The organism is Rhodococcus sp. SB1D (genome assembly GCF_048573875.1).
GTDB lineage: Bacteria > Actinomycetota > Actinomycetes > Mycobacteriales > Mycobacteriaceae > Rhodococcus_F > Rhodococcus_F qingshengii.
Genome location: NZ_JBMAIQ010000007.1, coordinates 284,108 through 334,696 on the forward strand (window position 1 = coordinate 284,108; position 50,589 = coordinate 334,696).

The 50,589-nt window shown below is 63.8% G+C and carries 52 protein-coding genes and 1 tRNA gene (1 of these 53 running past the window's edge); 30 read left to right on the forward strand and 23 right to left on the reverse strand.

The window, feature by feature from the left end:
- Positions 1 to 32 carry the 3' end of an FAD:protein FMN transferase gene (locus ACN50D_RS18000; protein WP_007727618.1) on the forward strand. The gene continues 781 nt to the left of window position 1, outside the view, so 32 of the gene's 813 nt are visible here — the last part of the coding sequence; its start codon lies beyond the left edge, outside the window; the stop codon is at positions 30 to 32.
- Position 33: 1 nt separating this feature from the next.
- Here the strand turns inward: ACN50D_RS18000 and pgi are convergent, their stop codons facing one another.
- Positions 34 to 1,689 carry a glucose-6-phosphate isomerase gene (gene pgi, locus ACN50D_RS18005; RefSeq protein ID WP_118603670.1) on the reverse strand — a complete coding sequence of 552 codons (1,656 nt, stop codon included), beginning with the start codon at positions 1,687 to 1,689 and terminating at the stop codon, positions 34 to 36.
- A 92-nt stretch (positions 1,690 to 1,781) separates the two neighbouring features.
- Here pgi and ACN50D_RS18010 point away from each other — a divergent pair, with 92 nt between their 5' ends.
- Entirely contained in the window at positions 1,782 to 3,236 is a 1,455-nt protein-coding gene (locus tag ACN50D_RS18010; RefSeq protein ID WP_007727613.1) for an NAD-dependent succinate-semialdehyde dehydrogenase, read from the forward strand.
- Positions 3,237 to 3,310: 74 nt separating this feature from the next.
- Here ACN50D_RS18010 and ACN50D_RS18015 read toward each other — a convergent pair whose 3' ends face one another.
- The gene (locus tag ACN50D_RS18015; RefSeq protein ID WP_003946362.1) at positions 3,311 to 3,637 is read right to left on the reverse strand and encodes a chorismate mutase; all 327 of its coding nucleotides are present in this window, start codon (positions 3,635 to 3,637) and stop codon (positions 3,311 to 3,313) included.
- 316 nt (positions 3,638 to 3,953) lie between these two features.
- Between ACN50D_RS18015 and pcrA the strand changes: the two genes are divergently transcribed.
- Positions 3,954 to 6,446, forward strand: a complete 2,493-nt coding sequence (gene pcrA, locus ACN50D_RS18020; RefSeq protein WP_211920719.1) for a DNA helicase PcrA — start codon at positions 3,954 to 3,956, stop codon at positions 6,444 to 6,446.
- A gap of 78 nt (positions 6,447 to 6,524) precedes the next feature.
- Here the strand turns inward: pcrA and ACN50D_RS18025 are convergent, their stop codons facing one another.
- On the reverse strand, positions 6,525 to 7,547 hold the full coding sequence (locus tag ACN50D_RS18025; RefSeq protein WP_064111766.1) for a M23 family metallopeptidase: 1,023 nt from the start codon (positions 7,545 to 7,547) through the stop codon (positions 6,525 to 6,527).
- Positions 7,548 to 7,779: 232 nt separating this feature from the next.
- Here ACN50D_RS18025 and ACN50D_RS18030 point away from each other — a divergent pair, with 232 nt between their 5' ends.
- The 3 genes from ACN50D_RS18030 (at position 7,780) to sucD (ending at position 11,888) form a co-directional block, all read left to right on the forward strand.
- The gene (locus ACN50D_RS18030) at positions 7,780 to 9,621 is read left to right on the forward strand and encodes a hypothetical protein (RefSeq protein ID WP_228232787.1); all 1,842 of its coding nucleotides are present in this window, start codon (positions 7,780 to 7,782) and stop codon (positions 9,619 to 9,621) included.
- A 179-nt stretch (positions 9,622 to 9,800) separates the two neighbouring features.
- Positions 9,801 to 10,970, forward strand: coding sequence for an ADP-forming succinate--CoA ligase subunit beta (gene sucC, locus ACN50D_RS18035; RefSeq protein ID WP_003946426.1), 1,170 nt, complete (start codon positions 9,801 to 9,803; stop codon positions 10,968 to 10,970).
- A 15-nt stretch (positions 10,971 to 10,985) separates the two neighbouring features.
- Entirely contained in the window at positions 10,986 to 11,888 is a 903-nt protein-coding gene (sucD, locus tag ACN50D_RS18040) for a succinate--CoA ligase subunit alpha (RefSeq protein WP_003946432.1), read from the forward strand.
- Positions 11,889 to 11,930: 42 nt separating this feature from the next.
- Here the strand turns inward: sucD and ACN50D_RS18045 are convergent, their stop codons facing one another.
- Entirely contained in the window at positions 11,931 to 12,566 is a 636-nt protein-coding gene (locus ACN50D_RS18045; protein WP_058037877.1) for an IMPACT family protein, read from the reverse strand.
- 86 nt (positions 12,567 to 12,652) lie between these two features.
- On the opposite strand from ACN50D_RS18045, the gene ACN50D_RS18050 reads away from it, so the two are divergent.
- The 4 genes from ACN50D_RS18050 to purH all read left to right on the forward strand — a co-directional run bounded on the left by ACN50D_RS18050 (position 12,653) and on the right by purH (position 17,628).
- Complete coding sequence (locus ACN50D_RS18050) at positions 12,653 to 13,696, forward strand: DUF5336 domain-containing protein (protein WP_064074026.1); 1,044 nt, start codon at positions 12,653 to 12,655, stop codon at positions 13,694 to 13,696.
- Positions 13,697 to 13,817: 121 nt separating this feature from the next.
- Positions 13,818 to 15,350, forward strand: a complete 1,533-nt coding sequence (locus ACN50D_RS18055; RefSeq protein ID WP_211920715.1) for a DUF6350 family protein — start codon at positions 13,818 to 13,820, stop codon at positions 15,348 to 15,350.
- Positions 15,351 to 15,356: 6 nt separating this feature from the next.
- Entirely contained in the window at positions 15,357 to 16,076 is a 720-nt protein-coding gene (gene purN / locus ACN50D_RS18060; protein WP_211920713.1) for a phosphoribosylglycinamide formyltransferase, read from the forward strand.
- On the forward strand, positions 16,069 to 17,628 hold the full coding sequence (purH, locus tag ACN50D_RS18065; protein ID WP_003946407.1) for a bifunctional phosphoribosylaminoimidazolecarboxamide formyltransferase/IMP cyclohydrolase: 1,560 nt from the start codon (positions 16,069 to 16,071) through the stop codon (positions 17,626 to 17,628). The genes purN and purH overlap by 8 nt, the downstream gene beginning before the upstream one ends.
- A gap of 76 nt (positions 17,629 to 17,704) precedes the next feature.
- Here the strand turns inward: purH and ACN50D_RS18070 are convergent, their stop codons facing one another.
- From ACN50D_RS18070 to ACN50D_RS18080, 3 genes are all read right to left on the reverse strand, one after another.
- On the reverse strand, positions 17,705 to 17,926 hold the full coding sequence (locus ACN50D_RS18070; protein ID WP_003946391.1) for a hypothetical protein: 222 nt from the start codon (positions 17,924 to 17,926) through the stop codon (positions 17,705 to 17,707).
- Between the two features lie 451 nt (positions 17,927 to 18,377).
- The gene (locus ACN50D_RS18075) at positions 18,378 to 19,346 is read right to left on the reverse strand and encodes an alpha/beta hydrolase family protein (protein ID WP_003946348.1); all 969 of its coding nucleotides are present in this window, start codon (positions 19,344 to 19,346) and stop codon (positions 18,378 to 18,380) included.
- A gap of 27 nt (positions 19,347 to 19,373) precedes the next feature.
- A complete protein-coding gene (locus ACN50D_RS18080; RefSeq protein ID WP_007727593.1) occupies positions 19,374 to 19,946 on the reverse strand; it encodes a DUF4126 domain-containing protein in 573 nt (190 codons plus the stop codon).
- Between the two features lie 85 nt (positions 19,947 to 20,031).
- Here ACN50D_RS18080 and ACN50D_RS18085 point away from each other — a divergent pair, with 85 nt between their 5' ends.
- Genes ACN50D_RS18085 through ACN50D_RS18095 form a run of 3 tightly spaced genes read left to right on the forward strand, consistent with a single transcriptional unit; the run spans position 20,032 to position 23,826 of the window.
- Positions 20,032 to 20,448 carry a VOC family protein gene (locus ACN50D_RS18085; protein WP_211920711.1) on the forward strand — a complete coding sequence of 139 codons (417 nt, stop codon included), beginning with the start codon at positions 20,032 to 20,034 and terminating at the stop codon, positions 20,446 to 20,448.
- Between the two features lie 54 nt (positions 20,449 to 20,502).
- On the forward strand, positions 20,503 to 21,879 hold the full coding sequence (locus ACN50D_RS18090; protein ID WP_211920709.1) for an ATP-binding protein: 1,377 nt from the start codon (positions 20,503 to 20,505) through the stop codon (positions 21,877 to 21,879).
- A 9-nt stretch (positions 21,880 to 21,888) separates the two neighbouring features.
- Complete coding sequence (locus tag ACN50D_RS18095) at positions 21,889 to 23,826, forward strand: VWA domain-containing protein (RefSeq protein WP_211920707.1); 1,938 nt, start codon at positions 21,889 to 21,891, stop codon at positions 23,824 to 23,826.
- Between the two features lie 11 nt (positions 23,827 to 23,837).
- On the opposite strand, the gene ACN50D_RS18100 is transcribed toward ACN50D_RS18095, so the two are convergent.
- The gene (locus ACN50D_RS18100) at positions 23,838 to 24,863 is read right to left on the reverse strand and encodes an agmatine deiminase family protein (protein WP_211920705.1); all 1,026 of its coding nucleotides are present in this window, start codon (positions 24,861 to 24,863) and stop codon (positions 23,838 to 23,840) included.
- A complete protein-coding gene (locus ACN50D_RS18105; RefSeq protein WP_211920703.1) occupies positions 24,860 to 25,807 on the reverse strand; it encodes a nitrilase-related carbon-nitrogen hydrolase in 948 nt (315 codons plus the stop codon). Before ACN50D_RS18105 ends, ACN50D_RS18100 begins: the two co-directional genes overlap by 4 nt.
- A gap of 149 nt (positions 25,808 to 25,956) precedes the next feature.
- Between ACN50D_RS18105 and ACN50D_RS18110 the strand changes: the two genes are divergently transcribed.
- A complete protein-coding gene (locus ACN50D_RS18110; protein WP_065455349.1) occupies positions 25,957 to 26,574 on the forward strand; it encodes a TetR/AcrR family transcriptional regulator in 618 nt (205 codons plus the stop codon).
- Here ACN50D_RS18110 and ACN50D_RS18115 read toward each other — a convergent pair.
- From ACN50D_RS18115 to ACN50D_RS18125, 3 genes are all read right to left on the reverse strand, one after another.
- Positions 26,571 to 28,097, reverse strand: a complete 1,527-nt coding sequence (locus tag ACN50D_RS18115; RefSeq protein ID WP_003946397.1) for an APC family permease — start codon at positions 28,095 to 28,097, stop codon at positions 26,571 to 26,573. The two genes, ACN50D_RS18110 and ACN50D_RS18115, sit on opposite strands and share 4 nt — an antisense overlap.
- Complete coding sequence (locus ACN50D_RS18120; protein ID WP_211920701.1) at positions 28,094 to 28,993, reverse strand: universal stress protein; 900 nt, start codon at positions 28,991 to 28,993, stop codon at positions 28,094 to 28,096. The genes ACN50D_RS18115 and ACN50D_RS18120 overlap by 4 nt, the downstream gene beginning before the upstream one ends.
- 90 nt (positions 28,994 to 29,083) lie before the next feature.
- Positions 29,084 to 30,514, reverse strand: a complete 1,431-nt coding sequence (locus tag ACN50D_RS18125) for a gamma-aminobutyraldehyde dehydrogenase (RefSeq protein WP_211920699.1) — start codon at positions 30,512 to 30,514, stop codon at positions 29,084 to 29,086.
- A 169-nt stretch (positions 30,515 to 30,683) separates the two neighbouring features.
- Here ACN50D_RS18125 and ACN50D_RS18130 point away from each other — a divergent pair, with 169 nt between their 5' ends.
- Entirely contained in the window at positions 30,684 to 32,201 is a 1,518-nt protein-coding gene (locus ACN50D_RS18130) for a PucR family transcriptional regulator (RefSeq protein WP_211920697.1), read from the forward strand.
- Positions 32,202 to 32,237: 36 nt separating this feature from the next.
- Here the strand turns inward: ACN50D_RS18130 and ACN50D_RS18135 are convergent, their stop codons facing one another.
- From ACN50D_RS18135 to rpmB, 7 genes are all read right to left on the reverse strand, one after another.
- Positions 32,238 to 33,599, reverse strand: a complete 1,362-nt coding sequence (locus tag ACN50D_RS18135; protein ID WP_050656887.1) for a flavin monoamine oxidase family protein — start codon at positions 33,597 to 33,599, stop codon at positions 32,238 to 32,240.
- 154 nt (positions 33,600 to 33,753) lie between these two features.
- Positions 33,754 to 34,218, reverse strand: coding sequence for a hypothetical protein (locus ACN50D_RS18140; protein WP_007727550.1), 465 nt, complete (start codon positions 34,216 to 34,218; stop codon positions 33,754 to 33,756).
- 19 nt (positions 34,219 to 34,237) lie between these two features.
- A complete protein-coding gene (locus ACN50D_RS18145; protein ID WP_054828132.1) occupies positions 34,238 to 35,176 on the reverse strand; it encodes an AEC family transporter in 939 nt (312 codons plus the stop codon).
- A gap of 130 nt (positions 35,177 to 35,306) precedes the next feature.
- The gene (rpsR, locus tag ACN50D_RS18150) at positions 35,307 to 35,564 is read right to left on the reverse strand and encodes a 30S ribosomal protein S18 (RefSeq protein ID WP_003946414.1); all 258 of its coding nucleotides are present in this window, start codon (positions 35,562 to 35,564) and stop codon (positions 35,307 to 35,309) included.
- Between the two features lie 9 nt (positions 35,565 to 35,573).
- On the reverse strand, positions 35,574 to 35,879 hold the full coding sequence (gene rpsN, locus ACN50D_RS18155; RefSeq protein WP_003946379.1) for a 30S ribosomal protein S14: 306 nt from the start codon (positions 35,877 to 35,879) through the stop codon (positions 35,574 to 35,576).
- Positions 35,880 to 35,881: 2 nt separating this feature from the next.
- Positions 35,882 to 36,046, reverse strand: coding sequence for a 50S ribosomal protein L33 (rpmG, locus tag ACN50D_RS18160; RefSeq protein WP_003946358.1), 165 nt, complete (start codon positions 36,044 to 36,046; stop codon positions 35,882 to 35,884).
- Between the two features lie 4 nt (positions 36,047 to 36,050).
- On the reverse strand, positions 36,051 to 36,287 hold the full coding sequence (gene rpmB / locus ACN50D_RS18165) for a 50S ribosomal protein L28 (RefSeq protein ID WP_003946346.1): 237 nt from the start codon (positions 36,285 to 36,287) through the stop codon (positions 36,051 to 36,053).
- 104 nt (positions 36,288 to 36,391) lie between these two features.
- Between rpmB and mrf the strand changes: the two genes are divergently transcribed.
- The 9 genes from mrf (at position 36,392) to ACN50D_RS18210 (ending at position 43,382) form a co-directional block, all read left to right on the forward strand.
- Positions 36,392 to 37,645, forward strand: a complete 1,254-nt coding sequence (gene mrf, locus ACN50D_RS18170; protein ID WP_003946410.1) for a ribosome hibernation factor-recruiting GTPase MRF — start codon at positions 36,392 to 36,394, stop codon at positions 37,643 to 37,645.
- Complete coding sequence (locus tag ACN50D_RS18175; protein ID WP_003946367.1) at positions 37,642 to 37,896, forward strand: type B 50S ribosomal protein L31; 255 nt, start codon at positions 37,642 to 37,644, stop codon at positions 37,894 to 37,896. The genes mrf and ACN50D_RS18175 overlap by 4 nt, the downstream gene beginning before the upstream one ends.
- Positions 37,896 to 38,069: a 50S ribosomal protein L32 gene (rpmF, locus tag ACN50D_RS18180; RefSeq protein ID WP_065351245.1), complete on the forward strand. Its 174-nt coding sequence runs from the start codon at positions 37,896 to 37,898 to the stop codon at positions 38,067 to 38,069. Before ACN50D_RS18175 ends, rpmF begins: the two co-directional genes overlap by 1 nt.
- 18 nt (positions 38,070 to 38,087) lie before the next feature.
- Positions 38,088 to 38,699 (forward strand): trimeric intracellular cation channel family protein, encoded by a 612-nt coding sequence (locus tag ACN50D_RS18185; RefSeq protein ID WP_003946409.1) that lies wholly within the window; start codon positions 38,088 to 38,090, stop codon positions 38,697 to 38,699.
- Between the two features lie 70 nt (positions 38,700 to 38,769).
- Positions 38,770 to 39,456, forward strand: a complete 687-nt coding sequence (locus ACN50D_RS18190; protein ID WP_003946387.1) for a response regulator transcription factor — start codon at positions 38,770 to 38,772, stop codon at positions 39,454 to 39,456.
- Positions 39,457 to 39,521: 65 nt separating this feature from the next.
- On the forward strand, positions 39,522 to 40,901 hold the full coding sequence (locus ACN50D_RS18195; RefSeq protein WP_020908630.1) for a HAMP domain-containing sensor histidine kinase: 1,380 nt from the start codon (positions 39,522 to 39,524) through the stop codon (positions 40,899 to 40,901).
- A 226-nt stretch (positions 40,902 to 41,127) separates the two neighbouring features.
- Positions 41,128 to 42,621 (forward strand): S1C family serine protease, encoded by a 1,494-nt coding sequence (locus tag ACN50D_RS18200; protein ID WP_228401224.1) that lies wholly within the window; start codon positions 41,128 to 41,130, stop codon positions 42,619 to 42,621.
- 80 nt (positions 42,622 to 42,701) lie between these two features.
- A complete protein-coding gene (locus ACN50D_RS18205) occupies positions 42,702 to 43,199 on the forward strand; it encodes a MogA/MoaB family molybdenum cofactor biosynthesis protein (protein WP_176720912.1) in 498 nt (165 codons plus the stop codon).
- Between the two features lie 6 nt (positions 43,200 to 43,205).
- On the forward strand, positions 43,206 to 43,382 hold the full coding sequence (locus ACN50D_RS18210) for a hypothetical protein (protein WP_003946347.1): 177 nt from the start codon (positions 43,206 to 43,208) through the stop codon (positions 43,380 to 43,382).
- A gap of 59 nt (positions 43,383 to 43,441) precedes the next feature.
- Here ACN50D_RS18210 and mscL read toward each other — a convergent pair whose 3' ends face one another.
- The 4 genes from mscL to ACN50D_RS18230 form a co-directional block, all read right to left on the reverse strand.
- The gene (gene mscL / locus ACN50D_RS18215; protein WP_030536328.1) at positions 43,442 to 43,864 is read right to left on the reverse strand and encodes a large conductance mechanosensitive channel protein MscL; all 423 of its coding nucleotides are present in this window, start codon (positions 43,862 to 43,864) and stop codon (positions 43,442 to 43,444) included.
- Between the two features lie 99 nt (positions 43,865 to 43,963).
- On the reverse strand, positions 43,964 to 44,710 hold the full coding sequence (locus ACN50D_RS18220; RefSeq protein ID WP_047272494.1) for an SAF domain-containing protein: 747 nt from the start codon (positions 44,708 to 44,710) through the stop codon (positions 43,964 to 43,966).
- A gap of 77 nt (positions 44,711 to 44,787) precedes the next feature.
- Positions 44,788 to 45,099, reverse strand: a complete 312-nt coding sequence (locus ACN50D_RS18225) for an FmdB family zinc ribbon protein (RefSeq protein ID WP_042921300.1) — start codon at positions 45,097 to 45,099, stop codon at positions 44,788 to 44,790.
- Between the two features lie 111 nt (positions 45,100 to 45,210).
- Positions 45,211 to 45,789 (reverse strand): 5-formyltetrahydrofolate cyclo-ligase, encoded by a 579-nt coding sequence (locus ACN50D_RS18230; RefSeq protein WP_064074033.1) that lies wholly within the window; start codon positions 45,787 to 45,789, stop codon positions 45,211 to 45,213.
- A 59-nt stretch (positions 45,790 to 45,848) separates the two neighbouring features.
- Here ACN50D_RS18230 and ACN50D_RS18235 point away from each other — a divergent pair, with 59 nt between their 5' ends.
- From ACN50D_RS18235 to ACN50D_RS18260, 6 genes are all read left to right on the forward strand, one after another.
- On the forward strand, positions 45,849 to 46,760 hold the full coding sequence (locus tag ACN50D_RS18235) for a UTP--glucose-1-phosphate uridylyltransferase (protein ID WP_003946415.1): 912 nt from the start codon (positions 45,849 to 45,851) through the stop codon (positions 46,758 to 46,760).
- Between the two features lie 125 nt (positions 46,761 to 46,885).
- Complete coding sequence (gene glp / locus ACN50D_RS18240; RefSeq protein ID WP_003946353.1) at positions 46,886 to 48,145, forward strand: gephyrin-like molybdotransferase Glp; 1,260 nt, start codon at positions 46,886 to 46,888, stop codon at positions 48,143 to 48,145.
- A 21-nt stretch (positions 48,146 to 48,166) separates the two neighbouring features.
- Complete coding sequence (locus ACN50D_RS18245) at positions 48,167 to 48,802, forward strand: GNAT family N-acetyltransferase (protein ID WP_007727523.1); 636 nt, start codon at positions 48,167 to 48,169, stop codon at positions 48,800 to 48,802.
- Positions 48,803 to 49,069: 267 nt separating this feature from the next.
- Positions 49,070 to 49,804 carry a gephyrin-like molybdotransferase receptor GlpR gene (gene glpR, locus ACN50D_RS18250; protein ID WP_007727521.1) on the forward strand — a complete coding sequence of 245 codons (735 nt, stop codon included), beginning with the start codon at positions 49,070 to 49,072 and terminating at the stop codon, positions 49,802 to 49,804.
- 102 nt (positions 49,805 to 49,906) lie between these two features.
- Positions 49,907 to 49,982 (forward strand) — tRNA-Ala (locus ACN50D_RS18255).
- A 274-nt stretch (positions 49,983 to 50,256) separates the two neighbouring features.
- A partial coding sequence (locus ACN50D_RS18260) for a hypothetical protein (RefSeq protein WP_419970236.1) occupies positions 50,257 to 50,589 on the forward strand: 333 nt, incomplete at its 3' end.

A 50,589-nucleotide genomic window follows, 5' to 3' on the forward strand; every position in this document is an offset into this window, starting at 1 on the left:
CGGAAAGTTGGTTCGGCCCGGCGGCCGCGTGAGTCAGGCCCGTCCGCGCTCTCTGCGGTACCACTGCACCAGAGCATCTGTGGATGTGTCGCCGAGGTCGCCGGGTGTTGCTTCGGAAGAGAGCGCAGGCCCCAGTTCCATGGCTTGTGTCTTGCCGAGTTCGACGCCCCACTGATCGAACGGATTGACACCCCAGACAGCACCTTCGACAAATACCTGGTGCTCGTAAAGTGCGATCAGCTGACCGACGACCGAGGGGGTCAGCTCCTTCGCCAAGATAGTGCTCGACGGTCGGTTGCCTGGCATCACCTTGTGTGGCACCAGCTCCGGAGCAGTGCCCTCTGACGCGATTTCTTCGGCAGTCTTGCCGAACGCGAGAACCTTTGTCTGAGCGAAGAAGTTACTCATGAGCAGATCGTGCATTGATCCCGTGCCGTCCGCAGTAGGCAGATCGTCGGTGGATTCCGCGAACCCGATGAAATCGGCAGGCACCAGCCAGGTGCCCTGATGCAGGAGTTGGTAGAAGGCGTGTTGGCCGTTGGTTCCGGGCTCGCCCCAGAAGATCTCACCGGTGGACGTGGTCACCGGTGAGCCGTCGGCGCGAACCGATTTGCCGTTGGATTCCATGGTCAGCTGCTGCAGGTAGGCGGGAAAGCGCAGCAAGTCGTTGGAGTAGGGCAGCACTGCGCGGGACTGTGCGCCGAAGAAGTTGGAATACCAGAGCCCGATGAGGCCGAGGAGGACCGGCGCGTTCTGCTCGAGCGGTTGGTTTCGGAAGTGCGTGTCGATCTGGTGGAAACCGTCGAGGAACTCCGCAAAGCGAACGGGTCCGACGGCACACATGACCGACAAGCCGATCGCCGAGTCGACGGAGTAGCGCCCGCCGACCCAATCCCAGAACCCGAACATGTTCGCGGTGTCGATGCCGAACTCCGCCACACGGTCACCGTGGGTGGAGACTGCGACGAAATGCTTGGCTACGGCCGAGACGTCTTCGCTGCCCAGACCGGCGAACAGCCAACGCTTTGCCGCTGTCGCGTTGGTGAGGGTCTCGAGGGTGGAGAACGTCTTGGATGCGACGATGAAGAGCGTCGTCTCCGGATCGAGGTCGTCGAGCTGCCCGACAAGGTCGACAGGGTCGATGTTGGAGACGAACCGGACGCTGATTCCGGCGTCGGCGTAATGCCGTAGTGCGCGGTAGACCATCACCGGCCCGAGGTCGGAACCGCCGATGCCGATGTTGACGATGGTGCGGATGCGCTTGCCGGTAGCTCCGGTCCACTCGCCGCTGCGCACACGATCGGCAAAAGCGCCCATCGCGTCCAGAACTTCGTGAACGTCCGCGACGACGTCTTGACCGTCGACGGTCAGAGCAGAATCCTTGGGCAGACGCAGCGCTGTGTGCAGTACGGCGCGGTCTTCGGAAGTGTTGATGTGATCGCCCGCGAACATCGCGTCGCGTCGTGCCTCGACGCCGGCCTCGCGGGCCAGGTCGACGAGCAGCGCGAGAGTCTCGCGGCTGACGCGATGCTTGCTGTAGTCGATGTGAAGATCACCGGCGTCGATCGTCAGCTCTCGCCCGCGGGCTGGATCGTCCTGGAAGAGTTCTCGCAGGTGAACGCCTTCGATGTCGGCGTAATGAGCGCGCAGTTTCTGCCAGGCTGAGGTTCCGGTGATGTCAGTGCTCACGATCATCGACTTTAGTGGCACAAGCTGGAAACTTCCGCGTGAGTCTCGCTCGCGGGCAGACGGACGCGGCTCCGACGAGCATCATGGAACCCATGGACACATTCGAATTCATTCGATCAGTTCCCACCCAGTTGTTCGTCGGCGGTCGGTTCGTGCCCGCGGAGAACAACGCGACCTTCCCGGTGGCGGATCCGGCGACCGGGAAATCGTTGACCGATGTCGCCGATGCGAGCCCCGCGGACGCGCTGCGCGCTCTCGACGAAGCCGTCGCCGTCTCGTCGAAGTGGGCGAGCACACCTGCGCGCGAGCGTGGTGAAATCCTGCGAGCCGTCTTCGAGAAGATCACCGAGCGAGCCGAGGACGTGGCGCTGCTGATGACCCTCGAAATGGGCAAGGCACTCGCCGAAAGTCGCGCCGAGGTGAAGTACGGGGCGGAGTTCTTCCGGTGGTTCAGCGAGGAGGCCGTTCGCATCGGCGGGCGCTACACGCCGGCGCCGGCGGGCAACGGCCGGATCCTTGTCACCAAGGCGCCGGTCGGACCGTGTCTGGCCATCACTCCCTGGAATTTCCCGTTGGCGATGGGTACCCGCAAGATCGGCCCGGCGTTGGCCGCCGGCTGCACGATCATCGTCAAGCCCGCCTCGGAGACCCCGTTGACGATGTTGTTGCTTGCTCAGCTCATGGCCGAAGCCGGGTTGCCCGACGGAGTCCTCTCGGTGTTGCCGACATCGAAATCCGGTGAAGTGACCGGCCCTCTCATCGACGACCCTCGACTGCGCAAGCTCACCTTCACCGGGTCCACCGGCGTCGGCAAGATGCTGGTGGAGAAGTCCGCGAAGCGATTGCTCCGCACGTCGATGGAATTGGGTGGCAACGCACCCTTCGTGGTGTTCGACGACGCGGACGTCGACAAGGCAGTCGAGGGCGCGGTACTGGCGAAGCTTCGCAACGGAGGCGAAGCATGCACCGCCGCCAACCGGTTCCACGTCGCCAACGCCGTGCGTGAAGAGTTCACGACCAAGCTGACCGAGAAGATGGCGACTTTCACGATGGGACCCGGTACCGACCCGGAGACGAAGCTCGGGCCGCTGATCAACCAGAACCAGCTCGACACGGTCGCGGAGTTGGTTGCAGATGCGGTGGATGCCGGGGCGAAGGTGCGACTGGGCGGCGAAGCGCCGGGTGGTGAAGGGTACTTCTATCCAGCCACGGTGTTGGCAGACGTTCCGGCCAGCGCGCGGATTCTGAAAGAAGAGGTGTTCGGACCCGTCGCCGCGATCACCGGCTTCGACACCGAAGCCGAGGGAATCGCAGCCGCCAACGACACCGAGTTCGGACTGGCCGCGTACATCTTCACGAGGGATCTCGACCGTGCGCTTCGGGTTTCCGACGCACTGGAATCAGGAATGATCGGCGTCAACCGCGGAGTGATCTCGGACGCGGCAGCGCCGTTCGGTGGCGTGAAGGAATCCGGATTCGGCCGCGAGGGCGGGACCGAGGGGATCGAGGAATACCTGAACACGAAGTACATCGCGCTCGAGAGCTGATACACACGCGAACGGCCACATCGGGACTGCCAGAGGCATCCGATGTGGCCGTTCGCAAGTGATCTGGGTGTGCGCTAGTGGCCCAGGCGTCCGCGGCCCAGGCGCAGGAGCAGCATCGCGAGAGTGTGGCCTTCCTGGCCCAGCTCGTTGAATCGTTCTAGGACCTTCATCTCGCGGCTGTGCACCAGACGCGGACCACCCGATGCCATCCGGGTACGGCCGATGATCTGGGAGACCTCGGAGCGGCGTTTGATGGCCGCGAGGATCTCGGCGTCGAGACGGTCGATTTCTTTCCGTAGTTCGTCGATCTCCGCCTCACTCTGGGGGATCTCGACGTCTGTCGGAGCAGTTTTTACAGTATCGACAGTATTTCCATGGGGGGCTGCAGCCTGGGTGCTCATTGCTATTCGTCTCCTCTTCCTACTGCGTGGATCGTGGTCTCGGCTCGGGTCGTTACCGATCCAGGCACACTGACGAAAATGCCCCGGATCCGATTCGGACCAGGGGCGGGTGAGCTGTTCAGATCACGTGCACCGAGGTCCGGGGCACGTAAAGTAACGCCACAGCGGGCCGACGGGGTCGGCCGTGTTGTCGCGAACGGAAATGCTGAACATAGCGTCCAGTTTGCCATGCTCGACACAGGTAATCCAAGTGCCTCTACCAGCAGGTGGACGCACTGACGACCGTGTCGGTGGACGCCGGTAGCGTGGACAGGCGATGAACACGTACCCAGCACTCGGTGAGCACGACGGACATTCCCAGCACGACGGGGGCGGCGCGCGGGGACACGACGCGGGTTCGGACGCCCTCCTCGAGGGTCTCAACCCGCAACAGCGCGAGGCCGTGGTCCATGCCGGTTCGCCGTTGCTGATAGTCGCGGGCGCCGGCTCGGGCAAGACTGCAGTGCTGACGCGTCGCATCGCCTATCTGTTGGCCGAACGGGGTGTCACCCCCGGTCAGATCCTGGCCATCACGTTCACCAACAAGGCTGCGGCCGAGATGCGCGAGCGTGTGGCAGCTCTTGTCGGACCGCGTGCCAACGCCATGTGGGTATCGACGTTCCACTCCAGTTGCGTGCGGATCCTGCGAGCACAGGCGGCGCTCCTGCCCGGTTTGAACTCGAATTTCTCGATCTACGATTCCGACGATTCGCGTCGACTGCTGACGATGATCTCGAAGGACCTCGAGCTCGACACCAAACGATTCTCCGCGCGCCTTCTCGCCACTCACATCTCCAACCTGAAGAACGAACTCGTCGGACCGGAAGAGGCGGTTGTCGCAGCCGATCAGGATCCGGCCGAACTTCCGCGACTGATCGCCAAGGTCTACGGCCACTACCAACAGCGGCTGCGTGCGGCGAACGCACTCGACTTCGACGATCTCATCGGTGAGACCGTCGCGCTTCTTCAGGCGTTTCCACAGATCGCCGAGTACTACCGCCGCCGCTTCCGTCACGTGCTCGTCGACGAGTACCAGGACACCAACCACGCGCAATACATGCTTGTGCGTGAACTGGTCGGTGGAGCCGGCGAGTCCGACCACGCCGTTGCCCCGGCCGAACTGTGCGTCGTCGGTGACGCCGATCAGTCGATCTACGCATTCCGCGGAGCCACTATCCGCAACATCGAAGAGTTCGAACGCGACTACCCGGATGCTCGGACCATCCTTCTCGAACAGAACTACCGTTCGACGCAGAACATTCTGTCTGCGGCCAACTCCGTGATTTCCAAGAACACCGGTCGACGAGAAAAGCGTCTGTGGACCGATTCGGGTGAAGGCGAACTGATCGTCGGCTACGTTGCAGACAACGAGCACGACGAAGCATCGTTTGTCGCCTCGGAGATCGATCGGCTGGTGGACCAGGGCGAGACCAAGTTCGCCGACATCGCGGTGTTCTACCGGACCAACAACTCCTCGCGCGCGCTCGAGGAGATCTTCATTCGACTCGGAGTGCCGTACAAGGTGGTCGGCGGCGTTCGCTTCTACGAGCGCAAGGAAGTTCGGGACATCGTCGCGTATCTGCGCGTCCTCGCCAACGAGGACGACACCGTGAGCCTGCGACGCATTCTCAACACGCCCCGACGCGGTATCGGTGATCGAGCCGAAGCCTGCGTCGCCGTGCACTCCGAGCATCGCAACATCAGCTTCGCCGCCGCTCTCCGTGACGGCGCGGAAGGCAAAGTGGCGCTGCTCAATACGCGGTCACAGAAGGCCATCGCGTCGTTCCTCGAGATGATGGACGGGCTGCGGGCCCTGCTACCGACAGCGGCCGCCGACGAGGACGAACCGTTCGAGCTCGGTGACATCGGTGAGGTTGCCGAGGCGGTGCTCGAGCGCACCGGCTACCGCGCCGAGCTTGCGGCGAGCAGCGATCCGCAGGATGGCGCGCGACTCGACAACTTGAACGAACTCGTCAGCGTGGCAAGGGAATTCAGTTCCGACGCGCGAAACGCGGCCGGGCTGATCGATCCGGACGACGAGGAAACCGCAGCAATGCGTGAAGGTGAACCCGATCCGGGTTCGCTTGCCGCCTTCCTCGAACGGGTATCGCTTGTCGCCGACGCCGATCAACTGCCGGACTCCGACGACGGCGTCGTGACCATGATGACGCTTCACACCGCCAAGGGCCTCGAGTTCCCGGTCGTCTTCGTCACCGGTTGGGAGGACGGGCAGTTCCCGCACATGCGCGCCCTCGGCGATCCGGCGGAGCTGTCCGAAGAGCGTCGACTTGCTTACGTCGGCATCACCCGTGCCAGGCAGCGCCTGTACCTGACGCGCGCGATCATGCGTTCGGCGTGGGGGCAACCGATCCAGAACCCGCCGTCGCGGTTCATCCAGGAGATCCCGGAGGACCTGATCAACTGGCGCCGTGAGGATCCGGGCACCGGTGGCGGATTCGGAAGCGGCAGGCCGGGTTACGGCAGCGGAAGCCGCTACGGCAGCCAGGGCGGCCAGGGATACGGCGGCGGGCAGAACTACGGGGGAGGGTCCGGCAAGGCCGCGTCGACTCCCAGTTTCGGTGCCGCGCGTGGCCGCAACAACGTTCTGGTCCTCGCCACGGGTGACCGCGTCAGTCACGACAAGTACGGTCTGGGCACCGTGTTGGAAACCAAGGGCACTGGCCCCACCGCGACGGTCACCATCGACTTCGGTAGCGCGGGCAAGGTGCGGTTGATGCTCATCGGCGGTGTGCCGATGGTCAAGCTGTAGAAGACAGGCAAAAACTTCCGGCCCGTACCTGGAAAGGTACGGGCCGGAAGTTTTTCATCAGAAGCGTTGGGCTTGCGATCAGTCCTGCTCGACGCCGAGGCTGATGCCGCGTGAGGCGAGCCAGGGGAGGGGATCGATCTTGTTCTCGCCGGCGAGATGAACCTCGAAGTGAAGGTGCGGGCCGGTGGAGAAGCCGCGGTTGCCGACAGTGGCGATCTGGTCGCCGGCCATGACCTGCTGACCGACCGTGACGGTGGACGTGTCGATGTGGCCGTAGACGGTGATCGTTCCGTCTGCGTGCTGTAGGCGTACCCACATGCCGAACCCGGAAGCCGGACCTGAATCGATGACCTTGCCGTCGGCGACGGCGACGATGGGCGTCCCGATCGGGGCGGCGATGTCGACGCCGGCGTGCAGGGTGCCCCAGCGGGTGCCGAAATTGGACGTGAACGTGCCAACTGCCGGCAGGACGAACAGCGGGCGACGGGCAGCGGCTTCGCGTGCTGCGCGCTCGTCACTGAAACGCTGGCCCTTGGCAAGCAGGTTGCTGAACTGGGAGAGGTCGGTCGGCGCTGCGACGTTGAGGACCTGCGGAGCGTCGGCCTCGGTGGTGGCTGCCGTGGAGGTGGCCGGAGCGAACTGAGCGGCCTGCGGTTCTGCGGTGGTACCGATCGCGGAGGACTCGTTGGCGAGTGCAACTTCCGAGTGGTCGGCGGCAGAAGAGGAACCGTCGTTGACAACTGCCTGGCCCGCGGCGACAACCGCGCCGGCTGCAACTGCCAGAACGGCGGCGCGGCCCTTGAGAGCGGAGGGAGGGGTGGGGAGTCGGTGAGCACCGCTGCGGCGAACCGGAGATTCGACATCGACTGTCGGTGCGGAGGAAGCGTAAGTGGGGGTGCTGATCACGTCGGACTCGACGAACTGGTGAGAGTCGGAATCTGACGACGTGGAGGATGAATTTCGAGTGAACATATCGGTAGAGATCTCAGAACTTTTGGTCTCGGTGTAACGCCTGGCCGAGTGCGTTGGATAAGTGGTCGTGACCTCGTCTGGAGCTGAGTTCGAGAACCTACTAGCGGTGAACTGGCTGCGGTGATGCATATGCCGGTTCTCTCCTCGAGTTCGTGATCAGCCCGTGACTTAGACCGACTGACGGTAACGAAATGATTGCGATGGGCGCAAGCCGTAGCGGAAACCTGTCCGATTATGTGACGTGCCTCACAGCTTGACCTGGGAATATGTCGATCCGGGCAAAACGGACGAATCATCTCGTTTCGTGATCACGCGTGTCACAACCGGATCACCGGTCCATTCAGTCACTACCGTCGATCGAGTGTCCACAACACCTGGAACTACGTCGCAGGCGCGTTTCGACGACCCCGGAGTGAAGTCCGGGGCGCCACTCGCGGCGGTAATCGGACTGCTCGGTGCCGTCGGAGTGGCAGCCAGTCCCGTCGTCGGAGTCGGGAGTGGCCGCGGGGTCGACACGACGGGGGCTCTTGCTTCCGCCGCTCTCTTCGCTGCCGTCTGCACGATCGTCGTGCCGCTGGTTGCGGTGCTCACCTCGGGGCGCAGGCCCGCCTTCGCAGGTGGACTCCTGGCAGGTATCGGCGCGGTGTCCCTCGGCGCGGCGATCCTCGACGTTCAATTGTTCGTCGACGCAATCGATGCAAACCGCTTGGACCTTTTCCGTCCGATTTCGGCGGGTTCGATCGATGCGGGTCCGGGCGCTTATCTCGCGCTCGCGGGCCACGGACTTCTTGTGGTGTCCGGTGTCCTCGGCTTCATGGTCGTCCATCGTGAATCGGAGCGGGACGGATACGGCAGCGCTCGCGCCGCGGAATTCGACGGGCGATCGGTTGGCGGGCGGATCGGTGGGTGGCCGACAGCGCTGCTGATTCTGGCCGCGGTGGTGTTCGTGCTCTCCCTGTTCGGTCCTTCCTTCAGTTCGCAGGATCCGATCTTTCTGGTCAAACCGCTCGTCGACTCGGCGGCGGCCACCGCCGTCGGTACGGGATTGGTCGGCGTCGCGGTACTCGTTGCGGTCGCGGCGGCATTGACGTCCATCTCGCTACCGGTGGGCTGCGGCGCCCTGATCGGTGTCGGTCTCGGCGCACTCGCAGTCAGTGGAACCAGGGTGATGGCTGGGTTCGCGGCCGGCGATCGGATCGGCGTCGGTTCGGGATCGGTGGTCGGGGCGCTGGCCGCCGTGGTCATCGCCGTGATCGGAGTTTCAGCTCCCTACCTCGCATCCAGGCGTGAAAGAGATGCGATTCCCGCTGAAAGTGTGGTTCGCGCACCCGCGAAGACGACAAAGGGTGCGCTGAAAGCGGCGATGGTGGCTCAGTCCCGGGCGGCGCAAGCGCGGGTGAACAGACTTCACCGCGTTGCCGGTATCGGCGCAGTTGTCACCGCAGCAGTGGCGGCCCTGGGGGTGGCACTTCCGGTCCTGTCGTTGCCGGAGAACATCCCCGAACCGTCCATGCTCTCGTCTCGAGTTGTCCTGCTCGCGGCTGCTGTACTGCTGGTCGCCGGTCTGGGCTTGTTCGCCCCGGGCCGCGCCGCGGTGGTGCGGCCGGCCGTCGGCGTGTTGTGGACCACGGTCGTGATGGGAGTCGCCGCTGTCATGCAGTCGGCTGTCATCGCCACGGACGTACCGGGCGTCGGGTTGGGGGCCGGTGCCTTCGTGCTCTGCGGCGCGGCTTTCCTCGCTGCGGCGACGGGACTGCTCGTCTGGCTGGCGGGAAGCGCCGAGCGTGAGGATGTCGACACGTCGGTAGGTGGCGGTTCGCGAGGGCTGGTGCTTATCGTCGGTGGGATCGGCGCCGTCGCTGTCCTGATCGGAACCGCGCTTCCCCTCTATCAGGGCGACGCCTATACGGCGGCCTCAGTTCTGGAGTGGCCGTGGGGAATTGACGTCTGGGGTCAACTGCTCGTCGGCGTCACCGTCGTGATCGCCGCTGTGATCGCAGCGTCCGCGCGGCCGTCGCGGGGCGCGGCATTGCTGATCGGATCTGCCGTGGCAGCTCTGGTGTACGTCGGTGAGTGGCCACTCACGTCATCGCGCATATCGGACGCAACCGTGGGGGTGGGTGCGATCACAGCGGCCACGGGCATAGTGTTGCTTCTCGTTGCAGCGTTCTCGAGCGCAAGAATCAGTGAGACTGATGCTTGACAAATTCGGTGTGGCCACCTTGCCGAATCGGTGAGGCGTGCCTCATCGGGCAATTGCGCGTGACTTGGGCCACATAGCATCAATGCGGGCGCAAACCGAACGCGGCAACTGGTTAAAGTCCAGAACAGACCCGCTCCTACCCCTCGAGCGGGTGACAACGCAGACGAGACGGTGAGCAGATGGATCTCTTCGAATACCAGGCGAAGGAACTCTTCGCCAAGCACGGAGTGCCGACTTCGGCTGGACGTGTTACAGACACAGTCGCCGGCGCACGCGAGATTGCCGAAGAAATCGGTAAGCCCGTGATGGTGAAGGCACAGGTCAAGGTAGGCGGCCGCGGCAAGGCCGGTGGCGTCAAGTACTCGCCCGACGTGGATGCCGCAGTGGCAAACGCCGAGGCAATCCTGGGCCTGGACATCAAGGGCCATGTCGTCAAGAAGCTGCTGGTCGCAGAGGCAAGTGACATTGCCGAGGAGTACTACATCTCCTTCCTGCTCGACCGCACCAACCGCACCTACCTGGCCATGTGCTCGGTAGAGGGTGGCGTCGAGATCGAGGTCACCGCCGAGGAGAACCCCGACGCTCTCGCCAAGATCCCCGTCGACGCAGTCAAGGGCGTCGACCTCGCGTTCGCGCGCAGCATCGCCGAGGCAGGAAAGCTGCCCGCAGAGGTGCTCGACGCAGCGGCCGTGACGATCCAGAAGCTGTGGGAGGTCTTCATCGGCGAAGACGCACTCCTCGTCGAGGTCAACCCCCTCGTTCGTACGCCTGACGATCAGATCCTCGCCCTCGACGGCAAGGTCACCCTCGACGAGAACGCAGCGTTCCGTCAGCCCGGCCACGAGGCATTCGAGGATCGCGACGCTACCGATCCCCTCGAGCTCAAGGCCAAGGAAAACGACCTCAACTACGTCAAGCTCGACGGTGAGGTCGGAATCATCGGCAACGGCGCAGGCCTGGTCATGTCCACGCTGGACGTCGTCGCATACGCCGGCGAGAACCACGGTGGCGTCAAGCCCGCCAACTTCCTCGACATCGGCGGCGGAGCTTCCGCTGCAGTCATGGCTGCCGGCCTGGATGTCATCCTCAACGATGCACAGGTCAAGAGCGTGTTCGTCAACGTCTTCGGCGGCATCACCGCGTGTGACGCAGTTGCCAACGGCATCGTCGGCGCACTGAAGACCCTGGGTGACGAGGCCAACAAGCCGCTCGTCGTTCGCCTGGACGGAAACAACGTCGAAGAGGGTCGTCGCATCCTCGCCGAGGCCAACCACCCGCTGGTCACGGTCGTCGCAACCATGGACGAGGCCGCCGACAAGGCCGCCGAACTCGCTCACGCAGCGAAGTAAGGGACTCACAGAACAATGGCAATCTTCCTCACCAAGGATTCAAAGGTCATCGTCCAGGGCATCACCGGCGGCGAGGGCACCAAGCACACCGCTCTGATGCTCAAGGCCGGCACCCAGGTCGTCGGCGGCGTCAACGCTCGCAAGGCCGGCACCACGGTCTCGCACGTTGCAGCTGACGGTTCCCCTGTCGAGCTCCCCGTCTTCGCGACGGTCGAAGAGGCAATCAAGGAGACCGGCGCAGACGTCTCCATCGCATTCGTTCCCCCGGCCTTCTCGAAGGACGCCATCGTCGAGGCCATCGACGCGGAGATCCCGCTCCTCGTGGTCATCACCGAGGGCATCCCGGTTCAGGACTCCGCTTACGCTTGGGCGTACAACGAGTCCAAGGGCAAGAAGACGCGCATCATCGGACCGAACTGCCCCGGCATCATCACCCCGGGTGAGGCCCTCGTCGGCATCACGCCCGCCAACATTGCAGGCACCGGCCCCATCGGCCTGGTCTCCAAGTCGGGCACCCTGACCTACCAGATGATGTACGAACTCCGTGACTTCGGCTTCTCCACCGCCATCGGCATCGGCGGCGACCCGGTCATCGGAACCACCCACATCGACGCCATCGAGGCGTTCGAGAAGGATCCCGAGACCAAGGTCATCGTGATGATCGGTGAAATCGGTGGCGACGCGGAAGAGCGTGCAGCCGATTACATCAAGGCCAACGTCACCAAGCCGGTCGTCGGCTACGTGGCAGGCTTCACCGCTCCCGAAGGCAAGACCATGGGCCACGCCGGCGCCATCGTCTCCGGTTCCTCGGGAACTGCTCAGGCAAAGCAGGAAGCTCTCGAAGCTGCAGGCGTGAAGGTCGGCAAGACGCCGTCCGCCACCGCTGCTCTCGCTCGCGAGATTCTTCAGTCCCTGTAAGGGGCTTCGCACCCGTGCGTGGTTAGGGAGTCTCCGGACTCCTTAACCACGCACAGTGGTATCGACCCACATCGACCCGGCAGGTTCCAACTGCCCCGCACCGGATGTGATGGATGCGACGATCGAATCGAGATCGTCGGCGTCACCGGCGGCGAGCGTCATCACCGCCTTCGATCCATACGTAGTTCCGAGCACCGAGACGCCCCGCGCTCTCAGCTCCGCTTCCACCCGACCGGCCTCTGAGTGCCGGATCGCCAAAGTGCGCAGGATCTTTCTCTCCCTGGCCACAAGCTCGGCCGAATCGAGAGCCACCGAGACCGCTCCCGAATATGCGCGGACCAATCCACCGGCGCCGAGCTTGATTCCGCCGAAATAGCGCGTGACGACAACAATCACATCGACCAGATCTCGAGACTTGAGAACTTGAAGCATCGGCACCCCGGCAGTGCCGCCCGGTTCACCGTCGTCGTGTGCACGTTCGACGCGTGAGTTCGCCTCGTATCCGATCACGAAAGCCGAACAATGATGGCGCGCATCGGGATACAGCGATTTCTGCTCCGCGACGAACTCCGTGGCGGCTTCGGCGTCGTCTACTCGGTGAAGCGCGGCGATGAATCGTGAGTGCTTCACCTCGGTTTCGACGACGTGGTCGGCGCCGGGCGCGAGGGTGAAGGGCATCTGCCCATTGTCTCCTGTCGGTGTTAGCGTGCGAAGTCGAGACACATACGCTGGTAACCATCGAAGACCGTCTACGAGGAGAAGTCATGACGTTCACGCCGCAAGGGCCCAGCTTCGGGCCACCGAATCAGCCGGCAGCGGGCGGTGGAACCAAGAATCTCGGATTCATCCTGCTCATCGCCGTCGCGGCACTCGGCCTGATCAATTTCCTGCTCGGTTTTGCGCCCTTCACGTCGATCAGTGGAAGCAGCAGCGGCATCGGTAGCGGCCTGGATACCAGTTCGAGTTTCTTCGAATCGAGCATCTACGGCCTCGGATTCGTTTTCGCCGGCGGTGTGGTTGCAGGCGTCTCGCTGCTCCCGAAGCAGTCGTATGCAGGCATTGCCGCAGCGCTCACCCTCACGGGTTTCTTCGCTTTGGTGTTCGCCGCGTTCTCCGTCGGTACCAGCGACTACGTCGACATCAGCCTCGGTTGGGGCCTGATCATCGTGCTGATCCTCTCGTTCGTGCAGACCGTCGTCGCAGTCGCCGCGTTGTTGTTCGAGATCGGAATCCTGAAGGCGCCCGCGCCCCGACCGGTAGCTCAGCAGTACGGTCAGCAGCAGCCTTACGGCCAGGCGCCGGGGCAGGCGCCAGGTCAGCCACAGGGATACGGACAGGCTCAGTACGGCCAGCCTCAGCAGGCTCAGCAGCCGGGCCAGTACCAGCAGAATCCGCAGTACGGGCAGGCGCAGCAGCAGGGATACGGGGGAGCGCACGCCGCCCCCGTCGACCCGACCGCTTCGCAGCCGCCTTACGGCCAGACTGCGTCTCCCTACGGGCAGAACCCGGTGCAAAATCCCGGACAGACCGACTCGTCGGCCGCGACGACGTCGTCTTACTATCCGCTGACCTCTCAGCCCGGTGGCCAGCCGAACCCGAGTTACTCGTCGGATCAGTTCACCGCTCCACGCGGTTACGGCCAGCCGTACAACCAGCAGCAGACTGGCTCGACCGAGCAGCCGACGGGCTTCGAGCCGCCTACCTTCGAAGCGCCGACGCCGTCTGCGGAACCTGACCAGGGCAGCAGCGATTCCGCGGCCGAGACCAAGGTCTTCGGCTCGCAGAACCCCGACGAGCGTCAGCAGTAGTACTTCTTCGTTTCACGAACATGAATGTGGCCTCCGACCCGCTGCGGGTGGAGGCCACATTCCGTGAGCCCGACGGCGCGCCTGAGTGCGCGGCGCACTGTCGAGTGAAACCCTCGAGGGGATGAGTTCTTTGATTGATGGCACCCGGTCCCGTCCCACGTCCTCACGACCCGGACGTGGTCGTACTGGCAGCGGCCGCGTCGGCGGCGGTCGCCCGGGACCGAACCCGGACCTGGCGCGCAAGCTGCTGACCGTCGCCTTCCGACCGTCGGGCCTGACGCTGCTGCTGATCGCGGCTGTCGTCGTGGTCACTTTGGTATCGGCGAGCAGCGACCTGACCGGAACCTTCGGCGCCATTGCCACCACCTGGTTGGTCATCCACCAGGTGCCGGCGACTATCAGCGGCGTCCAACTCGGTGTACTGCCATTGCTTCCGACGGCCGTCATGATGTGGGTGGTCGCACGCCGATGCGCGTCGACTGCGGTGCACACCGACTCCCGTGACGACACCCTCCGCCTGGTGGGGGCGGCGGTAGCCGGGCCGTTGACTATCACGGCAATCGCTCTCGCCGTTGTCGCCGACGCCTCCGCGGCAATTCCGCTGTCGAGCCCCAACACGTTGGCCGCTTTCGGCTGGGTCGCCGGGATTCACCTGATCGCCGCGTCCGTCGGTGTTGCCGCTGCGCACTGGGATCGCGTCGTCGCCGAGATTCCGCCGTGGGCATCTGCCGCTGTTCGTCCGGCCGCGGCCGCGTCGGCAGCGCTGCTGGCTGCGGGCGCCGTGGCCGTCGTGGTGTCACTACTCGTGTCGTGGTCGACGGTCGGTGACCTACTCGCACGCGGCAACGGGTTTGTCGGCGTACTGGGATTGACGGTGTTGTCGCTGCTCTATCTGCCGAACCTCGTGGTCGGTGCAGCCGCGGTGATGACGGGATCGACGGCCGATTTCGGAAACGTCTCCATCAGCGTGTTCGGCAACATCGGTGGAGATCTGCCACCCTTGCCCCTTCTCGGAGCGGTTCCGGAAGGCGTCGCCGGCGGAATCTGGCCGGTGCTGTTGATCGTTCCGGCTGCGGTGGGTGTGATGCTCGGCCGTGATTGCGCTCGACGCATCGCCGGGCAGGACAGTGTGCTCGCAGTGCTGACGGCAGCTGCCGGTGCCGGCGTCGTCATGGCTCTGCTTGCCCTTGCTGCGGGGGGAGACCTCGGGCAGTTCGGCACCGTCGAGGTCCTGTGGTGGGGCTTCGGTCTTCTGACTTTTGCGTGGCTGGGATTGTTCGGAACCGTCTCGGCGCTGTTCGCGATGTGGTTCTCACACCGCGGACACATGAAGGACGAGGTTGCGCCGCCGACGGCTGAACCGGCTCGAGCATCCGAGCCCGAACTTGCGATCACGGCCGCGGCCACAACGGATGGCGAGGACGACGAAAACGCCGACGAAGTGCTCGCCCAGGAATCTGCGGTGGTAGTGACCAAGGTCGTCGAAGCCGAAATTGTCGAAGAATCAGGCGAACCCGTGCAGGTAGTGACAGAGGAAACCGTCGAGATCGAAGTAGTCGACGCGGAGGTTGTCGCGGCACCCGAGGCGGACCCCACAGCCGGGGCGGAGCCGGAGACCGACCTGCCCTCGAAGCCGCAGGAGTCCAGCGACTAGGCTGTCATGCGGCCGATACTCCGGCCGCATCATCTTCCAGTTCTCAGGAGTAGTGCGCTGACTGCCTCGGCCGACAATCCGCAGCCGACAATGCCCGACAGGGTCCAATTTCGCGACTCGGTCGCGCGGGTAGTCGTACTCGCTTCCGGCGCGGGAACCCTGCTGACTTCGCTGATCGACGCTTCGCATGCCGAGGGATACCCCGCCGAGATCGTTGCCGTCGGTGTAGATCGTGACTGCCCCGCCGCCGAGCACGCTGCGGATTCGAAGATCCCGTCCTTCAAGGTCTCGATCAAGACCTACGAAAATCGTGCCGCCTGGGACGAGGCGCTGACAGCAGCGGTGGCCGAGTACGAACCCGATCTCGTGGTCAGTGCAGGCTTCATGAAAATCCTCGGCCCCAGCTTTCTCGCGCGTTTCGGCGGCCGAATCATCAACACTCATCCCGCGTTGCTGCCTGCCTTTCCCGGCGCGCACGCGGTTCCCGACGCTCTGGCGTACGGCGTGAAGGTCACCGGTTCCACGGTGCATCTCGTCGACGGCGGAGTTGATACCGGGCCGATCTTGGCGCAGGAAGCTGTGCCGGTGCATGACGACGACACCGAGTCTTCGTTGCATGAACGCATCAAAATTGTGGAGCGACGGTTGTTGGCGGACGTCATCGCCGCTGTTGCTACGCGCGGAGTGGTTTCCGATGGACGAAAGGCCGTGATCCCCAGTGAGTGAACGCAAGGCTGTGCGCCGTGCACTTGTCAGCGTCTACGACAAGAGTGGTCTGATCGAGCTGGCCACGGGCCTGCACGAGGCCGGTGTCGAGTTGGTCTCGACCGGTTCGACCGCGTCGAAGATCGCCGACGCCGGAATCCCCGTGACGCCGGTCGAGGCTCTGACCGGATTCCCGGAATGCCTCGAAGGCCGTGTGAAGACGCTGCATCCGCGCGTCCACGCCGGCGTTCTCGCCGATACCCGCAAGCCGGATCACCTCGCTCAGCTCGAGGAACTCGGCATCGCGACCTTCGAATTGGTGGTCGTGAACCTGTACCCCTTCACCGAGACGGTTGCCTCGGGCGCTAGCCCGGACGAGTGTGTCGAGCAGATCGACATCGGCGGCCCGTCGATGGTGCGTGCTGCAGCCAAGAACCATCCGTCGGTTGCCGTCGTGGTCGATCCGGCTCGTTACGCCGACGTCCTGACTGCCGTTGCCGGTGGCGGATTCACCTTGCGTGAGCGCACTGTGCTTGCAGCGCAGGCTTTCCAGCACACTGCGTCGTACGACGTCGCTGTTGCGAGCTGGATGACGAGCACGATCGCCGCTGACGAGGACGGCTCGCTGTTCCCGGCCTGGGTCGGTGCGACCTGGAACCGCAGCGCTGTTCTTCGCTACGGCGAGAACCCGCACCAGGACGCTGCGCTGTACGAAAACCCGGCTGCGCCTGCAGGTTTGGCTCAGGCGGAGCAGTTGCACGGCAAGGAGATGTCGTACAACAACTACACGGACTCCGACGCAGCGTGGCGCGCAGCGTACGACTTCACTGATCCGGCCGTCGCAATCATCAAGCACGCCAACCCGTGTGGCATCGCCATCGGCACCGACATCGCCGACGCCCACCGCAAGGCGCATGCATGCGATCCGGTCAGTGCTTTCGGTGGTGTGATCGCTGCCAACCGTGAGGTCACCGTCGAACTGGCCGAGCAGATCGCCGACATCTTCACCGAGGTCGTCATCGCGCCCTCGTACGAAGACGGAGCTGTCGAGGTTCTGCAGCGTAAGAAGAACATTCGTGTTCTGAAGGCAGCCGCTCCGACCGCTACCGGAATCGAACTGCGTCCGATCTCTGGCGGTACCTTGCTCCAGCAGCGCGACGTCCTGGACGCCGACGGCGACAACCCGGCCAACTGGACCCTCGCCAACGGTGAGGCTGCCGATGCCGAGACTCTCGCTGACCTCGAATTTGCTTGGCGCGCCAGCCGTTCGGTGAAGTCCAACGCGATCCTCCTGGCCTCCGGCGGTGCCTCTGTCGGCGTCGGCATGGGCCAGGTCAACCGCGTCGACGCAGCGCATCTGGCTGTTCAGCGAGCCGGTGACCGCGTCGTAGGTTCGGTTGCAGCTTCGGACGCGTTCTTCCCGTTCCCTGACGGTCTGCAGGTGCTGCTCAACGCCGGCGTCAAGGCTGTTGTGCAGCCGGGTGGTTCGGTTCGCGACAACGAAGTGATTGCCGCAGCCAAGGAAGCCGGTGTCACTCTCTATCTGACCGGTGCGCGCCACTTCGCGCACTGACTCCTACGTCGGTAGCGGGCCTCGACTCCTCAACGGGAGTTCGGGGCCCGTTCTGCATTCAGGCCGCCCGGGTCTTTCAGGCGGCGCTGCTGTGGGTGCCCTGGAGTTCGCGCGGTGAGCCGGTGATGACGACGCGTGAGGCTCCGCGACTGCGGATCTCGCTGATCAATGCGCCGAGGGTAGCTTCGTGGGCCGCATCGGAGTGTGAAAGATCCAGGGTGACGGCGTATCCGGTGAGGTCACCGGGCAGATCGACATACGGCGGCGCGATGGACAGTTGGTTGACTCGAAGTTTCATGTGGTGCTCCTGCGTGTGAAAGGTAAAAGAAAAGGCACCCGAGGCGTTTGCCCTGGGTGCCCGAGAACGAATCCGGTGAAACTGGGGATCATTCTCGGGGTACACCGCGCTTGTTGCCCATGTGCTTGGCCGACATTGCGGCCGAAAAAATGTGCTTGTCTGCGGTGCAGCTGCGCCACGAAGGTACGGATACGACGTGCGGGTGTAGCGACATGATGTCCGTTCCTTTCTGTGTGGCGTTGCTGGTTAATGGATGACCGTACAGCACGGATCGAGGGTTCGCACCAATAAAAAGCGCCGCGAACGTAAACTCCGGGTGACTTCTGTCCCCGGGCTCGCTGGATTGAAAGAGTCTGCGTTGCAGGTCAGGCGTAGAAAGCAGAATTCCCTCCGCGATGGTTCGCGGAGGGAACTTTCTACCTGAAAAAGAGGACGTTCGGTCTGTACGTGATCAGGAGAACGAACGGACCCACGCTGTGAAGGGCTCCGAGAACTCTGCCGAGTACGGAAGCGGCGCGACGTAGTCGGCACCGGTGGACTGTTCGTCGCCGATGTCCTTGAGTACGAAGTTGGCGTTGCGCATCCGCACGGAAGTCAGCGCTGTATGGGAGAGCGCGGCGTCGAGTGCCGCGACATCGGCGGGAATGACTTGGATGTCCTTGTCCGAGCAGCTCGTGAGAACGGGCATGCCCGCCGGTAGCGCCGCCACGAGCGCAACCGGGTCCAATGCGTCTTCCTCGGCGAGTGCCTTGGCGTTGGCGTGTACGAGTCCCGCATTCTGCAGCGGCTCGGGCAGGTCATCCGGAACAGTGCCCTCGGATCGCAGCGACTCGACGGCATCGGCGAGCGCGACGCGCAGTTCGTCAGCCAGTTCGACCGGCAACTGACCGGCGCCGACGACCGCATCGAGCTGGCGGTGAATCTGCGTCGTGAGTAGATCGAGAAGTCTGACGCTCAGAGGCTCGAGCAGTGCGAGGGCACTGACTCTGGCGCCCTCCTTCGCGGTGGCGAGAGCCAGTGCGACTACGGCGCCGTCGCTGTGTCCGACCACGAACAAGCGCTCGGGATCGACACCGGGTTGCCCGGCGAGGTAGTCCAGTCCGTCGGAGGCGGCGTCGACAAAAGTGTTGAAGCCGAGATCGGCGATGTCCTCGATGTCGTAGTCACCGAGGGCGGTTTCGCCACTGCCGAGCTTGTCGTAACGCAGGCTTGAAATCCCTTGTTTTTCAAGAAGATCCGCGATGAACCGCAGAGTTCCGATGTCGCCTTCGAGGAGGGCGCTGTCGCCGTTGCGATCGGTGGGGCCGCTGCCGGCCAGAATCAGCGCGGCCGGGGCAGGGGCGTCGGGTGAGGCGGCCAGGCGAAGACTCCCGTACAGGGTGACGTCGCCGGATTGGAACGAGATCTCGGTGTCGGACATGACGACTTGTCTACCAGGTCGGTGCGGTCAGGCGGTGCGCAGACTCCGGACACGACGCCAGCCACGCCAGCTGAACCACAAGAGCGCGGCGAGCAGGGGAATGATCAGGAGCGGCAAGATCATCGCGATCAAGGAGGTGAAGAAAGTCAGCACATCCTCGATGACGGAAACGACGGGATTTGCCAGCCCACCGGTAGTGGCCGTACTGACCGCGCGAGTGCCGGTCTGCGCGGCGCTGAACGTCAACGCCGTCGGCGCTCCGACGATGATGCCCGCCAACGCGGCCATCGCAGGGTCGAGATGGCTGAAGGCCGCCCAGGCCGCGATCACTCCGGCGATCGGTCCGGTGACGTTCCCGATCACCGAGAGTGCGTTGTCCACGAACGGAATGAGGTCGGCACCCAGTTCGACCACCGCGGCGATTGCCAATGCGACCAGCGCACCGGTCGATCCGATCCACCGCATCGACTCGCCGACGGTGATCCCGAACAGTTCGAAGTGGACGGCAGCGCTGAGCATCAGCAGCGGCAGGAAGGTTCGCATTCCGGACGCTGCGGCGAGTCCGAGGCCGAGCATGGCCGGCAACACCCAGGTATCCATGGGTGGAGTTTAGGTCTACTGTGCGCCTTTATTAACCGCCGGCGGTTAATAAAGGCGCACAGCAAAGTCTCGGAAAGGACCTTTCATGGCGACAAACCCGCAGCCGATGTTCTTCCTCAACCTGCCCGTCAAGGACCTCGGCAAGGCCACCACCTTCTACGAGGGCCTCGGATACTCCAAGAACACGCAGTTCTCCGACGAGAACGCGTCGTCGATGGTCATCAGTGACACCATCGTCGTGATGCTGTTGGCCGAGCCCTTCTTCAAGACCTTCACCAGCAAGGGCATTGCCGACACCTCGACGTCGACGGAAGCGCTGCTCGGTCTCTCGGCCGAGACCCGTGAGGCCGTCGACGCCCTCGTCGACAAGGCGCTCGCGACCGGCGGTTCCGAAGGTAACGCGACGCAGGATCACGGCTTCATGTACAGCCGCAGCTTCCAGGATCTCGACGGCCACATCTGGGAAATCATCTGGATGAATCCCGAGAACATCGAGGGCTGAGCGACCGAACTTCCTCGGCGAGAGGCGAAACCCCGCAAACACTCGTAGCGTGGAGTGGTGACTGTCGCAAAAACCCTCGGAGAGCTACGCGCCTCCGGACACGTACAGCGAAGTGTCAAGGAAGAACTACGAGAGAATCTTCTCGCCGCGTTGCGGGACGGCCGTGACCCCTGGCCCGGGATAGTCGGGTTCGAGGACACGGTCGCCCCGCAACTCGAGCGGGCGCTGATCGCCGGCCACGACGTGGTTCTGCTCGGCGAACGAGGTCAGGGAAAGACGAGGTTGCTTCGCACCCTCGGGCTCCTGCTCGACGAGTGGACGCCCGTCATCGAAGGCTCGGAACTGGGGGAGCACCCGTACGAGCCGATCATCCCGGCTTCGATACGTCGAGCCAAGGAACTGGGCGACGACCTCCCGATCGCCTGGCGCCACCGCAGCGAGCGGTACTCCGAGAAGTTGGCGACGCCGGATACCTCGGTCGCCGACCTGATCGGCGACGTCGATCCGGTCAAGGTTGCCGAAGGCCGGAGCCTCGGCGATCCGGAGACCATTCACTTCGGCCTCGTGCCTCGCGCGCATCGCGGAATCGTGGCCATCAACGAGCTCCCCGACCTCGCCGAACGCATCCAGGTCTCTTTGCTCAACGTGATGGAAGAGCGGGACATCCAGGTCCGCGGGTACACGCTTCGGCTTCCGTTGGACGTTCTTCTGGTCGCGAGCGCCAACCCCGAGGACTACACCAACCGCGGGCGCATCATCACACCACTCAAGGACCGCTTTGGCGCCGAGATCCGCACTCACTACCCCGTCGAGCTGGCGGGCGAGATCGCGGTGATCGAGCAGGAGGCGCACCTGGCCGCGGAGGTGCCCGACTACCTTCTCGAAATTCTTGCCAGATTCACTCGCCTGCTCCGCGAATCCACCTCGGTGGACCAGCGATCGGGTGTGTCGGCACGCTTTGCCGTCGCCGGCGCGGAAACCGTCAGTGCCGCCGCGGTACGACGGGCAGCGGTGCTCGGCGAAGCCGATCCTGTTGCACGGCCCGTCGATCTCGAGTCCGTGGTCGAGGTTCTTCGCGGCAAGGTCGAGTTCGAATCCGGTGAAGAGGGACGGGAACTGGAGGTGCTCGAGCACCTGCTGCGTCGCGCGACCGCCGATACGGTTCGGGTACGTCTCGGCGGGATCGACCTGGGGATGCTGGTTGCTGCGGTGGAGATGGGCAACACGATCGTCACCGGTGAATCTGTCACGGCCAAGGCATTTCTCGACGAGCTTCCGGACCTCGAGGTCCTGGACGAAGTAGCCGAACGTCTCGGTGCGCAATCCGACGGCGAGCGTGCCGCCGGTGCCGAACTTGCCCTCGAAGGGCTTTACCTCGCGCGCCGGATCTCCAAAGATCAAGGCCCGGGCGGCCGCTCGGTATATTCGTAAGGGGCAGTGATGATCCACAATCCGCGGTACGGGCCTTACGACGGTGGTCCCGATCCGCTCGCGCCTCCCGTGGATCTGCGCGAGGCCCTGGCAGCAATCGGCGACGACGTGTTGTCGGGCACGTCGCCGCGCCATGCCCTCCGAGAGCTCCTGCGCCGAGGCAACCGGGACATGCGCGGGCTCGACGACCTTGCTGCCCAGGCGAACCGGCGCCGACGTGAGTTGCTACGCCGCAACAATCTCGACGGAACGCTCGACGAGGTTCGTAAGCTTCTCGACAAGGCGGTGCTCGAAGAGCGCAAAGAACTGGCACGTGCTCTCGACGACGACGCACGATTCAACGAAATGCGGATCGAGGAGTTACCGCCGTCGACAGCTCAGGCCGTGCAAGATCTGGCCGACTACAACTGGCGCAGCGAACAGGCTCGCGCGGATTACGAGAAGATTCGTGATCTGCTCGGACGTGAGGTTCTCGATCAACGCTTCTCGGGAATGAAGCAGGCACTCGAGGGCGCCACCGACGAGGATCGTGAGCAGATACGCCAGATGCTGGCTGATCTGAATCAACTGCTCGACGCGCACTCTCGCGGCGTCGACACTGCGGAGCAGTTCGCGGAGTTCATGGACAAGCACGGGCAGTATTTCCCGGACAACCCGCGCAACGTCGAGGAACTTCTGGATTCTTTGGCGCAGCGCGCGGCGGCTGCACAACGATTGCGGAACTCGCTCTCGCAGGAGCAGCGTGACGAGTTGGATGCGTTGGCGCAGCTGGCGTTCGGTGATCCGAGCCTGATGAGTGAGCTGAGTCAACTCGACCAGTTCCTTCAGGCGGCTCGGCCGGGTGAGGACTGGGAAGGTTCGCAACAGTTCCGCGGCGACAACGGAATGGGGTTGGGTGAGGGGACCGGTGCCCTGCAGGACATCGCCGAGCTGGAATCCTTGGCGGATCAACTGTCGCAGCAATACGCGGGCGCGGCGCTCGACGACATCGACCCCGAGCTACTCGCGCGGCAACTCGGCGACGAAGCCGCCGCTGATGCTCGCACCCTGGCCGATCTCGAAAAGGCTTTACAGGAACAGGGTTTCTTCGATCGTGCACCAGACGGTCAATGGCGCTTGTCGCCCAAAGCCATGCGACAGCTCGGGCAGACTGCTCTGCGCGATGTCGCCGGGCAACTGTCGTCGCGAACCGGTCAACGCGATACGCGTCGGGCCGGTGCGATGGGTGAACCGACCGGAGCGTCCCGCGAATGGGAATTCGGGGACACGGAACCGTGGGACGTCACGAGAACCATCACCAACGCCGTCCTGCGTGACCCGGGTCGAATGCCGGTGCGGCTGAGCGTCGTCGATGTCGAGGTGGCCGAAACCGAACAGCGCAGTCAGGCTGCGGTTGCTCTCCTGGTGGACACGTCGTTCTCGATGGTGATGGAAGATCGCTGGGTGCCGATGAAGCGCACCGCTCTGGCACTCAATCATCTGGTGAGTACGCGATTTCGCAGCGACGAACTCCAGTTGATCGCCTTCGGACGCCACGCGCACGTGCTGAGCCCGTCGGAGCTCGCTGGTTTGGACGGCGCGTGGGACCAGGGAACCAACCTGCACCACGCACTGTTGTTGGCGGCCAGGCATCTTCGACGCCACTCCAACGCACAGCCGGTGGTACTGATCGTCACCGACGGTGAGCCGACGGCTCATCTCGAAGCGGACGGAGAAGCCAGGTTCGACTACCCGCCGAGTGCGCGAACCCTCGGTTTGACGGTTCGAGCACTCGACGCGGTGGCCAGGCTGGGCGCCAAGGTCACGTTCTTCCGCCTCGGTGAGGATCCAGGTCTGGCCAGGGTGGTCGACCGGATGGCGCACCGTGTGGGTGGACGCGTCATCGCGCCGGACCTGGACGGCCTCGGCGCCGCGGTCGTGAGTGACTACATGCGAGGTCGCCGCTAATTCTGCCGCCGTCAGTCTTGTTCAGCGGGCTGGTGCTGGGTGATGCAGTGGATGCCGCCGCCACGTTCGAACAGCGGTCTGGCGTCGACGGTGACGACGGTGCGCCCGGGGTAGGCGGCCGCAAGGATCCGGGCCGCTTCGGCGTCGGCCGGATCGTCGAAGCTGCAGGCGATCACTCCGCGATTGACCACGAGATGGTTGATGTAGCTGTAGTCGACGAATCCATCGTCGTCGCGCAGGATCTCGGGCGCAGGTACCCGAATGACCTTCCACGGCCGGCCGCCGACGTCCGTCGAGCTTTCGAACAACTCGATGATCGTCTTGCTGACGGCGTAGTCGGGGTGCACCGGATTGCGTTGGTCATGGACGAGTACAACTCCGGGGGAAGAGATGGCAGCGACGATGTCGACGTGTCCGCGCGTTCCGTACGTCTCCTGATCGCGGGTCAATCCGCGGGGAAGCCAGATCACGTGCTTGGCGCCGATGGTGCGGGCGAGTTCGGCCTCGATGTCGGCCTTCGTCAGGTCGGGGTTTCGTCCCGGATCGAGTTGGACGGTTTCGGTGACCAAGACGGTGCCGAGACCGTCGACCGCAATACCGCCGCCCTCGTTGACGATTGGTGAGTCGATCAACTGGGCACCGGATTGTTCGACGACAAATGCGCCGATCTTCGAGTCCTTGTCCCACTGCGCCCAATCCTGTGCACCCCAGCCGTTGAACACCCAGTCGACTCCGCCGAGACGGCCTTCGTCGGACAGGACGAACGTCGGCCCGATGTCGCGCATCCACGCGTCGTTGAGAGGTGTCTCGACGATGTCGACCTTCTCGGACAGGTACTTTCGTGCTTCTTCGACTTCGGCGGGATCGACGACGACGGTGACCGGCTCGAATTCGGCGACGGCGTGGGCGACGGCCGCCCACGTCGAGCGCGCTTCGTGCTGTTCTTCCGCGGTGTACCCGAGAGAGTATCCGGCGCTCGGGTACGCCATCCAGGTACGTTCGTGCGGTTCACTTTCCGCGGGCATGCGCCAGGTCATCGGTTGGCTCCTGCAGTGTTCACCGGTGCGGTCAGGGCCGAGTAGGTGTCGGGTCGGCGAGTGGCCAGGAACGGGAACAGCGCAAGCCAGTCTTCACGGTGCTGCAGGTCGAGATCTGCGACCAGGACGGCTGATTCGTCGCGCGGAGCCTGAACGAGGATGCGTCCGTACGGGTCCGAGATGAACGACGAACCGTAGAAGGTGATGAGACCTTCACTGCCGTGGCGATTGGGGACAACCATGAAAGTGCCGTTGGCGACACCGTTTCCGACGATCACTTGCTGCCACAGCGGTTGGGTGTCGAAGTTCGGGTGATCGGGTTCCGAGCCGATCGCCGTCGGGTACACCAGGACCTGGGCACCGGCGAGGGAGTATGCACGTGCGACCTCGGGGAACCACTCGTCCCAGCATGTCGGGAGTCCGAACTTGGCGCCGAGTGCCTCGTGAACGGGGTATGCGTCCTCGGACGGACCGCCGCGAAAGTACGTGTCCTCGTAGTACCCGGACGTCACCGGAATGTGGAGCTTGCGGGTACGACCGAGAAGTTCACCCCCGGGCGAGACCAGGATCGCGGTGTTGAAGCCCAGGCCGTCCTCGGCGTCGCTGCGCTCGTACAACGACGCGTGAACGAGAACCTGGTTCTCCGCGGCGGCCTTGGTGGCGAAGTCGAAAGTGGGTCCGGTGAGCAGGTCTTCCGCCGCGCGTCCGGGATTGTCGCCGGCCGGGGCGGAGGCGGGGTAGCGGCTGAGCGTCAGCTCTGGAAGAAAGACCACGGAAGCGCCCAGCTTCGCTGCGGACGCAATGCCTTCGCTCAATTCAGCGTGGAGGTCGTCTTGGTCCTCGTGCCAGCGATGTTGGACGAGACCTACACGCAGAGGGGTGGACGTGGACGGCGAAGTCGCGGCCGGTGACTCGGGTGGGGTGAGGGCGGTGATCGTCAGCATGGGGTTTCCTCGGTGCTCGGGTATTCGACGTTCAACGTAAAACGAATGTGATTCGTTAAGTATGGTGGGTGAGCGCTGATTGATCAAGGACTTTCGAGGAATTGTTTTTTGCAGCGCCCCGAACGGTGTGGATCACTACAGGAGGACATATGCCGCGGCCATCGCAACGACTGCTCTCACCGGCGATCATCACCGAGGCAGCGATCGAGTCGGTGGACGAATCCGGCGACTTCACCATGCCGGGACTCGCCGCAAGACTGAAGGTTCGACCGTCCTCGCTCTACAACCACGTTTCCGGACGAGCCGAGATCGTCGAACTGATGAGGGCGCAGTTGATGGCAGGAATCGACGTCGAGTCGGCCTCGGGGACCTGGAGTGAGACCGTCGCGGCGCTGGCAGCCGAGTACCGGCGAAGCTACGCCGCGCATCCTCGTCTGATTCCGCTCTTCACGGCCCAGACGGTGCAGGCCGGTGTGGCGTTCACCCTCTACAACGCATTGGCGCAGGCATTTGCCGATGGTGGCTTCGGCCCGACCGAAACACTGCACGCGATCACGACCGTCGACAGTTTTGTTCTCGGTTCGGCCCTGGACCTGGCGGCGCCGGACGTCCAGTGGGCGTCGGGACCCGAAGCCAACGACGCAATGAAGGCGGCGTTGGCAACGTCCGGGAAAAATCCCGAACGTGCCGACGCCGCCTTCGAATTCGGCTTGCGCGTGTTGATGGCGGGCCTGATCGCGCAGGCCCCCGGATCTACTGTCTCCTAGGACACGCTGAGGTCGTTCTCGTCGCGCAGAGCCTCCGTGTCGCGGTTGAGGGTCTTGCCCTCGAAGAACTCGGGATTGCGCACTCGCATGACCATCATCAGGACCGCGCCGAGGATGAGGATTCCGAAGCCGAGGAAGAAGACCAGGCCGATTCCGCCGATGGATGCTCCGCTGGCATTGTCCGGATTCATACTCTCCTGGACCGAAATGACGAACACCGCAAGCAGCATGAGGCCACCGATGAGTGGGAACGCGAGCCGGAAGACGAAGTTTCGTACGCTCTCGAAAAGCGTCTTGCGGAAGTACCACACGCACGCGAATGCGGTGATGCCGTAGTACCAGCAGATCATGATGCCGAGTGCGGCGATCGTGTCGAGCAGAGCACTTTCGGACAGGAACGTGACGACGCTGTAGAACACTGCGGTTACCGCGCCTGCCACGACGGTCGCGTACGACGGCACCAGGAACCGAGGCGAGACCTCGGCGAGCTTCTTGGGGAAAGCTCCGTATGCACCCATGGCGAGCATGGTTCGTGCCGCGGGCAGGAACGTGGTCTGCAGGCTGGCGACTGAAGAGACGAAGACCGCGAGGAACAGAAGCATTCCGCCCCAGTTGCCCAGGACCGGGTCGGCCAGAGCGCCGAAGACGTTCTCGGAGTTGTCGGGATTGCCGAGGCCGAGGCCTTCCTCGCCGACGCCGGCGTACATCATCGCGGCAACGGCGACCAGCAGGTAGGTAAGGAGAATGGTTGCGACACAGAGCAAACCGGCGCGGCCGGGGGTCTTCTTGGGGTTCTTCGACTCCTCGCCCAGCGTGAGACAGGTATCCCAGCCCCAGAACGCGAAGATCGATCCGGTGAGTCCGATGACAAACGCACCGATGGCGAGTCCGCTGAACGGGTTGAACCAACTCAGGTCGAAGGACAATCCGGCCGGGGCGTCGCCGGCGCCGACGTGAACCAGTGCAACGACGGCGAAGACGACCAGCAGCACCATCTGGAAGCCGACGAGCGCGAACTGTACGCGCTCGCTGGTGGTGATTCCCCGACTGGCAATCCAGGTGGCCAACGCGATGAACACCAGTGTGGTGCCGACGTTGACGAATTTATTGCCCGGCAGATCGGCGATGGAGGGATTGTCGGCCACCCGCGCGATGAACAGATAGAAGAAGTCGACGGCAATTGCAGCGAGGTTCGAGAGTACGATGATGGTGGCGATCACCATGCCCCAGCCGCACATCCAGCCGACGTACGGTCCGAATGCCTTGGTGGACCACGTGAATGACGCTCCGCAGTCAGGAGTGTCGGAGTTCAGTTCGCGGTACGCGTACGCGGTGAGGAACATCGGGATGAAGCCGGCGATGAAGATGGCGGGCATCTTGAGACCGACCGCAGCGACGATCAATCCGATGCTGGCCGTCAGGGTGTAACCCGGTGCCACGGAGGAGATTCCGAGCACCGCGCCGGAGATCATGCCGATCTTGCCGGTGGCGAGGCCTTTGGAACTCAGTTCGGTGCTGGTCATGACAGTGCCTCCGGCTGGGTGAATTCGTGCTTGGGCACTACGACCATGGGTACGGGCAGTACGCGCAGCATCTTGGCGGCGGTGGAGCCCAGGAACAGTTTGCGGGGCTGTGCGAGGCGACTTGAACCGACCATCACGAGGTCGCCGTCCTGCCAGTCCAGTTGACGCACTGCCGATTCCACGGTAGATCCGTCGGCAATGATGACCTCGATGGGGAACTCCGCGGGGAGCGCGGCTCTTGCGACGTCGAGTGTGTCCTGAGCGTGATTTCGTGCACGCTCCCTGGCCGACTCGGCGGTGTCGCGATGATCTCGCAGATCGTTCTGGGGGTCGAGCGCTACCAGTGAGACCAGTCGCAACGGAACCTGCATCAGTTCGCTGGCGCGCACGGCGGTGTTCAAGACGATGTCGGCGCCGACACGGGTGCCGAGTGCACAGGTGACCTCTCGTATCGCAGTGGCCGCCGAGTGCCGCGTTCCGCGAGGCGCCAGTGCTACCGGGACGTGGGCGGAGTGAAGCAGTTCGGTCGAGACCGAACCTATCGCGTGACGGCCGAGCAAACCGTCGCCGGAAGCTCCCACCACGATCGCGAGCGCATTCAGTCGGTCCACTTCGTCGAGCAGGCCCTGAGCGAACGACTCGTGGAAGCTCAGGTGTACTTCCACCTGGATGTCCTCGGGCACCGACGCTTTCGCCTCGGCGAGCCAGTCGTGTGCACGCGCGGCGAGGATGTCGTCGTAGCCGGCTTCCGAGGGAACCTTGGCCGGCAGTGTCCGATCCGGTGGGAGGACCATGCAGATGTCGAGTTGCGCGCCGAGACTGCGCGCGAGCTGGGCCCCGAGGATCAGCCCGTCTTTACCGCTGGGTGTGGCGAGGTATCCGACGATAAGGCGCATGGTGGCTCTTTTCCGGATTGGAGGAATCTGCTGTGCGCCTTTATTAACCGCGGGGGGTTGATAAAGGCGCACAGCAGGAGGGGCGGCGACTCAGTCGTGCGAACTCATGACGTGCTTGAGACGGGTGTAGTCCTCGACTCCGTAGACCGAGAGATCCTTGCCGTAACCGGAATACTTGAAGCCGCCGTGCGGCATTTCGGCGACGAGCGGGATGTGGCAGTTGATCCACACCGCACCGAAGTCGAGAGCAGCGGAGACGCGTTGCGTGACACCGTGATCCTTGGTCCAGATGCTCGAGGCCAGGCCGAACCGAACGTCGTTGGCAAGCGTGATCGCCTCCTTCTCGTCGGAGAAGCTCTGGACTGTGAGGATAGGACCGAAAGTCTCTTCCTGCACGATGTCGTCCGATTGCGCGACGCCGGTGATGACGGTCGGCTCGAAGAAGAATCCGGTTTCGCCCGAACGCTTTCCGCCGGTAACGATCTTGGCCGACGCCGGCAGGTTCGCGATCTTGTCGCTCACGGCGTTGAAGTGATTGATGTTGTTGAGCGGGCCGTAGAAGGCATCAGGATCGGAAGGCGCTCCGGGGCGCAGCTTCTCGGCGTTCCGGACGAGGGCTTCGACGAGCTGATCGTGGATGGACTCGTGAACGATCACGCGAGTGGCCGCGGTGCAATCCTGGCCGCCGTTGAAGAACGCTGCCTCGGCGATGCCGGTGGCGGTCTTCTCGATGTCGACGTCGCCGAAGACGATCGCCGGCGCTTTGCCGCCCAGTTCGAGGTGCGCGCGCTTGAGCTGCTGTGCTGCGGACACGGCGACAGCGATGCCTGCCCGCACCGAACCGGTGATCGAGACGAGACCGAGGGCCGGGTTCTCCACCAACGTCGCGCCGGTTCCGCCGTTGCCGAGCACGACGTTGAACACACCGTCCGGCAGGATGCCCTTCGAGAGCTTCGCCAGGACCAGCGTGCTGCCCGGTGTGGTGTCGCTGGGCTTGAGGACGATCGTGTTGCCGGCCGCGAGGGCGGGCCCGATCTTCCACAGCGCCATCATGAACGGGTAGTTCCAGGGAGTGACCTGGCCGACGACGCCGATCGGTTCACGACGGACGTAGGAGGTGAAACCCTCCATGTACTCTCCGGCCGCCTTGCCCTCGAGAAGTCGTGCGGCTCCGGCGAAGAACCGCATCTGATCGGCTCCGACCTTGACCTCTTCGTCGGCGATCATCTGGTGGGCCTGGCCGGTGTTGGCGCTTTCGGCTGCGACGATTTCGTCGCTGTGCGCTTCGATGGCGTCGGCGAGCTTGAGGAGTGCAGCCTGCCGCACGCTCGGCGTCGTCTTGCCCCAGGTCTCGAATGCTCTCTGTGCGGCTTCGACGGCGGCGTCGACGTCTTCCTTCGTGGAGACCGGCGTACGCCCGACCACACTCTCGTCCACGGGGTTGATCAGGTCGAGTGTTTCCGTCGCGGCTGAGGCGACGAATTCACCGTTGATGTAGTTCTCGAGTACGACGATCGACATCGGTACCGGTTCCTCTCGAGGTCGAACGAGTTCCGGCCGAGGTGATCAGCACGGAACTCGCACTTTGTGGGGCGTGTGTGAGCAAGTGTGCGCTGACTCACAAGTAAAGGCAGCTGCCAAAAAGGTGAAATCTTTGATCGCCGACGCGCCGAGTTGTACAGTCCAGCCCATGACGATCGCTGTGCGGTGGATGTTGGCGCAGCCGGACCTCGCGCTGGAACTCAAAGGCGGCGCCCAGGGCGTCGGTCGCGAAATCACATTTGCGCACGCCACGGAGTTGCTCGACCCTTTCCGGTGGTTGACCGGCGGCGAATTCATCCTCACCACCGGCATCCGATTGCCGTCCACTCAGCAAAAGCGCGGCCGCTATCTCCGAATGCTCGACGCGGCAGGTGTGGCGGCGGTGGGATTCGGAACCGGGCTCTCGTACCCCGAGGTCCCGGCCGATCTGGTGGCCGTCGCCGACGAGATCGGACTCCCGCTGATCGAGGTGCCGCTGCCGACGCCTTTTGCTGCCGTCGTCAAGCGCGTAATGAGCCGGTTGGCAGAGCAGGAATATGAAGCTGTCCTCCGGGCGTCGCGGGCGCAACCGCGGATGACGCGTGCCGTCATTTCCGGCGGAACGGCTGCGACCGTGCGTGAACTGGCGATCGCGACTTCGGCGACGGTGCTTCTTCTCGACGTCGCCGGAAGAGTTCTCGAGAGCTCACCTCAACTGCCGACGGACGACGTGATCGACGAACTGCGAGCAACTCTCGGGGGCGGTGCCTCCAGTAGCGTGACGCTCGCAAGGTCTGGAGCGTCGATCGCGGTGCAGCAGATCAGCGTCGGGCGAACGCCGTACGGATACCTGGCGGTGATCAGTGCTTCGGCGCTCAGCTACGTCGATCAGATACTGCTCGGTCACGCGAACTCGTTGTTGGCGTTGGACTTCGAGAAACCCGCGCGTCTGCGTGCTACTCAGGATCGGTTGAATTCGCACGCCCTCGGGCTGCTGCTCACCGAGGATCGCGACCCGGCGCCGGCGTGGCAACAGATCAGGCAGGCCGCCGACGGTGAGGGAATGATCCGAGGATTGACAGTTCTTACCGACACGTCCGACGTAGCGGGACGCGTCGGAGCCGAGATTGCCGAGTTCATGAACAAGGCGGGGCGGCAGTTGTTCTCGCGGATCAACGACACTCGCGTCACGGTGCTGCTGCGTGGAACCGACGACGTCGAGTTCGCCCGAGAGCTGCTCGGCGGGGTATCGAGGTCGGATCTTCGCGCGCTTCGTGTCGGCTTGAGCGCGCGACGGGTGGTCGCTGCGCTGGCGGTCGCCGTCGAACAGTCCCAGCTGTGTGCGTCGGCGGCCGAAATCGGTGGCGAGCCTTTGGAATTCGCAGCTCTGACCGGAAGTGTGCTGCTGTCTTTCGATTCGACGCGTGAAGTGCTCAACACGCTGGCGGAAACGATGATCACACCGATCGAGGACTACGACCGTGACAACGGCACCGAACTGCTGGCGTCGCTGCGGGCATTTCTCGAGGCCAACGGACACTGGGAAGCGGCCGCCATCACGATGGGCGTTCACCGGCACACACTGCGGAGCCGAATGGCGAAGGTGGAGAGCCTGATCGACTGTCGGCTGGAAGTGGCCAGGGTTCGGGCCGAACTACTGCTCTCGATCATTGCCCGGCAATCGTGACTGCCGGGCAATGATCGAGACTTGGCAAAGCGGCCGTCAGGCCTTGCTGCGAGCGATGATGTCGGCTGCGGTTCGCTGACCCATCCGAACGGCACCGTCGACGTGCTGGTACCCCTCGGCCGCAATGTCGGAGCACGAGAAGTGAATCGGGCCGACGGGCGTGCGGGAATCCGCGCCGTAGCGGTGCAGGCCTCCGAGGTCGAAGCTCGCTGCGTACGCACCGCGGGTCCATTCCTCCGAGCCCCAGTCGGATTCGTAGTACACAACCGGCTCTTCGGCCTTCGGGCCGAGATAGCGGGCAAGTGAGGCCAGAATCGTGGCCTTACGCTCCTCGACGGAAAGCTCGAACATCGCGTCGGCCTTCTCGTCGGAGACGAAAGCGACCAGGGTGCCGCGATCGTCCTCGTGGTTGGTGTTGTCGTACACCTCCTGCACTACCTCGGACGCGCCGAAGCCGGTGCCGGAGAGGCCGTCTTCGCGCCAGAAAGGCGTCTCGTACACCGCGTGAACCTTGATGACGAGGCCGAGGGACTGGTGCTGGTGCATCTGGTGCTGACGACGCGGCAGCGGGGGATCGTACGAGATCCGGGAGTAGAGGTTGGGCGGTACGGCCAGGATCACTCGGCTTGCCTCGACGCGAACATCGCCGTCCGCCAACACCGTTGCACCGGATTCGTTCCACTGCACCGTACGCACGGGTGCGTTGAGGAAGACGTCGTCGCCGAGGGCCTCTGCCATGCGGATCGATACCTGCTGCATTCCGCCGATCACTCGCTTGTCGAGGATGAAGTCCTCGTCGACGAGATGGGAGAACGAGCCTGCGGAAGCGGCCATGAGTACGGCCTGCAGGGCAGAGAACGAGTGGGCGGGCTTGGTGAGCATGCCACCGGCGATGAAGAGACCGATGTTGTCACGTGCCTCGGCGTCGTCGGACTGATTGATCAGCCACTGCTTGAAGGAGACTGTGTCGAGATCGCGGGCGAGGGGATGTGCCCACGGTTCCTCGGCGCCGATCTGCGCTGCGAGATCGTCCATCTCGTCGATGAGACGGTCCATCTCCTTCTTCGTGGTGTCGTTCGTGGGGAAGGAATCGCCCGTGTACTGCGTCCGCTCACCTGCCGACGAGATGTAGACGGACTCGCCCTCGCGGTAGCGCTCGAAAGTTTTCAGGCCGAGTTCGTCGAGCAAGGAGATCAGCGCGGTCTGGTCGGGGGAGACCCACTGGCCGCCGATTTCCAGAACTGCTCCGTCGATGGTGTCGGTCCACGTGCGGCCGCCGACGCGGTCGCGCGCTTCGATCACAGCGACGGTCAAACCGGCCTTGCGCAGCGCGGTTGCAGCTGCCAGGCCAGAGGGGCCGGCGCCGACGATTGCAACGTCTCTCTGGAGAGTAGGCACTTGCGAGCTCCTTCATGTTGAGCACCGCTCGAGTCGAAAGCTGCCGACGAGCGAGTGAACGGGTGTCGGTTTTCAGTCTGTCCCGAGGAGACGCACACCACACCTGACGAAACGGCGTGTTCGATCGTCGAACTTGTGCCGTTTAGGCGCGCAGCTAGCCGTTGATGACGTGACGATCGCCGAGCGGTCGGCTCAGCGGGACATCCAAGCTGCCGAACACGGCAACCAGAATGCACATCTTGTCCGCGGCCTCGGGCAGTGCCCCGGTTCGGAGCGTGACGATCACCGTCGTATCGGTCTCTTCGACGGTTGCGTACGCGCCGTAGCACTCCGGAGTGCCGGTCACGAAGTGGACGGCCACCGTGTGATCGTCGACCTCGGACCACGATTCGAACATCGTGGCCGTCGCACCCACGATGTCGGTGCGGCTGTCGAACTCCGTGCCCATCTCGCTGTCGTCGACCTCGTCGGGAACGGGGGTTCCGAGCGACCAGTCGGCGGGACTTGCTTCGTTGGCCGCCATCGGATTCGGTGCGGCAACCGGCCCCGTGGTCTGGGCCCCGACGGAGCATCCGGCCACAGCAAGGCAGGCCAGAACGGCGAGGGTTAGTACACGCATGAATCCACCGTAACCCTGCTCAAGCGAGTAGCGCTGTGACCAGCGCAATTGCGGGAATTGACGCCAAAGTGGTGACAAAGGCACTGTCTCGGGCGAGGACCATTCCGCGCCGATAGCGGCTTGCGTAGATGAAGACGTTCTGCGCCGTCGGCAACGTCGAGACGACCACGATGGCGAACAACTGATGACCGTCGATGCCGAGGAGGAAATGCGCCATCAGATAGGCCAGCACAGGTTGGACCACGATCTTGAGCGTCGACGCCAGCGCGACGTCGCGGCGTGGACTCGAGCCTTTCTCCAGCACCCGCACGCCGTAGAGCGAGAGCCCGAATGCCAACAGCGCACCGGGTACCGACGTCGCGCCGATCAATTCGAAAGGCTGCATCAGCGGCCGGGGCGGTACCCAACCGATCAACGCGACGATCAACCCCGCAGCGCCCGCGAGCACGATCGGATTCTTGAACGGGGCGGTGACGGTGTCGATCAACGAGAGCTTCTCGGCATCCGTGCCGCGAAGGGCCGTCAGATCGAGGATCGTCAAGGCGATCGGGGAGTACACGACGATCTGGAAGAGCAGGAGCGGCGCGACGAACGTGGCATCGCCGAGCACGAACACCGCGATCGGGATTCCGAGGTTGGCTGAATTCACGTACGAAGCCGACAGCGCGCCGATGGTCAGTTCGGGTAGCGGCCGGTTGAGCCAGATCTTTGCGACGACGACGTACAGAGCGCCGACGGCAAAGGCAGTAGCCGACGCAACGGCGAGCGTCGGCGAGAAGATCACCGAAAGATCAGACGACGCGAGGGTGGTGAACAGCAGGGCAGGCGTCGCGACGAAGAAGACGAGTCGACCGAGAACGAACTGTCCTTGGCTACCGAGGGTGCCGAGACGGCCGAGGAGATACCCGACCGCGATGACAACAAAAATTACGGTGAAACCCGCAACAACTCCCGACACGCTGCGGGCACCTCTCGACTGGAATGAACGACTTCGGGAAAATCTTAGTCAGGGCAACAAAAAGGCCGCGCAGTCGAGTGACTGCGCGACCTCTTCGGTACTTCTACGTGTGACTACCGAGCACGTATGACTACCGGGCGGCGGTGAAGGGGAGCAACGCCATTTCGCGTGCGTTCTTCACTGCAACGGCGACCTGACGCTGCTGCTGCGGGGTCAGGCCCGTGACGCGACGGCTGCGGATCTTGCCGCGGTCCGAGATGAACGTGCGAAGCAAGTTGATGTCCTTGTAATCGACATGCGTGATCTTCGCTGCGAACAACGGGTTCTTCTTGGGCTTACGACCCTCTACGGGGCGTGGCTTCTTCGACGGTGAACGCTTGACTGCCATCCGACTTCCTTACCAGCTCGACTTGTGTACGCCAGGCAGTTCCCCACGGTGCGCCATTTCTCGCACGCGAATCCGGGAGAGCCCGAACTTCCGCAGGTGGCCGCGCGGACGTCCATCCGCAGCGTCTCGATTGCGCAATCGTACCGGACTGGCGTCGCGTGGTAGACGTTGCAGGGTCGCTTGGGCCTTCGCGCGCTCCTCTGCCGAGCTTTTCGGGGAGCGGATCGTCTCCTTGAGAGCGGACCGCTGCTCCGCGTACCGCTCGACGACGACCCGTCGCTGGTTGTTCTTCGCGATCTTCGACTTCTTGGCCATGCCTACTTCTCTTCTCGGAAATCGACGTGCTTTCGCAGCACCGGGTCGTACTTCTTCAGTACGAGTCGATCGGGGTCGTTACGACGGTTCTTGCGGGTCACGTACGTGTACCCGGTGCCCGCGGTGGACTTGAGTTTCACGATCGGGCGGATCTCGTTGCGTGCCATCTGCTCAGACCTTCTCGCCGCGCGCGCGGATCCGGGCGACGACGGATTCGATGCCGTCGCGGTCGATCGTCTTGATGCCCTTGGTCGAGAGCGTGAGTGTGATGCGACGCCCCTCGCTGGGCAGGAGGTAGGTCTTGCGCTGGATGTTCGGGTTCCAGCGACGGTTCGAACGCTTGTGAGAGTGCGAGACGGATTTTCCGAACCCCGGCACACGTCCGGTCACTTGGCAGTGAGCCGACATGGGTGTTCCTTTCAACTTGCAGATGACAATCATTTTCGACAATGCGGTGAGATCAATGTACCGTTCAACCTCGGTAATGACAATCATTCCCAGAAAGGCCCGCTGTGAACACGATCTTGGACGGCAGGACTCCGCTGGTCCTGGTCGCCGGCATGAGCGAATCCACCCCACACACCGCACGAGCGTTGCTGCGAACCGGAACTGTTCTGGTCCACCACGACCTGAGCCACGTCCGTGAAGGGGTGGTCCGGCGGACGGTCACCTCGATGACCGGGAGTGCCGGGTCTGCCGGCACTGTGTCCGAGCGCGAGACGATCCTCGAGCTCGCGCACGGCTGCGTCTCCTGCACCCTGCGCGAAGACTTGCTGCCGCTCCTGCGCCGGCTTCACTCGCACAGTTCGGTGCAGCGGATCGTGTTGCTGTTGGACCGGCAACTCGAGCCCGAGGCGCTGTGCTGGGCGATCGAGCACGTCGTCGTAACCGGCGTCGTCGGCCAACTGGACGGACCGGCGCAGCGGGACGTCCGCGTCGACGCCGTCGTGACGTGCATCGACGCGGCGACCTGGCTGGCAGACGCCACCGGCGACGAAGCTCTCGACGACGACCGCACCCTGGCTCAGGTCGTCGTCGGGCAGGTCGACTTCGCCGACGCGCTCGTCCTACGCGGGTCCGATGCGCTCGACGGCTGGCAGCGGTCCCGCTTGAATGCGGTTCTCGCGCGCATCGCTCCACGGGTACCCGTCTTCGACGAGGGAGACGACATCGAGGCACTGCTCCTCGAGGTGCCTGCGGATGCGCGACGCGGTGAACTGGCCGACGCTCACTCACCGCTGTTGCGTCGCCAGCCGCCGCTCGACGACGACGGCGGAGTGATGCTCGTCGAGTTCACCGCGAACCGGCCGTTCCACCCCGGACGTCTGCACGAGGCGATCGACGTCCTGCTCGAAGGCGTCGTGTACTCCCGCGGACGAGTCTGGGTGGCGACGCAACCGGGTGAAGCGCTCTGGCTCGAATCGGCGGGCGGTGGCCTGCGAGTTGCCAGCGCGGACACCTGGCTTGCCGCGATGACGCCGGAGGAACGAGACCGCGTTCCAGCTGAACGCCGTGCACTCGCGGCCCTGAAATGGGACGAGCGTTTCGGTGATCGCGACACCTCGATGGTCGTTCTGACCTGCGGTGCGAACCCGCTCGAGATCGACCGAACACTGCAGCACGCCTTGGTCACCGACGACGAATTGGCGGACGAAGCGTCGTGGGCAACGTGGGAAGACCCGTTCGGCGAGTTTCATGAAGACCCGTGTGACGAATCCGAATCACCTTATGCCGAAACCGAATCAACGCGAGAGGGAAACGAATGAAGAAGCAGATGCACCCCGACTACCACCCGGTGGTCTTCCAGGACGCCAGCACCGGCAAGAGCTTCCTGACCCGATCGACCGTGACGAGTGAGCGCACCGTCGAATGGGAAGATGGTGGCACGTACCCGCTGCTGGTCGTCGACGTCACGAGCGACTCTCACCCGTTCTGGACCGGAGCGCAACGTGTGATGGATACCGCCGGACGCGTCGAGAAGTTCGAGCGGCGCTACGGAAAGCGCAAGGCACTCTGATGGCCGTTCCCAAGCGGAAGATGTCCCGTTCCAACACGCGCAGCCGTCGTGCCCAGTGGAAGGCGACGGCGCCCGATCTGGTCGAGGTCACAGCCTTCGGCCAGACCCACCGAGTCCCTCGGCGACTGGTCAAAGCAGTTCGACTCGGGGTGATCGACCCGAGCCGCATGTGACCGTGCGATCCTTGGCCGGTGCTGCTGAGGATCCTCGAACTGGTGGGCATCGTGGCGTTCGCGGCCTCGGGTGCCCTGGTGGGCGTCACCAAGCGACTCGACATCTTCGGGGTGTGCTCGGTGGGTGTGTTCACCGGCATCGGCGGCGGTATCGTCCGCGACGTTCTCCTCGGTGTCCATCCGCCCAGCTCTCTGAGCAGTTGGCCGTACTTCGGAACGGCCGCCGCCACCTCACTCGCCGTGTTCTACCTCCACGAGCCGCTCAATCGACTGCGTCGTGAAATCCTGGCGCTCGACGCACTGGGGATGGGCTTGTTCGCGAGCACCGGCGCCGTCATCGCGCTGGACAACAACGCCAGTTCGCTGGCGGCGACCTTGATCGGTGCGACCGCGGCGATCGGCGGCGGCGTGATCCGCGACGTTCTCGTCAACGAGGTGCCACTGCTCCTGCACAAGGACCTGTACGCGGTTCCCGCACTGCTCGGCGCTGCGTTGGTGGTCACAGTCTCGCAAGCCGGACTGTCCACCAACGCCGCGCTGGTGTGCGGCACAGCGTTCGCCGCGGTGTTCAGACTGCTTGCGTTATGGCGTCATTGGAGCCTGCCCGGGCCGAGGCGAACCCGGGACTGACCGCGACACGCCGGAGGCCGGAATCGGACCCTCTCAGCCGCATCTCAGCACTTCAGTCCAAACTGTCGGTATGCGTATTTTGGTGGTCGACGACGACCGGGCGGTTCGCGAGTCGCTTCGGCGGTCGCTCAGCTTCAACGGCTACACGGTCGAGCTCGCGGTCGACGGGCTCGACGCACTCGAGAAGATCCTCGCCAACCGGCCCGACGCCGTCGTGCTCGACGTCATGATGCCGCGACTCGACGGACTCGAAGTGTGCCGTCGTCTTCGCAGTGCCGGCGACGACCTGCCCATCCTCGTGCTCACCGCCCGCGATTCGGTCAGCGAGCGAGTGGCCGGTCTCGATGCCGGAGCGGACGACTACCTGCCCAAGCCCTTCGCTTTGGAAGAGTTGCTTGCCAGGTTGCGTGCACTACTTCGCCGCACCGCGCCCGATCTGGACGCCGATTCCGAAATGATGGCGTTCGAGGACCTCACCCTCGACCCGGTCACCCGTGAGGTCAAGCGCGGCGAACGATCGATCAGCCTGACGCGCACCGAGTTCTCCCTCCTCGAAATGCTCATGGCCAACCCACGCCGCGTGCTGACCCGTGGACGCATTCTCGAAGAAGTGTGGGGATACGACTTCCCGACGTCCGGCAATGCCCTCGAGGTGTATGTCGGCTACCTGCGTCGCAAGACGGAAGCCGACGGCGAACCGAGGTTGATCCACACCGTCCGCGGAGTCGGATACGTCCTGCGGGAGACGCCTCCGTGATCACCGCTCCGTTCGGCAAGAACGCCGAACCGAAGAAATCCTCCACCACCCAAGCGTCCGTCGAAATGCGCCCGCCGATGCCACTGACCCGTTCGGTGTCATTACGTTGGCGTGTGACGCTGCTCGCCGCGTCGGTGGTGGCCATTGCCGTCGCAGTCATGGCGATCGCTGCCTACGCGGTGGTTTCGCGTGCGCTCTACGCGGACGTCGATCACCAGTTGCGTACCAGGGCAGCGGTGCTGATCGACAGCAATGTCGTGCGATTCGATCCTCGCTACATCTCCGGTGCGACGCTGTACACCACCGACATCAGTGTGGCCCTGATCTTTTCGGACCTGAGCACGTACCAGCCGCCCGGTTCCGACGTGCCGATCGGTGAAGCCGAAGACGCCGTAGCGCGTGGTGAATCGGATTCCTCGCTGCGAACCGTCGACGGTCAGCGAGTGCTGGCTCAACGAACCCATGACGGAAGCACTTTGGTGATCGGTCAGCGGCTCGCGCCGACCGTTGCGGTACTGGACCGGCTGGCCTGGGTGCTCTTCGTGGTCGGCGGGTGTGGCGTCATACTTGCGGCAGTGGCGGGTACTACCGTGGGCCGCACCGGTTTACGACCCATTGCCAGGCTGACTGCTGCCACCGAACGAGTCGCTCGGACCGACGATCTGACGCAGATCCCCGTAACCGGCAGCGACGAATTGGCGCGCCTGACAGAGAGTTTCAACACGATGCTGCGGGCGCTCGCCGAGTCCCGTGAGCGTCAGTCGCGCCTCGTCGCGGACGCCGGACACGAGTTGCGGACGCCGTTGACTTCGTTGCGCACCAACATGGAATTGCTGATCGCGTCCAGTCGCCCCGGTGCGCCGCAGATTCCCGACGAGGACATGGCGGAACTTCGTGCCGACGTCGTCGCGCAGATCGAGGAACTGTCGACTCTGGTCGGCGACCTCGTCGACCTGGCCCGTGAAGACGCACCCGAAACCGTGTACGAGCGCGTCGACGTCAGCGACGTCGTCGAGCGTGCGCTCGAACGAGCGCGGCGCAGGCGCAACGAAATCGAGTTCGAGGCGGTCACCACTCCGTGGTACGTCTACGGAGATCAAGCGGGCCTGTCGCGTGCCGTGCTGAACGTCCTCGACAACGCTGCGAAGTGGAGTCCGAAGGGCGAACAGGTACGCGTCGAAATGCGACCGGTGGGTCAAGGATTGTTGGAATTGACCGTAAGTGATGCGGGACCTGGCATTCCGGAGGAGGATCGGGAGTTGGTGTTCGATCGTTTCTACCGGTCGACTGCGGCACGTTCGATGCCGGGATCGGGTCTGGGACTTGCGATTGTGCGTCAGGTCGTCGTCAAGCACGGCGGCACCATCGCGATCGACGAATCCGATCGTGGGGGAGCGCTTGTTCGTATCGTGCTTCCCGGTGAACCGGGGCCGAGTGCCGAGTAGCGTGTTCTGTAGACCCGTTGGTCCCGCGCTTCGGTGACTGACGTCACGGCTTAATGCGTTCGGCCCGAAAGTCTTTCGGGCCGAACCGACAACACCGGTTTTTCACGTCGAACTCTGGGTAAAGTGACAGGCACGTCTCAGCGCCTTCTCAGCAGCGCAAGGCAGCATTGTCGGCAGAACAGTTGTGACTGCCCGTCCGGTGGTCACCGTAGACGAAAGCGAGCCGATGACCGAGGACCGTAACGTCGGGCCGACCCGGCCCGAGCAGCCCAACAGCGAACCCACCACCCAGGCGCAGCCGACAGCACCTCAAGCACAGCCGACGGCACCTCAGGCACAGCCCCCCGTGCCGCCGCAGCAGCCTCAGGGGCAGGCGCCTCAGCAGCCGTACCAGCCGACCGAGTCGTTCGCCCGACCCGCCGAAGCCTTCGGGCAGGCACAGCAGCAGCCCACGCAGGCTTTCGGCCACCCGCACGGTGCCCATGAGGCCGCGTACCAGCAGAGCGCCCCGTACGGCGCACCCAACCCTGGTGGCCCCGGCGGCCCGAACGGCCCGGGCGGCGGCCACAATCAGATCCCCGCACCGCTGCAGGGGCCGAACTCCGGTTCGACCACCACCAAGCCGAAGTCGGGACGCATGGCGCTGGTTGCCGGCGCTCTCGCCCTGGTCCTGGTCAGTGGTGGTGTCGGTGGCGTGGTCGGCGCCGTCGTCGCGGACCGCAACGGTGGAACCGCGACGGTCACCAACTCTCTGAACGCTCCGAAGCCCACTGCGACCAACACGTCCAACGCTCCCGCCGGCTCGGTTCAGGCCGTTGCCTCGAAGGTCGTGCCCAGCGTCGTGCAGATCGAGGTAGCCACCGCGCAGGGACAGGGCGGTGAGGGCTCCGGTGTCATCCTGTCCTCCGACGGTCTGATCCTGACCAACAACCACGTTGCCGGCGCACAGGGAGCGCAACTTCGCGTTGCGTTCTCCGACGGAACCAAGGCCTCGGCCACTCTGGTCGGTGCCGACCCCGTCTCCGACATCGCCGTCATCAAGGTCGACGGTCGCAACGACCTCACGCCCATCGATCTCGGCAACTCCGGCGACGTCCAGGTCGGACAGCAGGTGGTTGCCGTCGGGTCCCCACTCGGCCTGGCCGGCACGGTCACCGAAGGCATCATCTCCGCACTCGATCGCCCGGTCTCCACGAGCGGCGAGTCCGGCAACCAGAACACCGTCATCGACGCTCTGCAGACCGACGCAGCGATCAACCCCGGCAACTCCGGTGGCGCCCTCGTCAACATGGACGGCCAGCTGATCGGCATCAACACGGCGATCGCCTCGCTCGGAGCGTCGTCGGGTACCCAAGGCGGTTCGATCGGACTTGGTTTCGCCATCCCGATCGATCAGGCACGCCGCGTCGCCGACGAACTGATCAAGACCGGCAAGGCGACTCAGGCCATGATCGGCGTGACCGTGCCGTCGCAGGACAACGCCGACGGCGCAACCGTCATGGATGTCACTGCTGACGGGCCGGCCGCCAAGGCCGGTATCCCGAAGGGTGCAGTCATCACCAAGGTCGACGATCGTGTTGTCGCAGATGGTGATTCGCTGATCGCGGCAGTGCGTTCACATGCTCCCGGCGACAAGGTCTCGATCACGTACAGCGACGGCGGGCAGACCAAGACCGTCGACGTCACGTTGGGAACCGCGGCAGCGCAGGGCGGTCGATGATGTTCGGCGATCAGCAGACGATCGACCCGATCTTCGGCCAGATCGCAACGGCGTCGGGATCGGACACTACGGTAGGAGTCATGGAACTCGAAGCCACATCGGCCGGCCGCGCTCTGGTCGTCATCGTCGACGATCGCACAGCCCACGGCGACAACACCGACTCCATCGGTCCACTGGTCACGGAACTGCTGAACGAAGCGGGTTTTCTCGTCGATGCGACAGTCGCCGTCGCCGCCGACGAAGTGGAGATCCGCAACGCTCTCAACACCGCAGTCATCGGTGGCGTCGACCTCGTCATCTCGGTCGGCGGTACCGGGGTATCCCCGCGTGACGTCACTCCTGACGTGACCGCTGAGGTTCTCGATCGCGAGATCCCGGGAATTGCCGAAGCACTTCGTGCTTCCGGTCTTTCGGCCGGATCGCTCGAAGCAGGCTTGTCCCGCGGCCTCGTCGGGGTTTCGGGAAGCACCGTGGTAGCCAATCTGGCGTCGACCAGGCCGGCAATTCGCGACGGCATGGCAACCCTGACGGCTTTGGCGAGTCACGTGATCGCCGAGCTGTCCAGCCTCGAGGGCTGAGACAGCTTGTCGGAGCAACCAGATACCCCGAAGAAGCCGTCAGTCGACAAGAAGCGCCTGGCGCGCATCTTCGGGGACGTCTTTCCCGAGACGACGTCGGACGAGCGGGGTCCCGAAGGATCCTCGCGGTCCTCGGACGACGACTGGCTGCGCAGTCAGCGGCCCCCGCACCACGGCGGTTGAGAAGTAAATCAGGCCCCCGGACAATTGTCCGAGGGCCTGATTTGATCTGTGGGCACTGCCTATTCGAGAGTCTTGGCGTGCGCTCCCGTGTCGGCGCCACCGGCATTGGCCGAGAGGATGTCGCGGATCTGGATGAGCAGATCGGTTTCGCTGGCTTCCTTGTCCTCGGGCTCGGAGACGAACTTCTTCTTCGCCGCATTCGCAGGGACGATCAGCACGAAGTAGACGACCGCTGCGATGATGATGAAGTTGATGATCGCGGTGACGACCGCACCGAAGTTCAGGAACGTCTCAGCGGAGTCACCCGTCAGCTGAATGCCCCACCCGTATTCGTTGGCTCCGCCAATCGAAGCGACAAGTGGGTTGATGATATTGCTGGTGAAGGCAGTCACGATGGCGGTGAAGGCCGCGCCGATGACCACTGCGACGGCCAGGTCGAGCACGTTTCCGCGAAGCAGGAAGTCCTTGAATCCCTTGAGCATGTCGGTGTCCCCTCGAGTCTCCGATGGCAAGTGCCAGATGGTCCGTTGATACCGAACCGACTGGAAAAATCCTAGAGGAGCTTCGGACGCTTTGTGCGCTCAGCGGAATGTCACGGTGATCGCATTGGACAGAGATGCCGCGGCTACGACGTTGGCTGCTGGTGTCGGCAGGGCCAGCAAAATCACCTGTTCCTGCTGGTTACGTGTACTTTCCGACGTGGTGACCAACGCGACTACCGCTCCTGCCGCAAGAATTTGTGGGGCCTTGTCTGCAACTGATTCGTTGGGTGTGTCGGGGTGGGGTGTGTCTGGGCGGGATGTGTCAGGGCCGACGGTCAGGACGTCGACGACGTCCCCGCTGCGCAACATGTCCGCGACGGCCGCATCGGCCAATCGGACGGGGACGATGCGGGCGTCGTCGGTTCCTACCGACAACCCGGCCAGCCGTGGGCTGAGAACGCGCACGTCGGTGACGGTTTCTCCGGAGCGAATCGGGCCGGCAACGGTTCTCCCGACTACCAGGTCGGTATCGGAGACAACTCCTTCGGGAAGTTGTTTCGAGTCGATCTCTCGCATCTCGACATCCGAATCCGCAATCACCTGCCCCGGAGTGAGATCGCGGCTCGAGACAACTACGGCGACGGTGTCGGTCGCGGGATCGCCTCGAAAGAAGAGAACAACGCCGAGTGTGGCCAGGACAACGGCTGCGATCTTACGGACTGTCGCCGTGCGGAATCGTGTGCCGCGTGTCAGTTCGACGACGCGATCGAAGGTGCTCGGGCTGAGATCGAGTTGGGCGCGCAGTGGATCGGAGCGCCTCGGCGAGCGAGAACGTGCTGACGGCATTCATGCACGTTAGGGCCGGAAGCGGTGCTTCCGGCCCTAACCATGTGAAACTGTGGACAACCCGGAGGTTGTGGAAATCAGCTCGCGGCAGCCTTTGCGGGCGCCGGCGTGCTGGTCGACGAACTCGATGTCGAAGAGGAGTCCGACTTGGACTCGGACTTCGTAGCGGGTGCCGAATCACTCTTGGCGGGCTCGCTCGCAGTCCCGGAGCCGCCGCGGCTGTCGGTGCGGTAGAAGCCGCTGCCCTTGAACACGATGCCAACAGAGTTGAACAGCTTGCGGAGCTTGCCTGAGCAAGCTGGGCAGACCGTCAGCGAATCTTCGCTGAAGGACTGGACGATGTCGAAACGGTTGTCACATTCCGTACATGCGTATGAGTAGGTGGGCACCGGGCTTCCTCCGCACTGTGATGTTCGAGCAGCCGCGTATTTACACCGCAGCCTTTAGCACTCTACAAGTGACAGTGCCAACAGCGCTAATCAGGGATCTATTCCCGCAGATCAATCGCCTTGGAGCGGCGTGAGACCGCCGCTTGGCGTCAATGCCCAGCCCATGGGAATGTCGTGGTCGTCGGCAGGCAAGGCCTCGACGAGTTCGGAGTCTCTGACAATTGCCACGAGCCGAGTCTGTGGTCCGACCGACCCGAGCGTCCGGTCGTAGAAGCCTGCGCCACGGCCGAGGCGTGTTCCGCGAAGATCCACCGCGAGAGCAGGGACAAGCATGCATTCCACGTCGGACAGGGTTTCCGGTGGTAGGACGGGTCCGACAGGCTCTCGAATGCCGTACTTCGCGGGGCGCAAACCGTCCGCGCCGCTGTACTCGACCCAGGACAACGGTCCCGGCTCCCCGGTGATCGGAAGTAGTACACGCTGAGCGATCTCGGCAACGGCGTCGAGCAAATCGGTGGATCCTGGTTCGGTGCGGGTGGGGACGTACGCACAGACGACCGAGCCGTCGACAATCACTGAACGTATGTGCGTGATCAACGCCGCAGTTTCCGTGTTTCGAGTGTGCTCGGAGACTGCATCACGTGCTGCGAGTGTGATTTGTCGCCATTGTGCTTTTGTCTGAGGTGTCACCCCGCAACGATATTCGTCGTGCTGACCGAGCGGTAACAAGCGGCGGCTAAGGTGTTGGCATGACAGACGTTGTCGCTAGCAGCACGAGGGCCTTCCGTACGGCCGTGGTTCCCGCAGCCGGACTTGGTACGCGTTTCCTGCCTGCCACCAAGACGGTTCCGAAAGAATTGCTGCCGGTCGTGGACACACCGGGTATCGAACTGGTGGCAGGTGAAGCTGCGGACTCGGGAGCCGAGCGGCTCGTCATCGTGACGTCCCCGGGCAAAGACGGCGTGGTTGCCCACTTCGTCGAGGATCTCGTGCTCGAAAGCAAGCTGGAAGCAAGCGGAAAACTCGCTGCCCTGGCGAAGGTGCGCAAAGCGCCGGGTTTGCTCGAAGTCGACTCCGTGATTCAGGAGCAGCCCCTCGGCCTCGGGCATGCAGTCGGTTGCGTCGAGTCGGTTCTCGACGACGACGAAGATGCCATCGCGGTCCTTCTGCCCGATGATCTCGTACTACCGCGTGGCGTCCTGGAGATCATGGCGCGAGTTCGGGCCAAGCGCGGCGGATCCGTTCTCTGTGCAATCGACGTCCCGAAAGACGCAGTCAGCGCTTACGGCGTCTTCGACGTCGAGATCGTTCCCGACGCGGTCAATCCCGACGTCCTCAAGGTCGTCGGCATGGTCGAGAAGCCGGCTGTGGAAGACGCGCCGTCGACCTTTGCCGCTGCAGGTCGCTATCTGCTCGATCGTGCGATCTTCGACGCACTTCGTCGCATCGAGCCGGGAGCCGGCGGTGAGTTGCAACTCACCGACGCCATCGCTCTCCTGATTTCCGAGGGCCATCCGGTTCACGTGGTGGTGCACCGCGGAACGCGTCATGACCTGGGCAACCCCGGCGGGTACCTCCGCGCTTCGGTGGACCTGGCACTCGACAGTGACGATTACGGCCCGTCCTTGCGTAAGTGGCTCGCGGATCGGCTCGACCGCTGAGCGTGTCGCCACGGTGGTTGATCGCCCGATAACGCAGTATCAATGTGCTTGTCCCTTTTCGGAGGCAAGGCATCATGAGCTGACGGATATCACCGAATTTCCAGACACAGGAGGACGCGGACCAGATGCGGTCGGTTGAGGAGCAGCAGACCAGGGTTACCGCTGCTGCAGTGGCACCCCGTCCGGTTCGGGTCGCCATCTCGGAGGCGCAGGGACTGCTGTGTGCCGAGGAAGTGGTGACCGAACGCCCATTGCCGGGATTCGATCAAGCTGCCATCGACGGTTACGCGGTTCGCAGTGTCGATGTCGCCGGCGCCGGAGCCGACCTCCGAGGCGAGGACGGCGAGCCTACCGACCTCAGCTTGCCGGTGGTCGGTGAGGTGACGGCGGGCTCACGCCAACCGATCCGCTTGCAACCTCGCCAGGCCGTCCGAGTCGACACCGGCGCGCCGTTGCCCACGCTGGCCGACGCAGTTCTTCCGCTCGAGAACACCGACGGTGGTCGCGCTCGCGTTCGGATCTTCGAGCCGGTGCGTTCGGGCGATTACGTTCGCCGTGCAGGCGACGACGTCCAGCCGGGCGACGTCGCCGTTCGGGCAGGCACCATCATCGGAGCCGCACAGGTCGGGTTGCTCGCTGCGGTCGGCCGCGACAAAGTACTCGTCCATCCCCGTCCGCGCCTCTCGGTTATCAGCGTCGGTGGAGAACTCGTCGACGTGGATCGCACGCCGGGGCCAGGCCAGGTTTACGACGTCAATTCGTATGCCCTCGCCGCCGCAGCGCGCGATGCCGGCGCCGACGTCAACCGTGTGGGAATCGCAGGCAACGACTCGCGTCGTCTTCGCGAAGTAGTCGAGGGACAGCTGATTCGCTCGGAAATCGTTGTCATCGCCGGTGCCGTGGGCGGCGGAGCGTCCGACGAGGTTCGTGAGGCGCTTGCCGACCTGGGGACACTCGAGGTGGAGCGCGTTGCCATGCATCCGGGATCGGTGCAAGGCTTCGGAAAGCTGGGAAGGGACGAGGTTCCGACCTTTCTCCTACCGTCCAACCCGGTCAGCGCACTGGTGGTATTCGAAGTCATGGTTCGCCCGCTGATCAGAATCGCGCTCGGACGCCGCCAGCCGATGCGGCGAGTAGTGAAGGCGCGGACAGTGGGAACGATCACGTCGATTGCCGATCGCAAGGGTTTTCTGCGTGGTCAGCTGATGCGTGACGAAGCGACAGGGGAGTACCTGGTGCAGGCCCTCGGGGGTGCGCCCGGTGCGTCCTCACATCTCCTCGCGACCTTGGCGGAAGCCAATTGTTTGGTTCTGGTCGATCGAGACGTCACCGAAGTGCACATCGGTGAAGAAGTCGACGTAGCTTTTCTCGCCCAACGTGGGTAACGCCGACCCGAGTGGGGTGTGATGTCAGTCCATCCAGGATGGCCGGAAGATCTCGGCCCGCTGCGAGTGCCCGCGGGAGTGGTGACCGTCCGCCCCGTGAAGCTCCGTGACGCTGCTGTGTGGAGTCGTCTCCGCATTCGCGATCGCGAGCACCTCGAGCCGTGGGAGCCCACCGGAGAATCGCCCTGGGATGCTCGCCACCACATCACCGTCTGGCCGTCCCTGTGCGGAAACCTTCGCTCCGAAGCGCGCAAGGGCAGGATCCTTCCCCTGGTGATCGAACTCGACGGGAAGTACTGCGGGCAGGTCACCATCGGAAATGTGGTGCGCGGCGCTCTGCGGTCCGCCTGGGTGGGCTATTGGGTCGCCTCGCACGTGACCGGTGGGGGCGTAGCCACAGCTGCCGTTGCACTCACACTCGATCACGCATTCTCGAAGGTCGGTCTGCATCGAGTGGAGGCCACTGTTCGGCCGGAGAACGCGTCGAGTCGCGCAGTCCTACGAAATGTTGGGTTCCGGGAGGAAGGTCTTCTCAAGCGCTACCTCGATGTCGACGGCCAATGGCGTGATCATCTTCTGGTCGGAATGACCATCGAGGAAGTACCCACCACCGTCGTCGACAGATTGGTGCGGTCCGGACGCGCTTCGTGGGTGTGACGAAGACGGCGCCAGAAGCGTGAGAAACGCGAGCTAAACAGCAGTTACCGCTGAGTAGTCCTACTTTCGGGCGGGAAAATGTGGTTTTTGATTCAACCAGAACTTGAGACTTTTGGGACTGAACCGGAAGTTCAGTTCGGTACGCGTGTGACACATGAGTATGGTGGGGTTCGGCGCGTCGGCAACGATGCGAGGGCGTCGGCCGTTAACCTTGACTCGTCAACGGCTGGCATAGGTGCTGGTAGGTGATCGGGAGGAGGCCGCGGCATGCCTAGCTCATTCGTGTGGATCGGGCTGGTGGCCGTGTGGCTGTTCGTCCTGGTGCCGATGCTTGTCAACAAGCGCCCCAGGATCCGGCAGACGAGTGACGCGGCACTCGCGACTCGAGTACTCCACCGCGGCGACAGCAACCCTGTTCAGCGCGGGCCGGCAGCAGGACATCGAAGCGATCCGAACTGGCAACCAGAACCAGTGCGCAGCAGCTACGACGCGGAGGACCAGATGGACACTCACGCAGAAGACGACTACGCCGGCGGTCGTGCACCGGTCGGAGAATTTGTTCCGGTTCGGCGCGGCCGAGGCGGATTCGACCCCGAAGCGGATGCCATCGCCCGGGAGGCGCGGTATGCATTCCGTCAGCGGACATTGCTGGGACTTGCGTTCGTCGCGATTCTCTCGGGCGCTCTCGCATTGATCATCTCGCCGATGGTGTGGTGGTTGTTTGCGCTGACCGTATGCGGCCTCGGCGGGTACATGGCGTACTTGCGTCGGCAGGTTCGGATCGAGCAAGAGATTCGCCGCCGTCGTACCGAACGCCTCAACCGATCGCGACTCGGAGTCGAATCGCACACCGACGAAGAGCTTCGCCTGATTCCGGCGCGACTGCGTCGGCCAGGAGCGGTTGTCCTCGAGGTCGACGACGAAGATCCGGTGTTCGATCACCTGGATCACTACGAAGAAGAGATCAGGCACACCGAGATGCGTCGCGCGTCCGGTCAGTGATCTTCTGGGCCGATCTTGTCGGGCCGAAAGTTCGTGTCGGGTGATTCCAACGGGAGTATTCGTTCCTGTTAGAGTTGCCGAGCACCGCTGAGGCGGTGGCACGGGGCTGTGGCGCAGTTGGTAGCGCGCTTCGTTCGCATCGAAGAGGTCAGGGGTTCGATTCCCCTCAGCTCCACCAAGAAGTACCAGCGAAAAGGGTCTTTCAACGAAAGTTGAACGACCCTTTCCTGCATTTTCAGGGCCTGCCCGAATTGCGAAGATTCGATCTGAGTGTGCGCCGTTTCATACGATTGCGACCGCTGATCCGGACCGTTGAGCTTCCAAGTGAGGGATGATCCTTGGGCGGATACATGTTTGCCGGAAATGTAACGAGGGTGTGTCCGGTGCGATAGGCACGGTGAGTCTGCCGCAGTTTTCCGCAGGTCGGACGTATGTGTCGGGGAGGAATGTCGATGAGCCAGCCACGACGGCTAGCGATGATGCTTGTTGCTGTGATGTGCCTGACGGGTATCGGCGTCCTTGCCGTATCGGTCTTCCCCGCCATCGTCGCCGCCCAACCTGGCGGCAACAGCGGTGGTGGCAACAACGGCAATGGAAACGGCAATTACGGCAACAACGGCGGCAATAACAACGGCAACGGTGGCGGTCACAACGGCAACGGCGGCAATAACAACGGCAACGGTGGCGGTCACAACGGCAACGGTGGCGGCAACAACGGCAACGGCAACTATGGCTGGCATTGTCACCGTCACAACTGCGGCACGACCGTAATTCCGACACCGACC

Bases quoted from the DNA above. Each gene is read 5' to 3' on its own strand.
- ACN50D_RS18010 (WP_007727613.1), top strand. From the start codon at position 1,782: ATGGACACATTCGAATTCATTCGATCAGTTCCCACCCAGTTGTTCGTC.
- ACN50D_RS18015 (WP_003946362.1), bottom strand. From the start codon at position 3,637: ATGAGCACCCAGGCTGCAGCCCCCCATGGAAATACTGTCGATACTGTA.
- pcrA (WP_211920719.1), top strand. From the start codon at position 3,954: ATGAACACGTACCCAGCACTCGGTGAGCACGACGGACATTCCCAGCAC.
- ACN50D_RS18025 (WP_064111766.1), bottom strand. From the start codon at position 7,547: ATGCATCACCGCAGCCAGTTCACCGCTAGTAGGTTCTCGAACTCAGCT.
- sucC (WP_003946426.1), top strand. From the start codon at position 9,801: ATGGATCTCTTCGAATACCAGGCGAAGGAACTCTTCGCCAAGCACGGA.
- sucD (WP_003946432.1), top strand. From the start codon at position 10,986: ATGGCAATCTTCCTCACCAAGGATTCAAAGGTCATCGTCCAGGGCATC.
- ACN50D_RS18045 (WP_058037877.1), bottom strand. From the start codon at position 12,566: ATGCCCTTCACCCTCGCGCCCGGCGCCGACCACGTCGTCGAAACCGAG.
- ACN50D_RS18050 (WP_064074026.1), top strand. From the start codon at position 12,653: ATGACGTTCACGCCGCAAGGGCCCAGCTTCGGGCCACCGAATCAGCCG.
- ACN50D_RS18055 (WP_211920715.1), top strand. From the start codon at position 13,818: ATGAGTTCTTTGATTGATGGCACCCGGTCCCGTCCCACGTCCTCACGA.
- purN (WP_211920713.1), top strand. From the start codon at position 15,357: ATGCGGCCGATACTCCGGCCGCATCATCTTCCAGTTCTCAGGAGTAGT.
- ACN50D_RS18070 (WP_003946391.1), bottom strand. From the start codon at position 17,926: ATGAAACTTCGAGTCAACCAACTGTCCATCGCGCCGCCGTATGTCGAT.
- ACN50D_RS18075 (WP_003946348.1), bottom strand. From the start codon at position 19,346: ATGTCCGACACCGAGATCTCGTTCCAATCCGGCGACGTCACCCTGTAC.
- ACN50D_RS18080 (WP_007727593.1), bottom strand. From the start codon at position 19,946: ATGGATACCTGGGTGTTGCCGGCCATGCTCGGCCTCGGACTCGCCGCA.
- ACN50D_RS18085 (WP_211920711.1), top strand. From the start codon at position 20,032: ATGGCGACAAACCCGCAGCCGATGTTCTTCCTCAACCTGCCCGTCAAG.
- ACN50D_RS18095 (WP_211920707.1), top strand. From the start codon at position 21,889: ATGATCCACAATCCGCGGTACGGGCCTTACGACGGTGGTCCCGATCCG.
- ACN50D_RS18100 (WP_211920705.1), bottom strand. From the start codon at position 24,863: ATGACCTGGCGCATGCCCGCGGAAAGTGAACCGCACGAACGTACCTGG.
- ACN50D_RS18105 (WP_211920703.1), bottom strand. From the start codon at position 25,807: ATGCTGACGATCACCGCCCTCACCCCACCCGAGTCACCGGCCGCGACT.
- ACN50D_RS18110 (WP_065455349.1), top strand. From the start codon at position 25,957: ATGCCGCGGCCATCGCAACGACTGCTCTCACCGGCGATCATCACCGAG.
- ACN50D_RS18115 (WP_003946397.1), bottom strand. From the start codon at position 28,097: ATGACCAGCACCGAACTGAGTTCCAAAGGCCTCGCCACCGGCAAGATC.
- ACN50D_RS18120 (WP_211920701.1), bottom strand. From the start codon at position 28,993: ATGCGCCTTATCGTCGGATACCTCGCCACACCCAGCGGTAAAGACGGG.
- ACN50D_RS18125 (WP_211920699.1), bottom strand. From the start codon at position 30,514: ATGTCGATCGTCGTACTCGAGAACTACATCAACGGTGAATTCGTCGCC.
- ACN50D_RS18130 (WP_211920697.1), top strand. From the start codon at position 30,684: ATGACGATCGCTGTGCGGTGGATGTTGGCGCAGCCGGACCTCGCGCTG.
- ACN50D_RS18140 (WP_007727550.1), bottom strand. From the start codon at position 34,218: ATGCGTGTACTAACCCTCGCCGTTCTGGCCTGCCTTGCTGTGGCCGGA.
- rpsR (WP_003946414.1), bottom strand. From the start codon at position 35,564: ATGGCAGTCAAGCGTTCACCGTCGAAGAAGCCACGCCCCGTAGAGGGT.
- rpsN (WP_003946379.1), bottom strand. From the start codon at position 35,879: ATGGCCAAGAAGTCGAAGATCGCGAAGAACAACCAGCGACGGGTCGTC.
- rpmG (WP_003946358.1), bottom strand. From the start codon at position 36,046: ATGGCACGCAACGAGATCCGCCCGATCGTGAAACTCAAGTCCACCGCG.
- rpmB (WP_003946346.1), bottom strand. From the start codon at position 36,287: ATGTCGGCTCACTGCCAAGTGACCGGACGTGTGCCGGGGTTCGGAAAA.
- ACN50D_RS18175 (WP_003946367.1), top strand. From the start codon at position 37,642: ATGAAGAAGCAGATGCACCCCGACTACCACCCGGTGGTCTTCCAGGAC.
- rpmF (WP_065351245.1), top strand. From the start codon at position 37,896: ATGGCCGTTCCCAAGCGGAAGATGTCCCGTTCCAACACGCGCAGCCGT.
- ACN50D_RS18190 (WP_003946387.1), top strand. From the start codon at position 38,770: ATGCGTATTTTGGTGGTCGACGACGACCGGGCGGTTCGCGAGTCGCTT.
- ACN50D_RS18195 (WP_020908630.1), top strand. From the start codon at position 39,522: ATGCGCCCGCCGATGCCACTGACCCGTTCGGTGTCATTACGTTGGCGT.
- ACN50D_RS18200 (WP_228401224.1), top strand. From the start codon at position 41,128: ATGACCGAGGACCGTAACGTCGGGCCGACCCGGCCCGAGCAGCCCAAC.
- ACN50D_RS18205 (WP_176720912.1), top strand. From the start codon at position 42,702: ATGGAACTCGAAGCCACATCGGCCGGCCGCGCTCTGGTCGTCATCGTC.
- mscL (WP_030536328.1), bottom strand. From the start codon at position 43,864: ATGCTCAAGGGATTCAAGGACTTCCTGCTTCGCGGAAACGTGCTCGAC.
- ACN50D_RS18220 (WP_047272494.1), bottom strand. From the start codon at position 44,710: ATGCCGTCAGCACGTTCTCGCTCGCCGAGGCGCTCCGATCCACTGCGC.
- ACN50D_RS18235 (WP_003946415.1), top strand. From the start codon at position 45,849: ATGACAGACGTTGTCGCTAGCAGCACGAGGGCCTTCCGTACGGCCGTG.
- glp (WP_003946353.1), top strand. From the start codon at position 46,886: ATGCGGTCGGTTGAGGAGCAGCAGACCAGGGTTACCGCTGCTGCAGTG.
- ACN50D_RS18245 (WP_007727523.1), top strand. From the start codon at position 48,167: ATGTCAGTCCATCCAGGATGGCCGGAAGATCTCGGCCCGCTGCGAGTG.
- glpR (WP_007727521.1), top strand. From the start codon at position 49,070: ATGCCTAGCTCATTCGTGTGGATCGGGCTGGTGGCCGTGTGGCTGTTC.